Annotated in this window: 46 protein-coding genes and 1 pseudogene (1 of these 47 only partly in view); 15 read left to right on the forward strand and 32 right to left on the reverse strand. The window is 40.5% G+C overall.

All coding sequences use genetic code 11. The features are described from left to right. Positions 1-1126: hemoblobin-interacting domain-containing protein (locus ACFP56_RS08505; protein ID WP_379233336.1), on the forward strand; the 1126-nt coding region annotated here is incomplete at its 5' end. A gap of 160 nt (positions 1127-1286) precedes the next feature. Further along, positions 1287-1829 carry a TetR/AcrR family transcriptional regulator gene (locus ACFP56_RS08510; protein WP_379233338.1) on the forward strand — a complete coding sequence of 181 codons (543 nt, stop codon included), beginning with the start codon at positions 1287-1289 and terminating at the stop codon, positions 1827-1829. A 196-nt stretch (positions 1830-2025) separates the two neighbouring features. Here ACFP56_RS08510 and ACFP56_RS08515 read toward each other — a convergent pair whose 3' ends face one another. After that, on the reverse strand, positions 2026-6105 hold the full coding sequence (locus tag ACFP56_RS08515) for an S-layer homology domain-containing protein (RefSeq protein ID WP_379233340.1): 4080 nt from the start codon (positions 6103-6105) through the stop codon (positions 2026-2028). Between the two features lie 406 nt (positions 6106-6511). Further along, on the reverse strand, positions 6512-14113 hold the full coding sequence (locus tag ACFP56_RS08520) for an immunoglobulin-like domain-containing protein (RefSeq protein ID WP_379233342.1): 7602 nt from the start codon (positions 14111-14113) through the stop codon (positions 6512-6514). 347 nt (positions 14114-14460) lie between these two features. Here ACFP56_RS08520 and tlp point away from each other — a divergent pair, with 347 nt between their 5' ends. Beyond that, a complete protein-coding gene (tlp, locus tag ACFP56_RS08525) occupies positions 14461-14676 on the forward strand; it encodes a small acid-soluble spore protein Tlp (RefSeq protein ID WP_379233344.1) in 216 nt (71 codons plus the stop codon). 137 nt (positions 14677-14813) lie between these two features. On the opposite strand, the gene rarD is transcribed toward tlp, so the two are convergent. From rarD to ACFP56_RS08570, 9 genes are all read right to left on the reverse strand, one after another. Continuing rightward, on the reverse strand, positions 14814-15704 hold the full coding sequence (rarD, locus tag ACFP56_RS08530) for an EamA family transporter RarD (RefSeq protein WP_379233346.1): 891 nt from the start codon (positions 15702-15704) through the stop codon (positions 14814-14816). A gap of 280 nt (positions 15705-15984) precedes the next feature. Next, complete coding sequence (locus tag ACFP56_RS08535; RefSeq protein ID WP_379233349.1) at positions 15985-16788, reverse strand: sensor domain-containing protein; 804 nt, start codon at positions 16786-16788, stop codon at positions 15985-15987. Positions 16789-16985: 197 nt separating this feature from the next. Then, a complete protein-coding gene (locus ACFP56_RS08540) occupies positions 16986-19607 on the reverse strand; it encodes a tetratricopeptide repeat protein (RefSeq protein ID WP_379233351.1) in 2622 nt (873 codons plus the stop codon). A gap of 191 nt (positions 19608-19798) precedes the next feature. Further along, positions 19799-21511, reverse strand: coding sequence for a hypothetical protein (locus ACFP56_RS08545; protein ID WP_379233353.1), 1713 nt, complete (start codon positions 21509-21511; stop codon positions 19799-19801). Between the two features lie 80 nt (positions 21512-21591). Further along, positions 21592-22461 (reverse strand): carbohydrate ABC transporter permease, encoded by an 870-nt coding sequence (locus ACFP56_RS08550; protein ID WP_379233355.1) that lies wholly within the window; start codon positions 22459-22461, stop codon positions 21592-21594. Between the two features lie 12 nt (positions 22462-22473). After that, on the reverse strand, positions 22474-23403 hold the full coding sequence (locus tag ACFP56_RS08555) for an ABC transporter permease (protein WP_379233357.1): 930 nt from the start codon (positions 23401-23403) through the stop codon (positions 22474-22476). Between the two features lie 667 nt (positions 23404-24070). Continuing rightward, complete coding sequence (locus tag ACFP56_RS08560) at positions 24071-24865, reverse strand: AraC family transcriptional regulator (RefSeq protein WP_379234638.1); 795 nt, start codon at positions 24863-24865, stop codon at positions 24071-24073. Between the two features lie 236 nt (positions 24866-25101). Continuing rightward, a complete protein-coding gene (locus ACFP56_RS08565) occupies positions 25102-25629 on the reverse strand; it encodes a cupin domain-containing protein (protein ID WP_379233359.1) in 528 nt (175 codons plus the stop codon). 143 nt (positions 25630-25772) lie between these two features. Further along, positions 25773-26360 (reverse strand): Crp/Fnr family transcriptional regulator, encoded by a 588-nt coding sequence (locus tag ACFP56_RS08570; protein ID WP_379233361.1) that lies wholly within the window; start codon positions 26358-26360, stop codon positions 25773-25775. 314 nt (positions 26361-26674) lie between these two features. On the opposite strand from ACFP56_RS08570, the gene ACFP56_RS08575 reads away from it, so the two are divergent. Then, positions 26675-27637 carry an NAD(P)-dependent alcohol dehydrogenase gene (locus tag ACFP56_RS08575; protein ID WP_379233364.1) on the forward strand — a complete coding sequence of 321 codons (963 nt, stop codon included), beginning with the start codon at positions 26675-26677 and terminating at the stop codon, positions 27635-27637. 170 nt (positions 27638-27807) lie between these two features. Here ACFP56_RS08575 and ACFP56_RS08580 read toward each other — a convergent pair whose 3' ends face one another. After that, positions 27808-28161, reverse strand: coding sequence for a DUF4260 domain-containing protein (locus tag ACFP56_RS08580; RefSeq protein WP_379233366.1), 354 nt, complete (start codon positions 28159-28161; stop codon positions 27808-27810). Positions 28162-28472: 311 nt separating this feature from the next. Then, on the reverse strand, positions 28473-28865 hold the full coding sequence (locus tag ACFP56_RS08585; RefSeq protein WP_379233368.1) for a RidA family protein: 393 nt from the start codon (positions 28863-28865) through the stop codon (positions 28473-28475). 106 nt (positions 28866-28971) lie between these two features. On the opposite strand from ACFP56_RS08585, the gene ACFP56_RS08590 reads away from it, so the two are divergent. Next, positions 28972-29340, forward strand: coding sequence for a winged helix-turn-helix transcriptional regulator (locus ACFP56_RS08590; RefSeq protein ID WP_379233370.1), 369 nt, complete (start codon positions 28972-28974; stop codon positions 29338-29340). Between the two features lie 38 nt (positions 29341-29378). Here ACFP56_RS08590 and ACFP56_RS08595 read toward each other — a convergent pair whose 3' ends face one another. From ACFP56_RS08595 to ACFP56_RS08605, 3 genes are all read right to left on the reverse strand, one after another. Beyond that, a complete protein-coding gene (locus ACFP56_RS08595; RefSeq protein WP_379233372.1) occupies positions 29379-30161 on the reverse strand; it encodes a hypothetical protein in 783 nt (260 codons plus the stop codon). 262 nt (positions 30162-30423) lie between these two features. Then, the gene (locus ACFP56_RS08600) at positions 30424-31518 is read right to left on the reverse strand and encodes a serine hydrolase domain-containing protein (RefSeq protein WP_379233374.1); all 1095 of its coding nucleotides are present in this window, start codon (positions 31516-31518) and stop codon (positions 30424-30426) included. A gap of 475 nt (positions 31519-31993) precedes the next feature. Beyond that, complete coding sequence (locus ACFP56_RS08605; RefSeq protein WP_379233377.1) at positions 31994-33088, reverse strand: L-dopachrome tautomerase-related protein; 1095 nt, start codon at positions 33086-33088, stop codon at positions 31994-31996. A 209-nt stretch (positions 33089-33297) separates the two neighbouring features. Here ACFP56_RS08605 and ACFP56_RS08610 point away from each other — a divergent pair, with 209 nt between their 5' ends. From ACFP56_RS08610 to ACFP56_RS08630, 5 genes are read left to right on the forward strand one after another with little or no spacing between them, the layout of a single operon-like run. Then, on the forward strand, positions 33298-33540 hold the full coding sequence (locus ACFP56_RS08610; RefSeq protein WP_379233379.1) for a spore gernimation protein GerQ: 243 nt from the start codon (positions 33298-33300) through the stop codon (positions 33538-33540). Positions 33541-33552: 12 nt separating this feature from the next. Further along, the gene (locus ACFP56_RS08615) at positions 33553-33939 is read left to right on the forward strand and encodes a spore coat protein (protein WP_379233381.1); all 387 of its coding nucleotides are present in this window, start codon (positions 33553-33555) and stop codon (positions 33937-33939) included. Then, positions 33936-35072 (forward strand): zinc-dependent alcohol dehydrogenase, encoded by a 1137-nt coding sequence (locus tag ACFP56_RS08620; protein ID WP_379233383.1) that lies wholly within the window; start codon positions 33936-33938, stop codon positions 35070-35072. The genes ACFP56_RS08615 and ACFP56_RS08620 overlap by 4 nt, the downstream gene beginning before the upstream one ends. Positions 35073-35107: 35 nt before the next feature. After that, positions 35108-35305: a hypothetical protein gene (locus ACFP56_RS08625; protein ID WP_379233385.1), complete on the forward strand. Its 198-nt coding sequence runs from the start codon at positions 35108-35110 to the stop codon at positions 35303-35305. A gap of 13 nt (positions 35306-35318) precedes the next feature. Next, positions 35319-35615, forward strand: coding sequence for a spore coat protein (locus tag ACFP56_RS08630; RefSeq protein WP_379233387.1), 297 nt, complete (start codon positions 35319-35321; stop codon positions 35613-35615). Between the two features lie 509 nt (positions 35616-36124). On the opposite strand, the gene ACFP56_RS08635 is transcribed toward ACFP56_RS08630, so the two are convergent. From ACFP56_RS08635 to ACFP56_RS08645, 3 genes are read right to left on the reverse strand one after another with little or no spacing between them, the layout of a single operon-like run. Further along, positions 36125-37432, reverse strand: a complete 1308-nt coding sequence (locus ACFP56_RS08635) for a putative phage abortive infection protein (RefSeq protein WP_379233389.1) — start codon at positions 37430-37432, stop codon at positions 36125-36127. Positions 37433-37481: 49 nt separating this feature from the next. Further along, complete coding sequence (locus ACFP56_RS08640; protein WP_379233391.1) at positions 37482-37667, reverse strand: hypothetical protein; 186 nt, start codon at positions 37665-37667, stop codon at positions 37482-37484. An 18-nt stretch (positions 37668-37685) separates the two neighbouring features. Then, positions 37686-37850, reverse strand: coding sequence for a conserved phage C-terminal domain-containing protein (locus ACFP56_RS08645; RefSeq protein ID WP_379234640.1), 165 nt, complete (start codon positions 37848-37850; stop codon positions 37686-37688). A 294-nt stretch (positions 37851-38144) separates the two neighbouring features. Between ACFP56_RS08645 and ACFP56_RS08650 the strand changes: the two are divergent. Beyond that, positions 38145-38432 (forward strand): annotated as a pseudogene (locus tag ACFP56_RS08650) (transposase); the annotation flags it as partial. A 1492-nt stretch (positions 38433-39924) separates the two neighbouring features. Here ACFP56_RS08650 and ACFP56_RS08655 read toward each other — a convergent pair. The 10 genes from ACFP56_RS08655 to ACFP56_RS08700 all read right to left on the reverse strand — a co-directional run bounded on the left by ACFP56_RS08655 (position 39925) and on the right by ACFP56_RS08700 (position 50657). Beyond that, positions 39925-41784, reverse strand: coding sequence for a hypothetical protein (locus ACFP56_RS08655; RefSeq protein ID WP_379233393.1), 1860 nt, complete (start codon positions 41782-41784; stop codon positions 39925-39927). After that, entirely contained in the window at positions 41781-42113 is a 333-nt protein-coding gene (locus tag ACFP56_RS08660) for a hypothetical protein (RefSeq protein WP_379233395.1), read from the reverse strand. The genes ACFP56_RS08655 and ACFP56_RS08660 overlap by 4 nt, the downstream gene beginning before the upstream one ends. A 1-nt stretch (position 42114) precedes the next feature. Further along, positions 42115-42612, reverse strand: a complete 498-nt coding sequence (locus ACFP56_RS08665) for a hypothetical protein (RefSeq protein ID WP_379233397.1) — start codon at positions 42610-42612, stop codon at positions 42115-42117. After that, the gene (locus ACFP56_RS08670; RefSeq protein WP_379233399.1) at positions 42602-42778 is read right to left on the reverse strand and encodes a hypothetical protein; all 177 of its coding nucleotides are present in this window, start codon (positions 42776-42778) and stop codon (positions 42602-42604) included. Before ACFP56_RS08670 ends, ACFP56_RS08665 begins: the two co-directional genes overlap by 11 nt. A 598-nt stretch (positions 42779-43376) precedes the next feature. Continuing rightward, positions 43377-46136, reverse strand: a complete 2760-nt coding sequence (locus tag ACFP56_RS08675; protein ID WP_379233401.1) for an ATP-dependent DNA helicase — start codon at positions 46134-46136, stop codon at positions 43377-43379. 420 nt (positions 46137-46556) lie between these two features. Further along, positions 46557-46724: a hypothetical protein gene (locus ACFP56_RS08680; RefSeq protein ID WP_379233403.1), complete on the reverse strand. Its 168-nt coding sequence runs from the start codon at positions 46722-46724 to the stop codon at positions 46557-46559. Positions 46725-47026: 302 nt separating this feature from the next. Continuing rightward, the gene (gene rlmD / locus ACFP56_RS08685) at positions 47027-48592 is read right to left on the reverse strand and encodes a 23S rRNA (uracil(1939)-C(5))-methyltransferase RlmD (RefSeq protein ID WP_379233405.1); all 1566 of its coding nucleotides are present in this window, start codon (positions 48590-48592) and stop codon (positions 47027-47029) included. 46 nt (positions 48593-48638) lie between these two features. Continuing rightward, a complete protein-coding gene (locus ACFP56_RS08690) occupies positions 48639-49550 on the reverse strand; it encodes a diacylglycerol kinase (RefSeq protein ID WP_379233407.1) in 912 nt (303 codons plus the stop codon). Beyond that, positions 49550-50365, reverse strand: coding sequence for a sirohydrochlorin chelatase (locus ACFP56_RS08695; protein ID WP_379233409.1), 816 nt, complete (start codon positions 50363-50365; stop codon positions 49550-49552). The genes ACFP56_RS08690 and ACFP56_RS08695 overlap by 1 nt, the downstream gene beginning before the upstream one ends. A 1-nt stretch (position 50366) precedes the next feature. Beyond that, on the reverse strand, positions 50367-50657 hold the full coding sequence (locus tag ACFP56_RS08700) for a YerC/YecD family TrpR-related protein (RefSeq protein ID WP_379233411.1): 291 nt from the start codon (positions 50655-50657) through the stop codon (positions 50367-50369). Between the two features lie 211 nt (positions 50658-50868). On the opposite strand from ACFP56_RS08700, the gene ACFP56_RS08705 reads away from it, so the two are divergent. After that, on the forward strand, positions 50869-51492 hold the full coding sequence (locus ACFP56_RS08705) for a hypothetical protein (protein WP_379233413.1): 624 nt from the start codon (positions 50869-50871) through the stop codon (positions 51490-51492). Between the two features lie 183 nt (positions 51493-51675). Here the strand turns inward: ACFP56_RS08705 and ACFP56_RS08710 are convergent, their stop codons facing one another. The 3 genes from ACFP56_RS08710 to ACFP56_RS08720 form a co-directional block, all read right to left on the reverse strand. Further along, the gene (locus ACFP56_RS08710) at positions 51676-52671 is read right to left on the reverse strand and encodes an inorganic phosphate transporter (RefSeq protein WP_379233415.1); all 996 of its coding nucleotides are present in this window, start codon (positions 52669-52671) and stop codon (positions 51676-51678) included. A 24-nt stretch (positions 52672-52695) separates the two neighbouring features. Further along, positions 52696-53313 (reverse strand): DUF47 domain-containing protein, encoded by a 618-nt coding sequence (locus ACFP56_RS08715; protein ID WP_379233417.1) that lies wholly within the window; start codon positions 53311-53313, stop codon positions 52696-52698. Positions 53314-53511: 198 nt separating this feature from the next. Beyond that, entirely contained in the window at positions 53512-54567 is a 1056-nt protein-coding gene (locus ACFP56_RS08720; protein ID WP_379233419.1) for a DUF3048 domain-containing protein, read from the reverse strand. A gap of 161 nt (positions 54568-54728) precedes the next feature. On the opposite strand from ACFP56_RS08720, the gene ACFP56_RS08725 reads away from it, so the two are divergent. The 3 genes in view from ACFP56_RS08725 to ACFP56_RS08735 are tightly spaced (at most 2 nt apart) and all read left to right on the forward strand, a layout consistent with a single transcriptional unit that may run on beyond the window. Then, positions 54729-55829 (forward strand): endospore germination permease, encoded by a 1101-nt coding sequence (locus ACFP56_RS08725; RefSeq protein WP_379233421.1) that lies wholly within the window; start codon positions 54729-54731, stop codon positions 55827-55829. Next, positions 55819-57321: a spore germination protein gene (locus tag ACFP56_RS08730; RefSeq protein ID WP_379233424.1), complete on the forward strand. Its 1503-nt coding sequence runs from the start codon at positions 55819-55821 to the stop codon at positions 57319-57321. Before ACFP56_RS08725 ends, ACFP56_RS08730 begins: the two co-directional genes overlap by 11 nt. 2 nt (positions 57322-57323) lie before the next feature. Beyond that, on the forward strand, positions 57324-57671 hold the start of the coding sequence (locus ACFP56_RS08735) for a Ger(x)C family spore germination protein (RefSeq protein ID WP_379233426.1). The gene runs 804 nt beyond the window's last position; the window shows 348 of its 1152 coding nt (coding positions 1-348); the start codon lies at positions 57324-57326; its stop codon lies beyond the right edge, outside the window.

Below are 57671 nucleotides of genomic sequence, written 5' to 3' on the forward strand. Positions count from 1 at the left end.
TGCAGGGTATGCAGACGTTGTCGTCAAGATTGTGGTTGACCCACCGTTAGTTGCTCCGACTTTGACGGGAACAGCTCCCAATGTCGACACCGTGCGGATTACCTTTGACGATAATGCAGCGTGGAGAGACAAAATCACAGGGGTTTTTCTAAATGGCAACTCGGTTTCCATCCACAGCTCTAGGGTGAATAAATCTAACGCGGGTATCATTGAAATTAATTTTACTGACGCTTCTCTAATACCAGGAACGCATCAACTTTTAATTAAAGCTGCAGGGTATGCAGACGTTGTCGTCAAGATTGTGGTTGACCCACCGTTAGTTGCTCCGACTTTGACGGGAACAGCTCCGAATGTTGACACCGTACGGATTATATTTACCGAAGATGCTGCGTGGAGAGACAAAATTACCGGTATCTATCAAAATGGTAACTCCTCTCCCATTCACAGCTCTAGGGTGAACAGCACTTCCGCTGGAATCATTGAAATTAATCTTTCTGGCGCTTCTCTAAGACCAGGAATGCACCAATTTCTTATTAAAGCTAATGGATATGCGGATGCTGTCGTTACGATTGAGATAGACCCACCGTTAGCAGCTCCGACTTTATCAGGAACAGCTACGAATGTTGACACTGTACGGATTACATTTACCGATGATGCTGCGTGGAGAGGTAAAATCACAGGGGTTCATCTAAATGGTAACTCGGCTTCCATCCACATCTCTAGGATAAATAAATCTAATGCTGGTATCATCGAAATTAATCTTTCTGGCGCTTCTCTAAGACCAGGAATGCACCAATTTCTTATTAAAGCTAATGGATATGCGGATGCTGTCGTTACGATTGAGATAGACCCACCGTTAGCAGCTCCGACTTTAACGGGGACAGCGCCGAATGTTGACACTGTACGGATTACATTTGACGATGATGCTGCGTGGAGAGGTAAAATTACAGGGGTTTTTCTAAATGGCAATTCGTGGCCTGTTCACAGCTCAAGGGTTAATACAACTACCGAAGGAATCATAGAAATTGATTTTACAGAGGCTTCACTAAGTTCAGGAACGCATCAATTTCTTATTAAAGCTGAAGGGTATGAAGATACTACTGCTGTGATTATGATTGCACCTTGATTAAAATAAAGCATCATTGTTATGATAGAAATGTTTTTAATTCTTGTGTACATTCAAATTAACTTCTACAGATGAATACAAATAGAGTTTGGAGTTGTTCTAACTGAAAAAAAGAGGTCGAAAAATCGGAGCGGATGGAGAAAAAAGCAGAGAGTTGCTCTTGAAGATCGCAGCAAAGCAATTTGCTCTATATGGATTCCATGATACGAAAATCAGTATGATCGTTAAGGAAGCCAACGTGACACAGCCAACATTTTATCTATATTTCAAAAGCAAGGAAGCAATTTTTCAAGAATTGATTGATTTGTTTAAAGCTAAGCTGGACATGCGGGTTGAGCAAAGCAGACTCTCTTCTGGTATTGAGGCAGCAGGGCTACTGCAACGAATTTCAAATAATATTGCCTTGATTTTTCAGCTGTTTCAAGAAAATGAACAGATCGCCCGAATCGGTTTTTTTCTCTCAGAGGATGCTATTGAAATAAAAAAACAAATGGCCAAGCAAATTGAAGAAAACCTTACTGCGGAAGTAGAAGAGGGCTATTTCCATTCTAACGTTGATCTTAGCATTATTGCCTCAGCAATTGTCGGTGTCATTGAACACCTTACATTAACGAAGCTATGGGCAGGCTTAAAGACGCCAGAGGAGCTTTCTCAAGACATAACTAGACTCTTTTTGTATGGATTAATAAGAGAAGATAACTAAATGATTAGATGTAGAAGACGTAAAGGAAATACATTTCCTTGCGTCTCTTTTATTCTCACTTGCGCTCGCTAATTAACAACCAGCATTATAGGCTGGACCTTGTAAAATAAAAACACCCCAAAAGTTAGTTTTTGCTAACTTTTGGGGTGCAGCACCAATCTCAACAAAAAATTCAATTCACTTTAGAGTCTTATAATTAAATCAGATCGGATTTCTGAAGCAGACGCTGGATAACCGCGGAAGCTTCAGCTCTAGTAATGTAGGCTTTAGGCGCAAGCTTCGTAGCACTTCTTCCCATGATGATGCCTGCCTGTATGTTGTCTAAAATACTATTTTTTGCCCAATCAGACGACGCTGTTGCATCAACAAAGGGGCGAAGCAACGATTCATCATTTTGCGCTGCAAGCTTGGCGTTCAGGCCAGTAATCTTCATCGCCTTGGCAACGATAACCATTGCCTGCTCTCGCGTAATCTTATCGTTTGGACGGAATGTACCGTTACCAATTCCATCGATTAGTTGGTATTCAAATGCTGTACTAATCGCGCTATTATACCAATCTGTTCCGTTTACATCCGAGAAAGGAGCCTCCTCTTTGCTCGGCTTCAACCCCAGCCCACGAACGATAATCGCTACAAATTCAGCGCGAGTAATGTCTCGATTAGGACTGAATTTGCCATTGCCGGTACCTTCTATAACCATGCGAGATCCCATATCATTCGCTGAATCCTTCGACCAGTGGTTCTCAACATCACTGAATTCTAGCGGATGCCACACGACCGAGTACGTGCTGTTGGTTAAGCTGTTAATAACAGCGTAATACCTGCCATCAATGATCGATATCTTGGTAGGTACATGACGAGAAGTACCATCCGGATCAACGACGACGCCCGTTGTAATCCTGTTAGGATCGACACCGTCTGGAATTGCAATAGCACGTTCAACGTATACGCTGAAGGTTGGTATTTCTACTGACAAATTACCATAGGTCCACTTGACTATAAAATCCATGGCAGGCAATACTGGCGTAAAGCTTCTATTCGTTGCCGCTTGCTCGACGACCTTCACCATATCAGTCGGTGTTTCGCCAAACTGAAGCTCTACCTTAATATCCTGCAGCGAAACGTTTTGTCCGATTTGGCTCAATATCTCATTCGTGCTAATCTGCATTGAAGGTACAGTGTAGATTGCACGATCGGTTTTTACAACCAGAGTAGCTAGTTTATTTTCCATTTCTTGGACCAGCTGACCATTAAGCTGAGCTGCAACCACATCGGAAGCTGTATTAACAGGAACGGTTACCACCGCACCAATGCCTTCAATTGCAAGCTTGTCCTCGATTTTTTTCTGATCCACGATAATGATTGTCGCTGATTGACCATTAATTATAGTCTTTTTTGCTGTACCCGCAATTTCGACTTTCCCGTTAACCAAAACAATGACGCCAGTATCAGATTCGCTTGAATCTGTAGATTCTGAAGGTTGCTCAGTTGAAGGCAGTGGAGTCGGTTCTGATGTTCCTTTTCTAACGGTTACAACAATCGTCTTCGTATCCTTCGCTCCATTAACATCGATCCACGACGTACCGTTCCAACGTTGCTTTTGGAACGTTGTCGTTACGGTGTAGCTACCGACAGCAGAAGGCTTGTACACTGCTGTATAGTTACCATTATTGTCCTTGGCAAACTCTCCCGTTTTGCCGCTCTCTGTCGAACTCCAGCTTACTGGCACATAACGCTCGTTTCCGTCAAAGGCTCCGTCCTCTCCCTGTCGGTCCCCTTCAGCAGTCAACGTAACCGTTGAACCTGACGTCACGCTGCTTGGTTTTGCGCTGACCTTGTTGTTGTCTGCATCCGCTTCTGTCGGGCCAGTTGGATCTGTCGGATCTGTTGGGTCTGTTGGATCCGTCGGATCAGTCGGATCTGTTGGATTTGTCGGTCCAGTTGGATCCGTTGGATCAGTCGGATTCGTTGGATTCGTCGGATCGGTTGGGTTCGTTGGATCTGTCGGATTCGTTGGATTCGTTGGATCAGTTGGATCCGTCGGATCTGTCGGATCAGTCGGATCAGTCGGATCTGTTGGGTCCGTCGGTTCTGTTGGATTTGTCGGATCGGTTGGGTTCGTTGGATCTGTCGGATTCGATGTAGCTGTTACCGTCACCGTTGTCGTCTTCGTATCCTTCGCTCCATTAACATCGATCCACACCGTACCGTTCCAACGTTGCTTTTGGAACGTTGTCGTTACAGTGTAGCTACCGACAGCAGAAGGCTTGTACACTGCTGTATAGTTACCATTATTGTCCTTGGCAAACTCTCCCGTTTTGCCGCTCTCTGTCGAGCTCCAGCTTACTGGCACATAACGCTCGTCTCCGTCAAAGGCTCCGTCCTCTCCCTGTCGGTCCCCTTCAGCAGTCAACGTAACCGTTGAACCTGACGTCACGCTGCTTGGTTTTGCGCTGACCTTGTTGTTGTCTGCATCCGCTTCCGTCGGTCCAGTTGGATCGGTTGGATCGGTTGGTCCAGTCGGATCCGTTGGATTCGTCGGATCAGTCGGATCTGTTGGATTTGTCGGTCCAGTTGGATCCGTTGGATTCGTCGGATCTGTTGGATCCGTTGGATTCGTCGGATCCGTTGGATTCGTCGGATCAGTCGGATCAGTCGGATCAGTCGGATCAGTCGGATCTGTTGGATTTGTCGGTCCAGTCGGATCCGTTGGATCAGTCGGATTCGTTGGATCGGTTGGATCTGTAGGTCCAGTTGGATCCGTTGGATTTGTCGGTTCTGTTGGAGCCGTCACCGTCACCGTCGTCGTCTTCGTATCCTTTCCGTTATCGTACCATACGCCATCATAAAACATATGCTTTTGATAAGTTGCTGTTACAAGATAACTGTCTTCCGCTGAAGGCGTATAGATAGACGTGTAATTCCCGTTACTATCCTTAGTGAATGTTCCCGACTTCCCACTCTCAACAGATGTCCAGCTAATCGGTACATACCGTTCATCATTGTTGTTCCCGGTGGTTTCCTCCTGACGGTCGCCTTTTGCCGTGAGCGTCACTGAACCTCCTAGCGATATCTCGCTTGGACTGGCTGTCAAGCTGTTTTTGTCAGGATCTGCGATTTTTGGTGGAATTCTAGTTACTATCAAAGTTGGTAAAGGTAATGGCAAGGAAACCTCATATTGATCGCTCCAACTATCCCCATACCACATTTGCCGCATGAATTTAGCATTTATTTCATAGAATCCTAGATTTCCGGGAATATACTCTGCGGTATAACTGCCATCTGCCCCAAGTATGAAGGAACCAGTTTTACCGGCTTCAGTAGACGACCAAGTCGTTGGTATATAGCGTGTGTCCCCGTGATGGTACGTACCTCCCGGAGGACTGTCTCCTTCGGCTGTCAGAGTGAGCGTCTCACCTGTATAAATAGTTGTTGCGCTCAAAGTAAGCTTATTTTTTAACATATCGGCATCGTAAGATTGAACCGTCACACTCAGTGACTTGGATATATTACGATTCATCGAACCTGGCTGCCATTCTTTTGAATATCCATTGTACTCCAAATCCTTAAATATAACGGTAACAGTAAAAGTTCCGCTGCTTGCAGGTGTATATGTAGAAGTGTATTTGCCATCGCTATCTACAATGAAAGTACCCTCAGGATTACCATTTTCAGTCGATATCCATTTATCCGGAATAATCTTCTGATCAAGATGTGATATTCCTTCTGCGAATTGTCGCACTCCTTCAGCAACTAACGTGAAAGATGAGCCGCTGTTTATTGTAGATGAAGGCTCTACCGCAGCTGTAACTTCTGCAACAGGTGCTAAAGTCGGCCAGTCTGACACCAAAAATTGTGTTGATTTTATATCAACCTCGTCTGTATCTATCCAGTCGCTGCCGTTCCAGACCTGCTTTTTGAAGTAATAGTCTAATTTATACATTCCTAAGTCGGCACCTAATTGAAAAAAATCAATGTAAGCTTCGTTGGACATGCCGCCATTATTATCAGTCTCCCAATAATCAAAGACATATCGCTCATCCCCGATCACTTCTGGAGCAATATTTTCTCTATCCCCAACTACATCGTTTAATCGCATATTCCCATAAGGCGGATATGCTTGTACAGATAGGTCGTGATACTTATTGTTGCTGGTATCCGCCAAGGTAGGTGAAGCAGCCAGTGCCTTTTGTCCGCCAACAACAATTTGAGGTAAAAGCATGGTTAAAACGAGAAATCCTACAAAAAATCCTCTTAAGACTCTATTTCGAGTCATAGTTTAGTCTCCTTCTCGGCATATTTTGAACTCGAACTTTAAATTTAAACGAAACAAAATCTACTTTATGTATAGCATTACAAACACGAAACCTCAGGAAATTGATATAAAGAGATCTAGCATCTACTTCAATATTTATATGGCGTATAAATTAGCATGGACTCTACACATTATTTTTACTCCCTCCTAACTTCAATTCTACTAATATCAAGTAGTTTTTATTAATATCTATACAGTTTAGAAATCTACACTCAACAAATAATAAACAATTATAGATAATTAGCTTTTGTGTTGTTTATTCTAGAATATGTTCTAGATAAAAAATACCAAAATATGGATTAAGTCAAAAAAGAAGGTTTGCTATCAATCCATACGGACAGATAGAAAACCTTCTAGCAATTATCAATTAAATAAGTTCAAGCTCCTTTAATAGATTGTAGATTACTGAAGCTGCTTCCCCTCTCAATGTAGGATTTTGAGGAGCGAATTTGTTACCATTTCTACCGATCATCAGCTCTAACTTTCTCGCAGTATATACGTCTTCATAAGCCCATCGGCTAATACTTTCTGTATCTGCAAACTCAGAAATTTGCTTCAGATCTTCTTCAGTAAACGTTACGTCCTTGTACTTCTTAAGGGTTCTAACAATAATAGCTGCCATCTCTTGTCTAGAAACTACACGCTCAGGTTCAAAGCTTGTCTCACTTACCCCTTTTACAATACCTTGCTCTTGCGCAGTAGTAATATAAGACTCATACCATTTATCCGTTACATCTGTAAATTGACTTTGTGACTCATTCATTGGAAGATTAAGCATTCTTACGATTAATGTAGAAAACTCAGCTCTTGTAATACCAATGTTCGGATTAAAGTTTCCAGCGCTATCGCCTGTAATAATTTGTCTGGCTGCCAGGAATTCAACTATATCCTTAGCCCAATGTCCATCAAGATCTTTGAATCCTTTCTTGTTTTCCATTAGTGCAAGCGTTGCTGGTGAGTCCAAAGTGATTGTAACTGTATGATTCCGAGCATCAATAATGCCTCCAACCGCTACCCAACGTTTTTCAGCCTCATTGTACTTGTAGACAACAAGTTGATTAAGGTTAGTAACCTCATTCGGGTCATAGCTGAATTGTACTTCGATTTTTCCTGTAGTCTTATCTGAGACTGCTTCTACATTGTACACCTTGCCAACAAGATGCATTTGTGGTTCCTTTAAAGATACAATTGTGTTGTTTTTGTTTTCTTTAATAACATAACCCTTATTTTTATGATCGATGATAACAACTGGCAATGTTGGCTCTTGCTCTTGCTCGTGTTCTTGCTCTGGAGCTTCTATCACTTCGCCATTATAGCTAGCATTTTGTACAATTACTGTTCTGGTAATTTCAGACTGGTTGCCATTTAGATCCGTAATGATATAACGCAAAATGTAAGTTCCATTCTTTGTCGTATCTACTGAACCTATCATAATCACTCGTCCTGTAATATCACCATCTACATTATCAGTAGCCGTAACACCTTGCTCAACATACACTTTGCCAGTTTGCACATAGACAACACTAGGTCCGGTAAGCTGAATAACTGGCTTCTCAATATCCGTAATAATAGTCTCGTGCTTGCTGTTTACGCTGATTGTTACCTGATCGCGAAGTGAAGGATAGTCATAACCACCAGTTGGCTTTTTAGTTATAATATCTTGAGCTACAGCGTCCTTGTGAACATTCGTAAATTTGTCATATTGATTCATTGCCTCTTCATCAAAGTCCATATCTGGATCTTCTAGTATGCTGCGCGCTTCTTTGACGGTAATATTTTCTTTGTTCAAAATATTAGTCAACTCTGCCTGCTTTTGTGCCTTACTAGTTTCCATTATAGAATAGATGCTTAGATGATTCGTTAATAAGGTCATGTTGCCCGATTGTTTATCATAGCTGCTCCTAATATACTCCCACTCTTTTGTTGTTTCGTTGAAGTAGAATGTCATAAAGCGCAGCTGCTCATTAATGTTAGTGCCAACGAAAATATTCAATACGATATCTTCTGTCGTTTGGAAATTTTCAATATCCTTTGATAAGATCACATTGCCTTGAGCATCTTCTTCAATCACTCTCATCTTAAAGTCGAAAATCTTGTTATCATAAATCGCAAGATTATTTTGAATAGCAGTTACTAATGCTTGGTTTTCTGCTAGCTGCATATCGACCTGCTCAATCACTAATTCTAATCTAGAATTTCCAGTGAGTTCAGTTAGATCAAGTTCATGAATCGGTATAAGCATTGAAGCAGTGTCAGTATGAAGCTCAATTTTTGTATGCTGATCGTAAGCAGATTTCAACTGCTCTCTTCCAATGCTGACTTGAATTGGAGCACCGGAATCAGGATCTTTATTCACTACTAGTACGATCTTACCCGTTTTTTTCCGTTCTGCTTCTTTTAATGCATCTTTAATTTTTTGTTCAGTAGACTCTTGGTCCCCATCAACTTGAATAATGGTGCTAGCTGGTGTTGTCGCTTTGACTACCGTAACGGTACGTTCAACTTGTGCCATGTTACCTGCTTGATCTGTGACTGTGTAGACTAACGTATATACACCAATTGTTTGGGTATCGATAAAGCCACTCATTACAACTTTATCTGTAATATTACCATCGATGTTATCTGTCGCTTGAGCCCCTTGCTCTACATAGATTTGGCCTTGTTCCACAACTACATTGCTGCTGCCATTCAATACAATAACAGGCTTAACCGGATCTGCAATCACAATGACAGTGAATGTCTTCTCCAATGTATAGTCACCCTTAGTAATCGTTGCTGTTAACGTCACTTCAGTATCGACCGTAGGAGGTATTACTTTTCCATCTGCTGATAAAATATCTCCGTTACTGCTGCTCCACTTCACTTCACTTCCATAAAATCCTTCTTTAATAAGTGATATGTCACCCGATACCCATTCAGAATGATCGCCCGGAATATAGTTTGGATGTAATGCTGCAGTATCCTTGTCTACTGATTCCTTGTCATTATCTACTTTAAATCTAATAACTGTACTGTTACCCGCAGCATCAGTGACAATGAGAGTATATTCTCCGTTAGCCTCCACTTTAGTACCCGTTACAAATGGCTTACCGTTTAATGTCGCGTGTCCTTCTTCGAAGCTTATTGTCGGATATTCCTTATACGTCTTGCCGTCTTCAATTTCTGTTACTGTTGGAGGTACATTATCAACGACTACCGTCTGATCACTAGCCGATGACACATTTCCTGCCTTGTCTACAACATAGAATTTGTATTCTCCATCTAATTTAGGAGTAACAATCTTAGTTGCATCACCCGATGCCTTTGTCATCGTTTCACTCTCATTGAATGTCACCGTACCTTCAGGTGCCAACCAAATGGTATCCTCATAGTCATCTGAAGGCTGAATATCCAGTAATGTGTTCCCTTGTACAGTAACATCTTCTTCAAGAATTTGATTTTGATTGATAGGTGCTGTTTTATCAATACTTACTACTTTGGTGATCGTTACTTCGTTACTGGATCTATCGATGATCATAATATGAATCATCGTTTCTCCTTCTTCCTCAATGACAAATGGTCCTGTATATTCAACATATTCATGCATAGAAGGAAGCTTGTAGTATACAGTTGAATGTTCAGCTTCAACCTCGCCAGATTCGTCAAATGTTTTTGTGATCTTAACGGTGACATCCTCATTGCTAAATGCAACGTCTGGTGAAGTACTTACACTTGGAAATACTGCAATTTCTCGATTAATTGCAATGGTACGCGTAGTCGTGTCGCTAACATTTCCTACATAATCATACGTTCTTGTTTCAATCGTATAAATGCCATCTTCCGTAAATATAATTGGCTGCTCATATTGCGTCCAATCCTGCTCTACCGCTCCTGTCAAACGATATTCTGTATAATCTGCTCCTGATAATAAATCCTGACCAGGTGTAATCGTTACTGCATACTCATTATTATAGAAATCTCGTTCTGGTTGAACATTAATCGTTGGAGCAGATGGTTTTTCTGTATCAATATTAGTGATAGGAATGATCATAACTCGCTCGTTGCCTGCCATATCACGAACATAAACTGTATAAATGCCATTCAAACCAACTTCAAATACATAATCATTGGCTTGAATTCCATTAGCAATAAAGTAATTAGCAGTTTGCAGGCCATATGCATATTTCACTTCAGCAATTCCACTTCCGTTTTCGTCAGAAGCATGAATCGCAACGATAACTAAACCATTTACCCAATCTGTTGTATTAGGATCTAATGAAGCAATCGTTGGTGCAATATTATCGACAGTTATTGTAGCATTACTCGGCTCAGATACATTTCCCGCGTTATCAACGATATAGAGCTGGTAGATTCCATCAGCAGATGGTGCATTAATTTCAGAGTAAATTCCCCCAACACTCGTTACAGTTTCGCCATTTGCCTCCAAATCCTGTAGTGTAGCTCCAGGAGGTGCAATAAATACTCTGTAGCCAGCTTCTGCACTTGCATCGAGTAAAATGGTTATGCCGCCTTTGACATATCGATTATTGGCCAGCACATCATCCTGCATGATCGGAGAGATTGTATCTTTATGAATGGAATGCGTAGTTTCCAAGCTCTCATTGCCAGCGGCATCAATGACTTTCACGCTAACGGTTACAGTACCATCGGCTAGTGAAGTAATGTCAGCAGGATCAATACTCCAGTTTCCATGTTCATCAGCAAACGTTGATACAACGATCTCAACCAAATTTTGATCGATGAACGTTACCTCGACCTTTGCATTTGCTTCTGCTTTACCGGAGATAATTACATCCTCCGCCTCCTGCTTATTAATCGCATTGTCATTCGCGATAGGCAATGTAAGAATAGCGACAGCTGGAGGTGTATGATCTACAGTCACTGCATGCTCAGAAGCAGTTGATACATTTCCATTAGCATCGATAACATACAAGTAGTAGGTTCCTTCTGCTTGAGGTGCTTGAATAGTCTCTTTCGTTCCATCACCAACTAATTTGGTCGTAGTTGGGCCTTCCTCGAAGCTAGTCGTACCAATCGGCGCTAACCAAGCTGTTTCTTTTTCAGAAGGCGCACCAGAGGTAATTTCGATGCTGGTACCAGGCTTTACAGATTGCGCTTCAATGCTTGGTCTGTCTGGCGGTGTCGTATCTACAATTAGCGTGTCCCACACAAAATCCTCTGTCAGATTCAAATTCGCATTATTTTCATTGCCGTCCTGAATCGTTCCGCCAGCTAGCTGTAACGGCTGCTCAGCGGAAATACGAATTTCCTCTGTATCGTCACCCTCTTGAATTGTATATTCAAATATCAGTTCATTTGCAGTGTCGGCACCTGTATATTGTGCTTTACGAATTGGCTCAGTTCCAAAGTCTAGTGCTAGCTCAGGCAATCCATTAACCGTAACATCCTCGTCAAAGGTAACCTTTATGACGATCTTATCTCCTGCCTTATAACGTTCGTCTGGATTTACAACTTCAATATTTACGATAGTAGGAGGTGTCAAATCACTAACGGTAACGTTGAAGGTTATGACAGATTTTTTTCCACCTGGATCGGTTGCTGCTATTGTAATAACAGCAGTTCCTGAAGCTCCAGCAACAGGAGTAAAGCGAATGGTACGATCTTCATCGGTACCACCGAGTTCAATACTTGAATCAGCAATTAGCTCTTGATTAGAAGAGGTAGCCGTGACCGTTATTACATTCGCTGCAACAACTTCATCACGAATTGTAAAGCTGATTTCCTCTGAAGAATCGTCGATATCAATGCTCTGGTCTTCAATGTTGCTTATTTCAGGAGCATTTTTTTCTATAATCGTAACCTTAAAGGATTGTTCGACCGACCTATCGCCATCGGTAGCTGATAAGGTGATCGTTACTTCGCCCGCTTGTCCAAGAGCTGGCGTAATAGAGACAACTCTGTCCTTTCCACTACCTGTTACTACTATATGTTCATTAGGAAGAATGGTTTGATCTGAGGATGTGCCCGTTACCGTTACATGATAAGCACCTGTCTCTGCATCATCTACCTGAAAGCTAATCTCTTTCGTTGTTCCTTCAGTGATTGCTTGATCAGCGACACTAGTCATGGATGGTTCACTGTTAGGCATAATTTTCAAAAAGCGACTGAAGGTCTCTGACCAAGTACCATGCTCATTTCTCGTTCTAAGAGAAATCTTATACGTACCAACACCGTCGCTCGAAAAATCCAGCTTTGGTGTGCTGCCACTATAGATTTCGTTACTGCCTTTATATACTTTCCATTCATACTGGGTAAGTGAAGCACTACGAGGATCATAGCTTGTATCTTCAATCTCGATCGAGCTAGATGGCCATATGAGCTCATTCGTGCTTAACTCGAAATCAGAGATTGGTTTACCTGCTCCAGGCTGTGTCGATTGATAACGTGAACGAGCTGTACTCCATGTGCCTTGATCGTCCTTCACCATAAGCTGGATGATGTAATCCTGGTTAGGAACAAAGCTATCAGGCTGCCCACTTATCCATTGCTCATCAACCGTGTGCTTCCATTTCCATAAAACCTCTTCAATACCTTTGTCTGCTTTGGTTTGATTATCTAGGTCATACGATAAATTCGTTAATGCAACCTCGTTACTATTGTTCACCTCAACCTCAAAGCGACTAACTGGTTGTCTATGTACATATAGTGTCTTTACGAGTTCATCAGCATAGTAAATATCGTACTTTCCAACCTTATTGAAGGCAGGATTGAAATCGGATAAATACTGTCCGCTATATGGAGCAACTCCAGAGTTATTCTCATATATGCTAGGGTCGTGATCAATTCTCCATTTGCCGGTTGGCCAACTCTCGTCTTTGGTATTCGAAAGCTCTGATGCTGGAGAAACAATCAGATCATAATTTTGACCGAGCTGTAAATATTCATTATTGGCTTCACTTTGTGATTGACTAGCAATATAATCTGCCATGTCATTGACTTGTTGCTGATAAGTTGAACCTGTTCGATTAACAAAGGTGCCCAGACCATTATTTTTGCTAATAAAGGAATCTGCTTGATTTTGTGTTAGATCATTCGTTCCTTCATTATCAGTATCCTCACCCCAGCCAATGTAATGGATTTGGTCATTGTACATCCTTGTCATAATCTCGCCTAATTCAACAGAATCCTCAAAATCAGGCACAGTCTGATCATTCAAGTTAACTAGATACTTTCTTGCTGAAGGTCTCCAGTCTGGTTCACGAAGAACCTCCATAAAATCCTTAGAGATAACTTCTACCTCTTTACCTGCAAAAACGGATTCATCGTTAAAATGAAAATCCCAAGAATCTTGATTGCGCTTAAAGCTACCAAAATAAAATTTTGCATCTACAAAGCCAGTGTGACTAATAATTTCTTGTTCGACTCCATTTACGGTTTTATATAGATACATAGTAGTGTCAGCATGACCATTGTATGGATTAATGTATACTTTAAGCTCAATAATTTCCTCTGGAATTGTATTTAAGCTTAACGCAATGATTTCCCCAATACCGCCAACGGTGTCATCAAAGTCTAATGTGCTTCCGTATACTGAATCATTATCGTAATAAAGCTCATTTACATTTTCGTTCTCGTTCCAGAACTCAACATGCGAATCCATGTCTATACGTCCTGAAGCTGGCTTGTCCCATTTTAAGTTTAATTTAAATGTACCTTCTAATATATTTGTTTCATTTACTTGTACAGATTGAATGTTAAGATTACTAGCATTAACACCTCTGTTTTCTAGTGCCTGTTGCAGATCTTCCTTGAAGGTGTCTATATTTTGCGTTGAATTATCCACCGCTAAAACGACATCTACATCGTAGGCCTTCTGCACCTCAATTCCAATTTCTACTGCTTCGGTTTCCGCACTCACATTGATTGGCATTGCTACTGATACTAACGACACAATCATTGTAAAGCTAAGCATGGATGCTCCAAACTTTTTCAACCATCGTCTACTCATTAATGCTGTTCCCCCCTGATCTCGATTTTCCTACTGATACTAGTCATTTAGTTAGTAGTACTTGTTCAGTATAACTATCTGCTATCAACAAATAATAAACATTAATATGTAAAATAATGGTATACATTCAAAAAAGAAAGCTCTTTAATCACATTTTAATACTTGGATTTAAAAGCGATTTTTCAAATGACAATAACAACATTTGAACGTTGCTTTTATGTTCATGTACGTTGTTAATCTTCGCTCAATTTTCCGTCAAGGCTTCTTAAAGTAATCAATCTGAAGAATAACAACTGGTCTGATTGGTTATTTTAACAAGATACTATTGCATGGAAGGAGGGGTAACTGTGGCAAAGCCAGATAACCGCGCAGATAATGAAATTCATCTCCGTCAGAATATTGAAAACACGAAAGCTAATATGCAAGAGGCTGAACAGTATTTAAATGAGTTTGCAGATGAAATCTCCGCTTCTGAAAAGCATATGATCGAAGAAAAAAATGAACGCAGAAGACATAGCATCGAAGGCTTTAAAGAAGAATTAAAGGATGAGGCAGGACAATAGCTGATTCGTTTAATAAGGATATGACCTAGGGCCCGGCCCTCTCCTTTTTTTCACTAATTGCTGAAAAAATAGCAGCCCGAACCTTGTTCTTCAAGGTTTCGAGCTGCCATTTTCGTTTTTTATAATGAGTTCAATTGTTAAGCAGCCTCACCTAACTGGCTTGATGCTTTCGATTTCCTGAAAGATACGAATGTATAGATGATCAATGCAAACCAAATAAACGAGAAGCTAACCAGTTGCCCCTCTGTGAAGGCCTCGTCAAATACAAAAATAGCGAGCAACAGGCTTGTTGTTGGCGCAATATATTGAATGAATCCTACCATTGAAAGCGGCAGCCTTTCGGCTGCTCTTGCAAACCAAAATAAGGGAAGTGCGGTAAAAGCGCCGGATAGCAGCAATAGAACCATAGAGCCTCCAGATAAAGAAAAGACTGCCGCACTGCCATCCGCATGGATGAACGTTATATAGATCATTGCAATTGGAACGACGATCATCGTTTCCCAGGTCAGACCTAAGAGAACATCTAATTGGGCAACCTTTTTGGCTAAACCATATAATGCAAATGATACCGCAAGAACAATAGCAATCCAAGGCACATGACCATATTGAATTGCCATTAATAAGACACCAATTCCAGCGATAATAATGGCAGCCCATTGCCCCACTCGAAGCTTTTCCTTCAAGAACACAACAGCAAATACTACGCTTATTAACGGATTCATATAATAACCTAGGCTTGTCTCAATGACATTGCCACTATTTACTGCCCAAATAAATATTAGCCAATTGCAGCTAATAAAAATGGAGCATAGTAAAACGGCCAGTCTGTTTTTACGTTCTTTAACGACGCTTATGAGAGATTTCCAGCGCTTGGCCGCTGTAACAAGCACGGCAACGAAAACGAAAGACCACAAAATACGATGGGCTAATATTTCACCTGCTGGCATCGTATCAAACAATCGCCAGTATAGGGGCAGCAGTCCCCAGGATAAGTAAGCTAAAAAACCGTAAATAATACCCTTCTTCATAAAAAAACTCCTCTAGCTGATTCTCTTAAGACCATCAGAAGATTATATAACAGCATACATAGCATTGTAAAATGCAAAAAAAAGGCATGTCTAAGCTTTGTCATCTATGGACAATAATTGATACAGCTTTATTAAACTCTCCTACTTTGCAATTGGAGTTCATTATTGCGAAGGCTTTGGAGATATCGGTTGGAGAGTTGGCGAATCCCTTCTCCATGTCCTCTAATTGATACTCTTTTATTTATCTCTTTATCCTACTTAAAACAAAAAAAGAGAGCTTCTAAAGCTCTCCTCTATAGGTTGGCTGTATGAACTCTTGAGAGGGCTGTTCCACTGGCAGTTCATAATATTGCTGCTGAACCGAAGATTGAATTTGATCTTGGTACGGCACTGTCTGATGTGCAGATTGATAAGGTTCATCTACATACAGGATTCTGCGTTGAATTTGCATAAGCCCGTTCACTACGCGAAGCGCAATCCAGTAAAGCACAGCGCCCACTCCTACGTACAGCAGATATTGTTGATTATAGGTCCAATCGATATGAAAATAACTGAAAAAGCTATTTTCCAAAATATCAAGCTGTAATTCATTCATTAAAATAATGTGCACAGCAGGAAGTGCAATACATGCAAGCGCAAGAGAGAGCACAGTTACCGTAATGACAAAAAATACGATGCTGGTTACAAATCGCAGTAATACGAGTAGAAGATTTCGAATGAATAGCCCACCATCAAAGCCTCTCACCATTCGCATAAACCAGGTCTGTCCAGATTGAGACTGTTGATTTCCAGTATATGAAGCAGCAGGAGCAGCTGGTAAACCTAATATTTGTCGTATCATGCTTTGTTCGAAATTCACAATCCCATTTAATAGCTTAGCTACTCCAAAAAACAGAGGTATTCCGATAAATATCGGAGTTAAACCGATCGATAGAGTAAGTCCTGTTATCGCTACTGTAAAATAAATAATCCCTAGCGGTAAAGATAGAAGAAAATAGAGAATTGTTGCATAGGTTTTTGGATTAAACAGCACCCAATTCACTTTTCCTGTCGGTGTTTTGGCATTTGCTTCAGTTGCCATCATTGTTTAACACTTCCTTTGGATTCATAAGCTCACGCTCTACGTTATAAATCCATTATAACGGTATGATTTATTTGTCATAACCGTCTTAGGAACAGTCCGAACCCAGCCTTTAGCCTAGGATCAATCCGAAAAGTGGAAACGAAACGCTGTTAAAAAAGCACTTGCTCTATAATCAAATATGAGCAAGTGCCGCAAAACTATCTATATTTCACTTGTGATTTCTTGATTTTTATATCTCCGTTACAATATTGAATGTACGGAACAATCAGCTCAGGACATTTAAACTTGGGACCTAATATAATAGATGAATATTCAATTCCCTTATTGTTATCCAACTCTACATATAATTTCGGAGCCAACTCTACAGTCTCATCTAATTTTATCTTCTCAGAGGTTTGGGGTACATATACTAGTAATCTCGCTTCTTGCTCATGATCATAATCATTGGACTTGAACAGAAATCGAATCTGATCTAGGCACTCTATAATATACAATTTCATCTGCTCTCTTAAGTCGCTGTTATCATTTTGTGAAATTAGCTCATCTAACTCGGCAATAACAGATTGTATTTGATTCAGGTTTTCCTTTATCTTATCGTTTTCTTCATTTGGATTATTATCAAAATAATAAACTTTATAGGGGATATATCTGTATGAAGCTGGAAGGTCACGTTTTGCTTTATATAATTTATCTTTCCCATCAGGGATTTCAATATCATTCATAACGATGTTATGGTACAGTTCATTGTCAACGTAATCAAAGTTTTCCTTCTTTAATTCCAAACAACATCCTTGCCCATCGTCACCATATTGAGACCACATTGGTAGCTTGTCTATATAAGTTGTCATACTAAATAAATATACATTACTGCTCTTGTATTCAAACTCATTGGAACCTATTAAGCTATCACAGCATTCTTTTAATAGAGTGTTTCCTCCGAACGATTTGAAAAACTCCAACAGCTTCGTACCTTCAGAAGGATCATTCATATACGTTGCATTAGAAAGACGTATCTTTGGAGTTTTTTCCTTCTCAGTTGCATTCACAGCTTTATCTGGCTTGATCAAATGCCGAATTGTAGCAGCTTTAGTATAGTGCGCTAATGTTATATCATCATCTCTTTTAACGGATAATTCATTCATTATTTGAGCTGTTAAGTAATGTAAGTTAGCTATTTTAGGGTGGAAGTCAGGATATTTTTCAAATGATCGTAGTACTTTTTGAATCCTATAGTATATTGAATCAGTTGAAAGTTCCTTTAGACGGCTAAGCACATTCGCCAATGATTCAAATTTAACCTTTTTATAGAATATATTTAATATCCTAGATATTTCTTCAGAATTCCAATTATTTTTATTAATTCCTTCTACAATTATATCCACTGTTTCCTTATGTCTCTCCACATCTTCATAACGCCATTCTTTAAAATGAATAAACACTAGTGTTTCATACAAATCTGCTACTGATCTATCTAGTCTAATAGCATGATGCAAGGTTTCGATGGCTTTAGCAATGTCTTTTTTTCTATAATAGCTCACTCCTAATAAGTAATGATATTTTACTTTATTAGGGAATAGTTCAATTGCTTTTGTGGCAAAGTTAATGGCCTCTATATAGACACCTTTCTCATAGTAACTAACAGCAAGTGAATAAAGATACTTCGCACTCTTGGGAGATAACTGTACTGCTTGCTTTTTACTTTCTATTGCTTTGTCATATTCACCTTTCTCATGGTAACTTACACCAAGTGAATAGTGATACTCCGTATTCTTGGGCGACAACTCTACCGCTTGCTTTGCGAATTTTATCGCTTCATCATGTTCACCTTTCTCATGGTAACTACTACTTATTGAGTCATGATACTTTGCATTCTCGGGCGATAACGCTATCGCTTGCTTTTTACTTTCTATCGCGTTGTCATATTCACCTTTGTTATGATAACTTACACCCAGTGAATAGTGATACTTCGAATCCTTGGGAGATAACTCTATCGCTTGTTTTTTACTTTCTATCGCTTTGTCATATTCACCTTTCGCATGGTAACTTACACCCAGTGAATAATGATACTCCGCATCCTTGGGCGATAACTCTACTGCTTGCTTTGCAAATTTTATCGCTTCATCATATTCACCTTTCGCATGGTGACTATTACTTATTGATTCATGATACTTTGCATTCTCGGGCGACAACTCTACTGCTTGCTTTTTACTTTCTATTGCTTTGTCATAATCACCTTTATTATGATAACTTACACCCAGTGAATAGTGATACTTCGCATTCTCGGGTGACAACTCTACTGCTTGCTTTTTATTTTCTATTGCTTTGTCATATTCACCTTTTTCATGGTAACTTACACCAAGTGAATTGTGGTACTCCGCATTCTTGGGCGACAACTCTACTGCTTGCTTTGCGAATTTTATCGCTTCATCATATTCACCTTTCGCATGATAACTATTACTTATTGATTCATGATACTTTGCATTCTCGGGCGACAACTCTACTGCTTGCTTTGCGAATTTTATTGCTTCATCATATTCACCTTTCGCATGGTAACTATTACTTATTGAGTCATGATACTCTGCTTTTTCTGGCGATAACTCTATCGCTTGGTTCTTATTTTCTATCGCGTTGTCATATTCCCCTTTTGCATGGTAACTTACACCTAACGAATAATGATACTCTGCATTCTCGGGTGACAACTCTATCGCTTGCTCTTTACTTTCTATTGCGTTGTCATATTCACCTTTTGTATGGTAACTTACTCCCTCTAAGTAATGTTTTTCCGCTCTCTCGGACGACAATTCTATTTTTGTAGACATTTTTTCCTCCACTGGTTAGTTATGTAACTACTAATAGTTTACATATTTTATCATGAAAATCCAATGTTTATATAGTGGTGATTATTTTTTCAGACAGTTTCTCCTGCATACTAATTCTTTCCATTATAAAAGCCAAGAGGTTTGCGCATGCGCAAATCTCTTGGCTTTATCAATCTTTAACTCGAAGGATACTAATCCAGCATCGTTTTATCTCCGAATTGCGCTTCCCATTTCGCTTTACGCTCGTCGATAATTGCTTGACCGCCTGAGTTCAGGTAATCCTTCATGCCTGAATCAAAGACTTCGTCAAATTTGTCAACAGGTGCTACAACAGCTTTGTTCAAGATCGTATCACGTTTTTCTTTCAATGCTTGACCTTGACCATCTTCTGCCTTTATTTCACCCACATTGACGTTCTGACCGATACGTCCTTGATTCGTTGTAATCTTGTGTGCTACTTCAATCAATCTAGAGTCAACACCAGCATAACCGTTAGCAATTGATTTAACTGTCAATTCAGGATCGCCAAGGTCAAGACCATTACTTGTAATCGTGTAGTCAATGTTTGCTGGAGAGTTCATAATTTTTTCGCCAGTTGCTGCAATTGTCTTCAAGGAACCGTCCTCTAACTTCTCGTGAGTAACGCCTTCCTCTCCAAACTGCAGGAATACGCGATTTTCAAGCTTAGAAATCCAATTCACATAAAGTAGAGAAGCGATTGGTTCTTTGTTCGTTGCTGGGAAGAATATTTTACGGTCAACAGGACCTGATAAGAATTTCTTATAAACACCCGCATCGTTCGGGAATGATTCAATCGCAATGTAAGCTGCATCTGGGCCAACAAGTCGCTGAAGGCTCGCATGAATGCTGTCGTCACCGTTTCGGTATGGATAATCCCAGTTGTGCATAAACGCTCCCACATAACCCATTTTCATAAGATTATCCTCTGTTGTATCTCCAGCAGGATAAAGTGAGAAATCCTTCCAAATAAGACCTTCGTTATACCATTTGTTCAATACTCTAATACCTTCTTTGTAATTAGGGAAGAGGAAACGACGATCATCAAAGCCATTAATGAAGACATCTTTATCTGTTATATCATCAGGCACGAATGATCCAGTCAAATGATCTGCACGCCAGCCCACATCAAAGCTTGTTGAAAATGGAATCATTTTATCAGCATCTGCACCTAGTAGTGTAGAAGCGTTGTCTTTAAATGCTACTAGCATATCCTCAAATTCTTGCAGAGTTGTTGGTGCTGGGATATTAAGTTGCTTTAACCAATCCTCGCGCACAAACGTATTAATACGGTTCAGTATATTTAGCTTAGCTTCCAACGCCCACAAGGTTCCCGTGTTAGGATCTTGGTCCCAATAGATGTTGGTATCCGTTAAATATTCCCACATGTCTGGAAATAGGTCTTTGCTATCTTCTAGATAAGGAGCTAAGTCAAGAACACCGCCCATATTCGCATATGTTTGGATTGTTGGATAAGAGTAAGTGATACTGACATCAGGTGCTTGATTCGCTGCTAGAAGGTTGTTAATGACTTCACCCTCTGTCCAACGTGGTACAGGAACAAAAGTAACTTCTACGTTATGATCACGAAGCATTCCGTCTTTAATATATTGTGTATAGAAGTTATCCTCTGGAGGCGTTCCCCCGTCATTACCACGGTCATAAATCTCTACTGTGATCTTACGAGTTTCCTTGAATCTCAAATTAGAATCTAGACCTAGTGCTTCTAATTTAGCATCGCCGCTTCCTTCAGAGTTGTTAGATACAGCAGGTGTTGTACTATCTGTTGGAGCAGGTGAAGCTGGTTTGTCGTTGGTACATCCTGAAATTACTAGTGCGAACGCAATAATAATCGCCAGAATGGACATCGATTTACGAAATCCCATGTTTGTTCCCCCTCTTTTTCATTTACTATCTTTGAAATAATTTATAAAAATTGACGCAGTCAATTTCTATCACGTAAAAACTAACCTTTAACCGCTCCGATGGTAACACCTGAGATAAAGTATCTCTGTAGCCACGGATATACGAGCAAAATCGGTACAGTGGCAAACATAACTGTCGCGGATTTAATCGTTTCAGACAAGCCCGGACTTGAAAAGCCTTCCTGTGTAGCCACCTCAACACTGGTGATGCTATTAAGTATGTTGTAAAGCAGCAATTGTATAGGAAAGTAGGTTCTATCGTTCATAAACATCAATGCATCAAAGTATCCGTTCCATCGACCTACCGCATAGAAAAGAGCCAGCGTTGCAAGCACAGGAGTAGAAAGTGGTAGATAGATGCTAACAAGTACTCTAAGCGGTCCTGCTCCATCGAGTTCAGCGGATTCTTTTAGACTCTCAGGAATCCCGAAGAAGAAGCTGCGCATGATGATGACATAAAATACACTAATTGAGCCTGGCAGAATCAGTACCAACGGATTATTGAGCAAGTGCAGCTCTTTCAAAAGTAAATAGCTCGGGATTATACCTGCACTAAAATACATCGTAAAGATGATGACTGCCATGATAAGCTTTTTCCCTTTTAGGTTGTCATATACAAGAGGGTAGGCACACATAACCGTCATAAACATCGACCAAATTGTGACGATCAAAGTTAGTATAGCAGTCCATAACAACGACCATGTGTATTTGGAATCTCCTAGAACAGTCATGTAAGCATCGAAATTCAGTCCTTTAGGCAGAAGTAAAACTTCACCTCTAACCAAAGCATCCGCTGAGCTTAAAGACCGTGCCAATATATTCAGTACCGGCAGAAGACAGACTAAAACACACAATACACAAATAAAAGCGATAATCCAGTCTCCGATTCTAGTACCTTTTGATTTAATCATGTTAACAGCCTCCTACCAAATGCCGCGTTCGCCAGATTTTTTTGCCAGAGCATTTGCCGTAAACAAAAAGATGACACCTACGACGGATTGAAATAAACCGACGGCAGTGGTGAGAGAAAATTGCAATCCACGAATACCGTTATTGTATACGAATATGGAAATAACGTCAGAAACTTCTGTGACAAGCGTATTTCTGAGCGCGTAAGGTCTCTCAAAATCACTACCTAAAATGTGACCTAGGCTTAAAATCAGTAAAACAATAATCGTAGGACGAATTCCCGGCAGCGTAATATGCCAAATTTTCCGTAAACGACTCGCTCCATCCACCGCTGAAGCCTCATACAGTTCTGGGTTGATTCCCGCGATGGCTGCTAGATAGATGATGGTATTCCAACCACAGCTTTGCCATATGCCCAGTAAAACATAGGTGACAACCCAATACGCAGGTTCATTCAGAAAAGGAATGGATGCAAAGCCCATCTTGTTTAGCATGATGTTGATAAGCCCATTAGTCGGTGCAAAAAGCTGAAGTGCCATACCAGCAATGATAACCCATGATAAAAAGTGTGGCATGTACACAACGGTTTGGGTGAACTTCTTAAAACGTTTGAAAGCAAGTTCATTTAAAAGAATGGCCAAAATAACAGGTGCAGGAAAGCCAATCAGTAAGTCTAGAAAATTAAGAAGAAGGGTGTTTCTAAGTGCATAAAGAAAGTCACGATTAGAAAATGCCTTAATAAAATATTCGAATCCATGATTGGCTGCCCATTCCATCTGCCAAGGGCTTTGTACAATACTATAGTTTTTGAATGCAATTTGAATGTAGCCCATCGGTATATAACGGAATATAATAAAGAATGCCATCGGCAGAAGCAGCATTGCATACAGGATCCAGTAACGTTTCAGATAGACTAGCGATTTACTCATATTTGTAGTTCCCATACATGTACCGCCTTACATATAAATTTTCTTCTCTTATCATCGTCAATTCCCAATTTTCGATAGAAGAAAGAATTCACTTGATTTCGCCTAAAAACAATTCCATATCTCGTAATTTCCTGTTGATTCAAGCAGCACCTCCATCATAGATTGGCGTCCATGTTCATCTGTTTCACACGTGATCCAACATTACTTACGGATCAGCTCTTTAGTAGTGAGCTCCGGATTTCACGCCATTCTCTCAAAGGCATACAGCTTGCACTGTACAAGGGTGTTGCCTGCCAAAATCAATCACGTTATCACCCGTTCTTGTAAACGCTGTCATAACGTTGATTTCTTGACTAGCCAAACCTTCAACTGATTCACTTTATCAACTTCAGCTGTCAAACTTTTACACGTAACAGTTAGGTCGAACTAGTTGATTTCTGGCTCGCGTGACCCGTGAAGTAGCTTTACCAATAAATTAAAGCGCTTTCATAAGCTACAAACTAAAGAGGGTAATTTAATATTTTTTTCACATTGCTTTTATCGTGCCGGACCTTATAAAGGGGGCAAAACACTTGCTTTCTGTAATATAAATTTAGCATTGAACATACCTTTCGACAATAGACTGAATATAGTTAACGAGGGCTAATTAAAGATTATTTTTTTCTTAAAAGGTCCTTTCATACTACTCTGGTTGAATTCTAAGACATTGTGATGGCGAGTATCCTTTAATCATTTTAAATTGCTTTCGAAAGTGTGACAGATCTCTGTACCCGCAGCGCTCAGCAGCCTCACTTACGTTGCATTCGCCGTTTTGCAGCATGTCCTGTGCATGGTTAATTCTCGTTTGCGCCAAGTATTGATTGACCAGCATTCCCGTCTCACTTTTAAATAATGCCCCAAAGTATACGGTATTGAGCCCTACCAGATTGGCAATCTCTTTAACAGACACATTGCTCGCGTAGTTTTCAGAGATATAGCTGATGGCCTTTTTCACCCGATAGTCAATGCTTGTAGGGTCTTTTTTTAAGAGAATCAGCTCAAATAATCTGTGAATAATGACAAGCAGCAGACCTCTAGTTTTTATGAGATACCCGGTTTCCTTACGTCCCCAGGCATTGGATAGTTCACGAAAGAGCCCGACGAGGTCGCTTTTAATCCCAATGTGCGTCAGCAAAGGAAGAGGAAGGTCGGCTGCAATTTGTCCGTTCATTTCATAGAGTTTGAAGTTAGCAGAGTACAAGTTCATAAGGTCATCGACGATGCAGTGGGCCTTACGAATACTTCCAGATGGTATGCACAGAAGATCACCGCGCTTTACCTCGTATTGTACGCCATTAATGATATAGATTCCCCTCCCTTCTGTAATATAAGTAATGTCATAAAATGAGATTTCAGTTTCAGCAATTTCCCATGTTGGTGTGCATTTTCGATAGATTAAGTAGCCGATATCAGGAACTAGAAAATCGTTAATTTCCACTGACAAATTGATCTCCCCCCTATTATCACCTGTAATTTACACCCTACTACTATAATTAATCCTTATTGTTGTTAATGTCAACATATTGGATAAAATGGGGAAATTTTAAATATATGAGGGATATGAACTAGGATTCAATCGTTCACATCTGTACTTGTCAGACGGAAAATAACCGCCCTAACGGGCGGTTAGATAAGGGAATGTTCCTGTTATACATCTATAAACTCCAAGTATACTTACGACGTTTCTTGAGCGATCGCTTTCGTTTCTTGAACGGTGCCAAATGGATGATGAGGCGGCGCGTAGATCACATAAACTTTAAGAGGGCGATTACCTGTATTGATTATATTGTGCCACTTGCCTGCAGGTACCATAATCGCATAGTCCTCGTATGCCATCACTTGAAAATCTAAGTTGTCTCTACGATCACCCATTTGCACAAGTCCCTCACCTTCTTCAATCCGTATGAATTGGTCAGTTGTCGGATGAACCTCCAAGCCTATGTCATCACCAACATTAATACTCATTAACGTTACTTGAAAATACTTACCTGTCCATAAAGCAGTACGGTAATTGTTGTTTTGCTTGGATGCCTGGGCTATATTCACAACAAATGGTCTTGTTCCATAATCCTGTAATGTAATGTTTCCATATTGATTATAGTTGCGATTGTCCCAGTTGAAACAGTGGGAATTCCAATCGTTATACCAATAGCATTGCATGGGATTTTGCCAATGATTCATATAAGTTGAATTTGGATACATACACATGCTCCTCTTAGCGATTTTTTATTGACCATTTATCCTATGCAGCTGCCTAGTTACAGGTAAGTAAAATGGGTGAAAGCCCAGTAGTTTACAAAAGGAATGTACTTCATAACTATCGTGTTACCTTTATAAAAGTTTAACTAATCTTTATTTTCTTGCTGAACTCTTTTCTTAATTCTACTTAGTGATTCCGCAGTCATCCCGAGATAACTAGCCAATTGATGCTGAGGTACCCGATTAATTAGAGTAGGACGTTTTATTAATAATGCCTTAAAGCGTTCTTCAGGCGGTGAAGCGATAAAAGCAGCATACTCCTCTTTTAAGTAGTTAAAATTCTCCTCAATCATCATGCGAGTCATTAATTCCAGTTGAGGGTATTTGTTATACATGTCTTTTTCCGTATTAAGTTCTCCAACAACCATAACTGAATCTTCAGTGCATGTGTAGGTGTATGGTGAAGACTTATCTTGTTTGTAATGATTGAATAAAGCAATAGCTTGCTCTTCAGTATAGAAATTTGATGTAACCTCTTTACCTTCCTCATTAATCGAGTACTGCCTTACACACCCCTTCAGAATGAAAAAGCACTTTGTAGGGACATCTCCTTGTTCAAAGAGTGACGTCCCTTTTTTAAACTCACCTATGTGAATTTCATTAATGATAGCTTGTTGTTCTTCTTCGTTAAGACTAGTTAAACTTGACATATACTTATATAAAATATCTTTCATTAGTGCTATTCACCTTCTTATTAATTTTCTTATCCTCACATTTTACGATTAAGTAACTTGTACGTGTACTGCTCTTCATTTCGTATAATAGCAAATTCCAAGCTCACAAAGTACTCTAGTGAATTTTTTATTTATATTTAGCCAAGTTATTGACTTAAGTCAATGCATGGGTACAAATCCTCTCGTTATACTGTAAGCATGGTTCTTAGTAACTTAGTTTTTATGTCGTAAAATTCTTTTTCCTAACCACTTCCCACTGTCTCAAAACTATGTTGTAAATGTCTATTTTAATAAATTTATTAGGAGGAAAACCCATGAGATCCATGGTTCAACTCTCGTATGGTCCACCAGAAGTGATTATTCTTCAAGACATTGTAAAACCATCCCCCGGCAGTAAAGATATTCTCATACGCATTCATGCTTCTACAGTGGGGCCGTCTGATTGCGCATTTCGCAAGGGTGATCCATTTATGATAAAACTGATATACGGGCTGTTCAGACCGAAATTTGCAATAGGAGGAACTGAATTAGCTGGAGTTATCGAATCGGTTGGCGAAGAAATTCAACATTTAAAGCCAGGTGACCGTGTATTGGGAATGAGCGTCAAGAACTTTGGGGCTTATGCCGAGTATAAATGCCTTCCTGAAGAGAGCCCTCTTGCTCTTATTCCAGAAGATTTATCCTTTGAGGAAGCTGTAGGTGTCTGTGACGGTGGAGCCACAGCGCTGACGTTTTTAAGAGATAAAGCAAATTTGCGGAAAGGACAAAAAGTGCTAATTAATGGTGCCTCGGGCGCTGTCGGTATCTACGCTGTACAATTAGCCAAGTACTATGGCGCTGAAGTAACCGGCGTTTGCTCAGGCAGTAACGAAAGTTTAGTAAAAAAAGCAGGAGCAGACTTCGTTGTCGATTATAACCGGGAAGACTTTACAAAGACAAATAAAGCCTATGATGTTGTTTTTGATGCTGTAGGAAAAAGCTCCTTCTCGGCATGCAAGCGTGTTCTTACATCCAAGGGAGTCTATCTGACTACTGCGGTCAAATTCTCTGTGCTGTTGCAGATGATATGGACATCTTCGCTAAAGGGAAAGCGAGTTGTTTTTGCAACAGCTGGACTTCTGCAGAATAGTGCTAATTTATCATTTCTCATGGAACTCGCTAAAAATAGGGCATTGAACGCCGTAATCGATCGTAGATATCCTTTAGAACAATTACCGGTTGCCCAAAAATATGTTGAGACCGAGCGTAAAAAAGGAAACGTTATTATTACATTCTAAAATAGCCGCTATATTCATAGGCGATGCTTTTATACGATTCTGCTAATAAAAGGGAGATAGTTCCCACACTTTTGTTATCCATAGCTTACCCTCCTTATGAATGAGTTCTGCAATTCTGGTAGCGTTGTTCGAAGAGCCTTATCTTATGAGCCTTGCAAATTTTGTACACTTTAAAGTCTTTGGATATGTGTATTAGTAAATGAAGAATTTTGATATTTCAAACCAGCACCTATTGCTCTATCCATACAAATATGAGCTATCCAGATGATCGATACTAAAAGTAGATGACTGTTCAAAAAATATAAGTACCCTAATGCTAAAAGAAGAGGAAAAATAAATGTGTGTCCGAGATTATAAACAATCGCACCTATTTTCTTACTCATCACGTAACCAAGCATTGTGAGATCAGGAACGAACAAAAGAACAAAAAACAACCAAATCGGAAAATTGAGCTTCATGTATACAAAAATTAAAAATGCAAAGGCAATGGCATATTCAACATGAACCATTTTTTTTATCGTCATTATGATTCTCTCCTTGTTTAGGTTTATCTCAAAGTATAAATAATTGTTGAGTTTCCTTTATCGATTTAGATCTATTATTTGTTTGAAAATTCATATAGTCCCCTTTTCAGTGAAATTATATCATTGGAGTAAAGTCCAGAGTCAATTGCTTTATTTCAATGATTTTTTAGAACAAATTACCATTTTCTGCGAACACATTACGTCGACCGCACTCCTATATTCCACTGGGTTGCGGTCGACGAGTTTCTCTTATGATTCCATGCCTTAAGTGGCTGCCAGCCTGGGAGCCACTCAAGGCATGGCTGCATTCATTATGCTGTATGAGCAACTGCGCTTATTTCAACTAGCTGCTCAGGAAACGCCAGCGCTGATACGCCAATGAGACTGCCTGCAGGACGGTGCTCTCCCATATATTCTCTAAACAACCGGATGCAAGGCTCGAAATGCTCCTTCACATCTGTAAGGTAAATCTCAACATAAGCGAGGTTTGACTTCGTGACGCCGAACCCCGCAAGTACGCGATCTAGATTTTCAAGCGTCTGCCTGGTCTGAGCCTCGATGTCTCCCGCGCCCACGAAATTGCTCTGCATATCGTGAGAAAATTGACCCGAGACATAAATTGTTCCGTTAATCGAATACCCTTGGGATATACCGCTCCCATCCTCCCATGCAACACCGTGGTCAAATGTTTTTACTATACTCATTTTTGTTCTCCTTTCGTTCATAGTATGGTTAGTATAAAATGGTAGCAAACAAAATAGTAGTACGCACTTTAATGAAAGGTACTACCAGAAAGGATAGTGACAACATATGGGTATGGCTGAATACAGGGGTAAAGTGAAGCGGCTTCAAGACACTCCCTTCGGTTATACACTGTCCGTCATTGGCGGCAAGTGGAAAATGGTTATTATTTACCTTCTGGCTGAGAACGAGCCAGTTAGATTTAACGATCTGAAGAGACAAGTCGGAGCGATTACGTATAAAATGCTGAGTTCACAGCTTAAGGAACTGGAACGGGATGGGATGGTCGAACGGAAAGAATATCCTCAAATCCCCCCAAAAGTTGAGTACCGACTTACAGATAAAGCGAAAACTCTGCTCCCCATTCTTGAAGGGTTATGTGAATGGGGAGCACGTCACCAGTCTCCCGCTTCTGGTGTTATAAAAGAAGACGTATGACACAGGCTATCAATTCCATATCAATCCGGTCATTTTTATTATTTGAGATATGGTGCTATATTAGCCAATCGCCGTATTTCATCACTTAACCTTCGATTGACCGGATACACTTCTTCTATGAAATCTAAAATGCGAAGCGCTGACTCGGGAACACGATCGTATCCCTGTATCATCTCTCCTATGATTTCCGCAAAACGAGGGTATCTCTTCTCTACCCGCCTCTCATTACCGAACGGGTCGGGAAAATAATCCACTTCTTGTTCCAGCAGATGGAGCACGGATAGAATTCTATCCACCGCGTACCCTTGAACAAACCTAGTCGCGGATAGGCGCTCTCCCCGTGCATAGCGGCCGAGCCCCACGTATAGATTGGTCAAGGCTTCGTTCAAAGAAAAGTCCAAGGAATCCTTTTTTAGGCTGGGGATCGGGTTGGACGGTTTGGCGATTCCCGTATTACCATACATCGGGTCCTTCCATATGACCCGGCTTTCCGTATAGGAGGCGTTCTCTAGCTCCCATTCCTCGAATACAGCATACTCACAGAAAATACCGTCCTCAAACAGCACTTTGTACCCCGCATCCGAATTTTTAAACGAGTAGGCAAGTGGATGTATGTCTGTGAGCCAATCCAATCGGTCGATATATCTGTTCTTCTCTCCCGGTTTCACAATGACAAAGAAATCCAAATCCGAATATTCATCCAGCCGTTCGATCTCGACCCCCACGGAACCAACCCCTAATAGCAAAAGAGCACCACCCTTGTGTTCGAGTGACTTGCCTATCTCGCCTAGCCGCTGTAATAGCAATTCAGTCTTCAACAATTCTTGAAACCTCCCCTGGTTTTGAAATGAAAAAAGGGTCCAACCCACACTTCTCAGCGAGGTTGAACCCAAAGGTTACATTTCCTTTATTATCCTATCTTGAAATTATCACCTAATCTTGTTGCTGTCAATCGTAAGAACTTGCCCTATTTGTGATACGGTTCACCTTAGTGAATGTACGGGAGATTTTCATACTATCTTGTATGAACTTAATAAATACCTCTAACCAATTTTCTAAAAAATCTAATGATTTGCCCAAGCACTACTTAGCAAGCAAGGCTCGAAGTATACCGTAACAAATGTGCTTTGCAGGCGTCCTATCATGATTAGATAAAACGATGACACCAAGTTTTTCAGAGGGGACCATACACAGGTATGCATTGACGCCTTGAGAGCTACCACCGTGCTCAATAACGTTATATCCCATTTCTATACTCGTTCCCCATCCTAGTGCGTATCCCTCGTAAGGATCAAACTCCCATACAGGTTCGAACATCTTCTCTATCAATACGGATGATAGAAACGGATGATCACTCATATAGTGATTAAGATATTTACCTAGATCTTTTGCTGTCGAATAGAGAAATCCCATTGGTGCTGCTATACGATTAACAGGGAAAGGTGATAGCAAAATGGCGTTTTCCTCAGTCATAGAACTATAGTATTTGGCGTGATTCTCGTCTTTCTGAACATCCTCTGCATTTATAGTCGTGCGGTTCAGATTTAGTCTGTTAAACATCTTTATCATATAGTCGTCCCACGATTGTCCACTGACCTTCTCAAAAAGATCTGCCGCCACAATAAATAGATCTGTGCAATAATTCCAGCTATGTCCTGGACTATCAGCTAATGCTATCTCCCGTATTAGCCTGGTAATGTCTTCACGGCTTCGAACCTTGCTAATTAACGACTCTGGCATGCCAGCCATCTGGATCCACTGATCGTAAAATGCAAAATCAGCAGCATTCGGTGCGACAAGATCACCGATTCCTAAATCACCACCGAATCCAGCTGTGTGCGATAAAAGCTGCTTTACAGTAATCAAGTCACTTTCTCTTCGATCTGTGGTCTGAAAATAAGGAAGATAGTTGACAAGTGGAACGTTCAAATCGAGAAGTCCTTCCTCCACTAACGTTAGCAAAGACGCAGCCGTAAAGCTTTTTGCAATACTCATCACGCATACCATGGTATCTGGTGTAAATGCCTTTTTTGTCGAGCCCAGCTCTGCGTTCCCAAATCCTCTTTCATAAATGAGTTGACCGTCCTTGACGACAACGACAGCTCCCCCCACCAAAAATTCCTGAGGATTCAAATGCTCTTCAATTACTTTTACTATATTTACGAGTGATGAAAACATATGTAACAAGCTCCTCCTTTAATATTAGTACGATGTTTCCTGAAAGCAACACGAACAACAGCGGAGAGGTACATCGGTGAGCCATTTATAATCAATAACGCCAATACCGTGTTGTATGAATATTAAATTTTATATCAAAGTAATCATATCACAATAAATGTATAATAGCCCAATTATTGAGTTGGTACTATAACATAGATAGAATGACTGAATTAAAGTATTAATAATGCTTTTCTTCTGTTTAACATCTTAATTTCTACGCACTGTATCACTCAAATCTTTAGATAGAGATAGCTTATAGGGACTTTTTGCTCTTCCTTGGAATCTATGACTTAAGCAAGCTAATGTATATAGAGATTCTACATAGACAAAGCGCTTATTATTGGTTGAAAGTACCAATAATAAGCGCTTTAGCTGAAAGTTTATTCTAATAGTTAGAAAAGGGATTTTTGAGTGTGTAAAGTGAATTATTTATTTAAAAGGTAGGAGCAGGTGTTTCGTCTATTTTCATACGGAGTAAACTGTAAGGCTTCTGCCGCAGGTCATTTCCATAATGAAATCTTGCCTGCCGATGTAATTGATTCACGATGAAATATAAGTATTGATCTGGACCAATAGATAAAGTATCTGGCCATAAAATTCTCGGATCATGAGCGATGGTTTCCATGATTCCATTCGGCAATATCTTTCGGATACTATTGTTTTCATAGTCTCCAGCGTAAACGTTTCCTTTTGAACCGGTGATCATTCCGTCTGAAGCACCTTTTTCTCCCCAATACTTCACATGATACTGTAAATTCATATCCGGTATCGTTCGGTCTCTTAGGATTTCCGTTGAAATCGAGTACAGCTGTCGACTGGAGAGAGGGCAGTAATACAGCGTCTTGCCGTCCGGGGAAATCGCTATACCGTCAGAGGCCAATCTAAAGGGTGAAGTAGATCCATCTCTATTTCGATTCATCAGGATTTCACCTTCAACCTTTGGTAAAAAATTGGGATCGGGTGATGTTGAATTCGCCCCATTTAAACGTCTCCAGGCATTACCCGTTTCTAAATCAACGACAATAATAGCACCCGGTCCTCGAGAAGACGAATCCGTAATATAAGCATAACCTGCTTTACCAACACGAAAATCAAATCGAACATCATTCAGATAAGTCGTTGGCAGTACAACATCTTCTGTAAATGTCAATACGCTTCTTATGGTATTTGTATTTAAATCTACAGCGACTAACTTCGCCCCACCTCTGATCGGTTCTGAAAAATTAGGAGCTCCTGTATCCAGTACCCAAAGCGTTCCTCTTCCATCCGCAACGACACTTTGGACACTAATGAAGGACGTCGTGATGCTCGATTGGCTTACCAAATTAGCCTTTAAACTGGGATAAGGCTGTAATGTATCACGAACGATTTCAGCCACCGTAAATTTAACGTCATCTCCCCATTTTGGAAAGCAAATGAAAATACGCCCGGTTTCAGAAACAGTAACACCTGTAGGCATGGCCCCGTAAAATAAAAAAACCGCTTCAAGCTTACCGAAATATTGTTCACTCGGCAGTATTACTTCCATGATATCCTCCTCAATATGTTCGAACTGCTATCGCCTATATATATGACTGAAGGTGTTTCAAATGCCTGGATCATCAAATATTTTTAAAGGAACCTCGAAACGACCGCATGGAATATCCGGAACCCACATTTACGGCAATCATTTTTAGTATAAGATCCAATGAAGCCGGAGAATCTAACGTTGATGAAGAAAGGAGGGAATAATTGCTTATGAATCCAGCAACACTAGCACCTCATGAATCGATGGAACTGCATGAGGCGTTAAACTTTAAAACGCTCTGCCTCGCTAAGTCAAAACTTATGCAAGGCTTGGTCTTTGACCAAGAGTTAAAAGCCTTAATGCAGAAAGACGTAATTCAATCCACACAACAGATCGCCGAGCTGCAAGCTGTCTACGCAAGAGCTCCTTTCCAAGCACCTGTTCCAGATAGCCCGACACCTATAACACATTAAAGGGGAACGCAAATGAATACCGATTATTTAGACCCGATTAATTCATTAAATATGCCGGAAATGGCAGATATGACTTTTGCAATGGACTTCCTCATTCGTGCCAAGGAGGGTGTGCGAAATTTGTCCATTGCCCTGACAGAAACGGCTTCTCCGGATGTAAGATCGCTTTTGCGCAATCATCTTAAACAAGGGATTGAAATGCACCAAGAAATCACGGAGCTCATGATTCGCAAAAAATGGTTTCATCCTTACGAGCTGAACGAACAATACCAACTCGACCAGCTTTCTGCGAAAAATACGGTGATGATCGGGCAGATGAATTTGTTTCCGGATGATACGTCGCGTAAAGGGATGTTTGATCGAACCCCAGATGAACATATTGGAGGACATAATGCATGAAGGCCGTAACGTATCAAGGGATTAAAAATGTCATGGTCAAAGAAGTACCAGATCCGAAAATTGAGAAACCGGATGATATGATCGTAAAGATTACCAGTACCGCCATTTGCGGTTCTGACCTTCACCTTATTCACGGAATGATCCCTAACCTTCAGGAGAATTATGTCATCGGGCATGAACCGATGGGGATCGTAGAAGAAGTAGGCCCCGGCGTGACAAAGGTTAAGAAAGGCGACCGTGTGATCATCCCGTTCAACATCTCATGCGGAGAATGCTTTTTTTGCAAAAATCAGCTTGAAAGCCAATGTGACAACTCCAACGAAAACGGAGATATGGGGGCATTTTTCGGCTACTCCGGAACGACCGGCGGATACCCTGGCGGGCAAGCCGAGTACTTACGAGTTCCGTTTGCAAATTTTACCCACTTCAAGATTCCCGAAAACTGCGAACAACCGGACGAGAAGCTAAGCTTAATCGCCGATGCAATGACGACGGCATTCTGGAGCGTAGATAACGCCGGCGTAAAGAATGGAGATACGGTCATCGTGCTCGGATGCGGTCCGGTCGGCCTTCTCGCCCAAAAGTTCTGCTGGCTAAAAGGAGCAAAGCGAGTCATCGCCGTTGACTATGTCGATTACCGCTTACAGCATGCAAAGCGAACGAACAATGTAGAAATCGTTAACTTCGAACAGGATAAGAATATTGGCAACACTCTCAAGGAAATGACCAAAGGCGGCGCCGATGTCGTCATTGATGCGGTAGGAATGGACGGCAAGATGAGCGATCTCGAATTTCTAGCTAGCGGTTTGAAACTGCAAGGCGGCACCATGAGCGCATTTATCATTGCATCTCAGGCTGTCCGCAAAGGCGGGACCATCCAAGTCACTGGGGTATACGGCGGACGCTATAACGGATTCCCGCTCGGCGACATTATGCAGCGCAACGTGAATATCCGTTCCGGACAAGCTCCGGTTATTCATTATATGCCGTATATGTACGAGTTGGTTACGTCGGGAAAAGTGGACCCTGGAGACATTATTACACACGTCATTCCACTCAGCGAGGCCAAGCGCGGCTATGAAGTGTTCGATACGAAAACGGACAATTGCATCAAAGTCATCTTAAAGCCTTGAACATAGATGAATAAATAAATGGGAGGAACATCCAAATGAATTCCAATTACGCCTTGCATGAAATGCTAGAGGTTCATGAAATGGCTGCGTTCAAGACCGTTTGCATGACCAAATCCAAAACCATGCAAGCACTGGTAACCGACCCGCAGCTCTTACAAATTTTACAGCAAGATGTGCAATTAGCACAGCAGCAGCTTCTGGAGCTCGGTGGAGTGCTGTCTAAAGTAACCTAATAGGAGATAAAACATGAATACAATATTAGAACACATGATGGGACTTAATACGCTGACCGACGACGTGATCGCAATGGATTTTTTGATGAACGCCAAGAGCGGAGTCAGAAACTGCGCAATGGCCGTAACCGAATGTGTCACTCCAGAAATCAAGCAAATTTTGATGAAGCAGCTCGACGAGGCTATAGACACCCATGAAGTGATAACAAACTACATGATGCAGCGGGGCCTATACCATCCCTACCACACTCCAGAGCAAATTCAACTCGATCTAAACAATATTCAGACCGCCTTGAACATTTCGCCCTGACACCGTATTCAGCTCAACAAAACGCGCAAACCACCATGGTTCAGGCGCGTTTTTTGATTTTAGCTACAATAAGGGCAGACACGCTCCGCACTTATATTGGTTTCGTCACAAACACACTTGGATCAGTGTTTTCTGTAGATTTATTGAGCTTGCTTAAGGTCCCTTGCTGATATTACCGCTTATGAACTACGGGGTTCGAGACTGGAGAGGTTAATTCAATTCCTTTTCTTTTCTATTTCACAGTATCTCTGATTTCACTTTCCTAATCACTAAAACAAAATCATCCCAACACAAAAAAACCCTTGCTACGCAAGGGCTCCTAGTCACACTCTATATTCTCTCCATCCACGCCAAGCCCTTCACATGCCCCGTATGCGGGATAAACCCCCGTTAATTTCTAATCTGTATATTGTCAAGAACGCTTGTACATCAAGGATTATTGTCAATTGATTACTTTTAATTTTTGTAAATCGATGTGAATTAACATCGATTTTCACATCAATTTCACATCAATTTAATTTCTTAATCTCAAAAAGATCATTTTTCCATATGCGTTCTGCATTGTCCAAATGATCATCAAAAAAATTCGTACTCGAAATTAATTCCTTGAATTTCTCTCCCTTTGATGAATAATTAATGTTATAAAAAATAAATAATAGTTCTACTGAAGAAAATTGTGCTCTTAATAGAGACCTATATTTTCTTTTATCCTCCTCCTTTTTAGTAGCATTTGAATTTTCTATTAACTTAAAAATATGGTATATATTTCTTAAATAATGACCTATATAGGGTTCTTTGGGGACATAAATTGCCTCAAATGCATCTTTTTTTAATATATATTTAGGTTCTGAATATGTATCCATTAAAAATTTCTTTATAAAAACATTGTCCGGTAGATTATCAACTAAACTTTTCCAAATATGTTTCAAATTCAACACTTGATATTTCTTTACTTTTTCGTCTAATAATTTATCTTTTAATTTACCCTTCTCTGCATTTTCAATTACACTCATTTCATCATATAAACTATTTATTTTAGTCTCGAATTCCTGGTCAGTTAGTTTTTCTAACTCATATTCATTTCGAATTCGAGTAATTTCATTTTTCACCATACTTATTTTATTGTTATTTCCACGATGATTAAACCAAATTAATTCTAAAATATCTTCTAAGTTGTCTGAACTAATCATTTCTTGAATGATTTCATTTTTGTATTTTTCTACAGTTGTCTCGTCATAATGCGAACGAATTTTTTCTAAATAAATTTTAATAGCTTTTCTTCCTCGTTCACCATTTTCTTCGATATCATTTAATATTTTGTGATGTATGTCAATAAGATTGAAAAAAGTTGTTTCAAATTGTTGTTTTATCATAGTATCATTAGTAATCTCGTATTCCTTTCTAGTATCTTTGAGCTCTTTTCGTTGTAGTTCTAATTCTTCTTTCTGCATAAAAATAGCTGCTGTTACAAAAATAATGCTTGCAAGTGAAAGTAACCCTACTGTAGTTCCACCTAAAAAGTCTCCCGTAGAGGCTAGTATTGATAAATAATCTACACTCTTTCCTTGCTCATCACTACTTTGTTTTAATATTTCTGCAATATTAGTATCAATTGCGTACATTAAAACAAAAGGAATGCTCACCGCGCCGACAGCTATTACAAAGCCAGCTATTATCCACCAATTTTCTTTTCTTTGATACCAATATTGCTTATCAGTAGAAGAGTTAAACCATTTAAATGGCAGCGCAAGTAGCACACTTGCTAAAAAAGTAACAAGTATGACATTAACAATAGTCCTTGTATCAAATATATTCACAACATACATTCTCCTTTGTAAGTATCATGAAGTCATTATAATGGATTAACTAAGATTCGCAAACCCGCCATACTTCTTGTCCTTCATCCTTACATTGAATACACTCAAAAGATTCCTGCTCGTTCGATTTCTTCTTCTGTAACCGGCTTGATTCTGCTGTTACTGTTGAGATATGAATATTCGCCCTCTTCTTGATCTCTTCCAGAACGCTGTTGAAGTCCTTCGTCAGCTTCAAGATTTCTCCCTCCTTGATTTAAATAACCTTAAACTTACTTTGACTAAATAACGTTATAGGACGTAAATAATCTTTCATCCTCGGATCGTGCAGCCAATCCCTAACCTTGTTATCAATGACCGCTGGATAGGTTACACTAAGTTGGACAAAAATTATGTGGGCAAGTAGACTAAGATTAACAATTTAAAGGAGCGTGTAACTATGGCTCGTCAACGTCGAACGTTTACCACAGAATTTAAGCTTCAAATGGTGCAACTTGCTACAAGCGGAAAGCCTTATTGTTAGAGAGTATGATCTAACAGCTTCTGCGTTAGATACTTGGATTAAAAAATATCATCAAACGGGTTCATTTAAAGCAAAAGATAATCGGAGTGAAGAAGAAAATGAACTCCTGCCTCTAAGACTACTAATGGAGAATGACATTTTAAAGCAAGCAGCGCTGATCATGGGACGAAAAACCTTCATGACATTGAAATCTTTCATACGGATCGAGGCAAAGAATTTGATAATGGCTTAATTGAAGAGGCTTTGTCTGCCTTTGGCATCCAAAGATCAATCAGCAAGAAAGGCTGTCCTTACGACAATGCTGTTGCTGAAGCCACTTTTAAACTCTTCAAAACAGAGTTTTCTAACCACAAGTATTTTACTTCACTAGAACAACTGAACATGGAGTTGCAAGATTACGTTCACTGGTATAACCATATTCGCATCCATGGCACGCTAGGCTATTTAACGCCTATTCAGTTCAAGAAGATTCCCTCATAAAAATTGTCCAGTTTGGTGTTGACAGTCCATTATGTCATTCAAACCATATAAGAAAAGACCATCCTTTATTCAATTAAAGCCCAAACCAGCGCATATTTTTCTTCCGCATAACTAGTCCATAATCCTTACTTAATAACAAGACTTTTCAACCAAAATTTACTCATACAGCAATGTCTTATAATACCTTTCCAAATTGAAGCTAATTTTCATCCTACTTCACAAAACTTACCTAATTGAAATTGAGGTACTAAAACGTATTCCAGCTTAAATCCGTACAGTCTAATATTAAACGATACATATTCAATACGCCCACAGAAGAATGAATTAGCTATAGCGATACATGTCCTTTAGTTATTTGAATGTCATCGTTACTTCTTAATGACTTAAAATATATGCTTAACTGTTCCACTGCTTGCAACCCCGAATTTAGAACATGTTCTGGACTATTTCAAAATTATTAGTGTTAATGTATGCGACTGAGATCGGCTGTTCGCTAGGAAAATACATATCTCCTCACACAATAATAATATTGTTCTAATTAATTGTAATTATTTTACTTTTTTGACTGTTTTATCTGTCGTATGTAATTATAAGCGCGATGATTCTTTCCTTTGGAACATAATGAGTAAACTATTAAACAAATCATTGGTAAAACCATAAAAACTCTCCGCATTAAGCAAGAATTAAGTCAAGAAGATTAAGCAGGACATTGTGATGTTGACCGCTCTTATATCTCGATGATCGAAGTCGGGCGTAACGAGCCATCTGGTCAGCAAGATATTTGAATTATGTGATGGACTAAAAATCAAACCATCTTCATTCTTCCATCTAGCCTAAATTAAATATGATAGACTGAAATCCTAAAGAGCGGAGAATAAGCGCAATAACTTAATTCTTCCGCTCTTTTTCTTAAATCTGATACAAAGGCATCAAGGCCTTTAAGGCACATCATCCGTCTTTTCCCCCACCTAAATACATTCACTCTTTTTCAAGAGCATTCGATGATTCAATGACTCCTCCCATTCAAGTAGAAGCTGATACATTCTTGGAGCTAGTTCATGCTTTAACTAATCCTCTAGATCACCTTGCTTTAGAGGCAATGATGCAATCTCGAATAACTTACTCTCTAATCTTGCTAACTCATTAAAGCGTTCATCATACGATGGCTTAGCCTAGTTGACCCAAAAAAAATTCCTCCTAAGGTAAAAGTTCGTTCATCCTACCGTAGAAGGGAAGTTTATTCAATAGCTGTTTAAGTCCAATTAAAGTCTCATCATATATGATCAAAATTTTGCGATTGTTTCAATTGCTAGATAAGAATATGCCTTTCTACTCCTAAACTCTCAAGTATCTTTACCATGCTTGAGAGCAAGCTACTTTCGAGCGGTGAAAAAGAGCATCTACGTCTTGGTTTTTCAAACAGATCCCATATAATTTCTACAGGAGTTAATATAAGATTTCCTCAATGTCTTAGAGTGTACAGAATTACAAACTATTGCAGCAATTTGCGATCAGGGAAAAGTGTCATTATAATATGATCTTTATTATATAAATCCATTTCAAGAATACTTCCTGTTAATATCACTTGCCCAGTATCTACCCTTTCAAGATTCTTAAGAAACCGACCATATTTATCTACATCCAAATCTTTATCTTTCGGTGAATCAAGTAATATAAAACCAAGATGATTAATATTAGCTTTTTCTTGCAGATGGAATAAAGATGTTATATAAGATAATCTTGTAGCAACTTTCGAACTAGCAGATGAAATATTTCTTATATTTACTTCATCAATTATTGGAGTGTACTCAGAATCCAAAGTAACATCCATTTCAGTTCCAAATACATAGTTCAGTTCTTCACTAAATATTTTCTTCCATAAATCTAATTTATCCACATCAGAATAGTAAATGTTTTTCTCCAGTTGTTCTAATTCATCCTTGTGTGTATTTATTTCAAATTCCAACCTACTTTTTTCAAGTTTCAGTTCATCTACTGCAGTTAAATAACCTAAATGAACCTCTAACATATGTTCATCTTTAGTAAGCCTTTCCACACGTTGCTTTATTGAGATAATTAAGTTTTCGATAGGATTGTTCTTCTTTTTTTGCTCATTTATAAACTTTTCCTTTATTTTCTCCATCCTATTTTCCATAGATTTTCTGTTTTTTTCTTCTTCTTTAATTTGATTCAAAAGTTCTGTCCTAACTTTATTGGCTTCATACAACGACTCTTCTAACATTCTCTTATATTGTGATATTCTTTCCAGGTCATTATTATTCATTTCATTTTTACAATAATTGCAGTGCTCATCAGATGATTGAAGTACATTTATTTTTTGTAGGCAAACTGGACACACTTCAACCGGAATAAGTGTAATTACTTGTCGAGCAACAATCATTTTTTTTAATTTCTCTATTTCTGAACTAATTGTCTGACTAACACTTGTTATGTCATCTCTTTGCAATATAAGTTCATTAATACTTTGACGAATCTTTGCAATCTTTCTAGCCAACTCAAGATTCACTTTATCATCAAACTTAGAATTAGACGTTTCAAGCTTGGAAATATATTTGGACTGTTCTACTGATAGTCTATTTTTTTCATTTTTTATTTCCTCGATTTTCTCAACAATTTTACTCTTGTTTCTCAATTTTAGTATTTCGGAGAACTCTTCTTTGCTTAATATATTTGACGAGCTTACTTCCCCCATAATTTGAATTTTTGATAATAAGGAGCTCCGCTCTTTAAACAACTTTTGCAATTTCAATCTTGCTTTCTGAACTTCAGTGTTTTCTTTACCTAACAACGCCTCAATAATCGCTTTTTTAATCAGTGTTTGATTATTTATGTAATTTCTAATCGAACCACCAAGATCAGCCAAGATTTTGTAAGCTGGAGTATCTTGATCAGCCGTTACTGCTCTTAGCATAAAATAATATCTCATATTAGCCTTATGATTGTTACCATAAGGTATTTCTTCCGTACCGTAGCCTTCCTCAATTAATAGCATATCTGAGAATTCTTCAAGGTTCATTATTTGTACATTTTCTTCAATCATTTCATTTAATTCATTTAGCGGTACAACCAAGATAGTTTCCGAGCGAGGTAGTTTCCTAATAAACCTATAAACACTACCACTTTTTAATTCGACATCAAGTTCTACATGCTCAGTCATATTTTCTTTATCTATTTCGTCGATAAAGGAGTCAATATTTGTACCTAAAGAATAAAGAATCAGTTTTATAAACGTAGTCTTACCTGTAGCATTTTCACCAAGAATGTAATTTATCTTTCCAAAATTAACAGAAAGACTTTTTTTCCCTTTAACAACTATTTTCTTTAAAATCATGTCGTTTTCTCCATAAATTGTTGCAAGGTTTCTAGTCCTTTGTCAGTTATATGAATTACTGAATCCAAACTATTCCCCTCACTCTCAGTTATTTTCAATAAATTTCTACTAACCAAAATCACGATAGCATTATCAAGAGTAACTATAGCTTCGTGGGATCTCCTCTTTAATACATTATGAACCATTTGCACTCTATTATATTTAATTCCAACTACTGGTCTTTTTGAAACAGCTTTTAATATTTGCATTGAACAAAGATAGGGGTCTAAATCGATATCTTCATCAAAAAACCAATCGGATGTACGGTCAACTAACATATATGTACTCATTTCATTCCACCTTCCATCTTATTGCACAGTTTGAAGTAGCAATATATAGAAGTCCTTCTAGAAATGCTTCATCAATTTCTATTATATCTTCATATCTTGAAACTAAGGCGGGGAAGTGAGAAAATATGTCGTCACTTTTATGTTTTAATAATTCCCCGTCCTCCATTGGCATTGTAACTCTAGAAACACAGGTCAAAAGATTTTCATATATGTCTGCTAATATTCGCTTCCCTTCTTCTGACTTGTTTAGTTGAAAAATAATTTTCATGGCGCTTAGCTTTGAGGTAATAGCTCTTGTTCTTGTCATGCCATTGGTTTTTCCATCTTTAAGCTTTCTTAGTAAAGTACTATTATCGTCATCAGAGTTTATGAAAAAATCCTCTTCTAGTCTAATAGCACTCCTAGCCTTAGATGTCATGACAGTCTGAATTACATACTTGTCCCTTCCAACCAGATCACCTGAGACATTATTATGAGTTTGCTCTACACTATTTTCCAACAGTCTTATCCCTTCCAACTAAATCACCAAGTACAGTGTTATTATTCTGATTTACCTTATAATTTTTCTTGTTACTTATTCTGATTTTATTTAATACCATAGTTATGGTAGCTCCCCCGAAAAATGCAAGAACATGTGTCAATAGTTCTCGAAGCCAGGTCTCCATGAAACTTCCCCCTCTTATTTAACATATCATCTAAATTCTACCACAACCTTCTAGCCACGAATAGTAGCAAGTACATTTTTATACTACTTTTGAACCATATGCATTAGAAGTTCAGAAATAGTGAAAGTCTTGTAAATAGCAACCGTTAAAAAGAGACAATATTTTGAGACGACCTACCACATCTCATCTATTCATTTCGAACTATCAGTAATAGGATCTAAACATAAGAGTGGTACAAAGATGTCTCTCCAACAAAAAGCTTACATGGTCCTCATATATCTATAAACACGAATAAAAGCCCAAACCATGTAAGGTCGGGCTTCAACTTGCAGGTAAATGTTGCTTTGATATGCTATTTCCTAGTGAGCGACACACACACTCAACATGTGTTGTCTTCCTGTCCTTCTACTTCCTTAAGCCAATCTGTCACTTCTCTCTCTGACCATCAATATTACCACTTCCACATGTGTCGATTGCCTGCTGCTGTTATTGCCTCACAGAGACAGAAGTGTTCCTGCTGTTGCGCTGATGAGCACTGTAGCCCACGTGGTCTCCAAGAGAGACGCTATCAGAAGCCTGAGATTCATCAGCCTCCCATTTATGTGGTTGAGTATTCAGTTAATGCATTTCTAAGAAATGAAATGTCTCGACCAACATCTCGTGGCTTAATCGCGCCGAGAACTCTGTGTCCTACCTCAGGTGTCCAATACACTTTCAGCTTTTCTCGAGTACGGGTAATTGCTGTATAAAAAATGCTATGAGTTATGTGGTCTTCGACTTCATCAGTGATAACGACTTTTACTGAATTGAATTCCAATCCCTGTGCTTTATGAATTGATACCGCATAAGAAACTTGGAACGGTACGATAGCTGTTACTGGCACTTCTAGGTTCTCATCAATATTGGTGTGATCGTCGACTGTAAAGCGAATCACCGAACGTCCCGGTGCTGCACTTTCCAGCAACTCAAAGTCACAATACCGAGCCTCCAGCCCATTAATCGACTTATCCACTTCGATGTCAAACTGGATTTTGTCTTTAACAAATTTGATATCCACAATCCAGCCCTTTATATTGTTGTAAATCACAGGCATGAAACGATCAGATTCATTAAACAAGATCGGATCACCGATCTTGTACAGTTGGAGTCCCCAAGGTACCGCTGGATTAGGATTTGCTTGTTGAAGGAAACGATTAATGTTATTAATCCCATACAGACCGTCATAGTTTAGGCATAAAATAATCTCATCTGATTCAGCAGCAGTAAATATAGAATCATCAAGCGTGACCGAATACTGGTTTCTAGCTATTGTTTCAACTATTCTGTCATCCATGCTACGAACTCTATCCCACAACGTTTGCAACTCAGCATTGTCCCGACTTCTGTAAGGTTGTAAAAGTTCATTAATTGAGGATTTTGGTAAAAATCCTTTTGCAACGCTAAACCAGTTACCAAACTGGATAGCTTCAATTTGGTAAATATCTCCCACCAAAATAAGCAATTCGAACTCTGCTTTTATTAAGATTTCTTTCATATCGCTATTGTTGATAGTGCTACATTCGTCGATGATTACTATATCATATTCAGTGCGTATACTATGTTTCTTTATAAACTTTGTAACAGTCATGAAATCTGCATTGTCAGTTGGGACAGAAACTTTGCGCTTCATGTTGTCAACTGCAGGATTTGTATGTGCCAAGTAGAGCTTACTCTGATTTTTAAATAGATTTGAAACATGATTGATAAGGGTGGATTTCCCTGTACCAGCTGAACCGTATATTAGCGCAACAGATGATTGAGTGAACATTTGTCGTAATGAGGCTTTTTTCTCTTCACAGTCCACTTGATATGCCCCAGAAGCAAGCCAAGCATCTACCGAGTTAACATAGTTTTGAACGCCGTTAGATGACAGTTCAATCAGCTTTCGAATGATTTGAACCGTGTCATTTTCATAGCCAACTATGTAAAAATGACCATTTCGTTCTTTTATGCGGCGAGCTTGTTGTCGAGGACTACGGTGTAACTTCATATTAAAGGTATTTACAAGACTGTCGACATCTCCGAAACGTTCAAGTTCCTTTCTTGGGGTATAAAGCTGCCCGTTTATCCCTGTATTTATGAGTATAAGGCGAGCAAGCATCTCGTGCTCCCTATTTGATGCGTCAAGACAATCAAACAAATCACCGAGTCGTGGGTTGTGACTTAAAGGCGAAGTACAGAATGGCATCTTATCAAAGGGAATACAGCCCCACTGCAACCGGAGATTTGATAGATGTTCATTTGAATCACCAAGTTGGTCAGTTAGTACCTTGTTATTCAAATGGTAAAGTAAATACCGTAAAATAGTGCATCCGGGACGATTACTTCCGATAATTTCGCGGCAACGATCAAACAAGTCAAAAAGATTACTAACCTTGGCATTAAACATCGCAAGAATATCGGAACGAACCTTACGATAATGTGTTTCTTCAAAACAAAGCAGTTCTACAAGGTTAAACCCGGTCTGCGTTAAGAAGCGCATCAATCCTCGACCCTCAGCTGAGCTTGCATGATTTTGCAAAGTTATTCCGAAAATCCTAGAAAACTTCTCTATTTCAATCGGTCGAATTGCTACTTCCCAATCTACAATGATGAGAATGGGCATAGTCTTACCAAGGAGACTGATGTTTTCCTCGACCGTCCAAAGTTTTACAGCATAATATTTTGAGATATCCAACTTAGTGAAAGCGATTATACGGTCAAATTTGTTGGTCTTTCCAGTCGCGGGGAAAAAGGTGACTTCGTAGTAAATATGTTGATTTACAAAGAACGGCTTAACCTTGTGGATATAGTACCGCACATTAACGGATGAAGACCTATCCGCATTATGATTTCTACTACTCAGCCTCACGGCTATTTTCTCGTAATACTCCTGAAGGTTTCTATCAGTGTTTAGAGGAAATTTATCAAGATTTGCAAGTACTTCAAGCCCATGTTCGGTTTTCAGCAAGGCTTTGATTTTCAGCATAAACTCATAGTATTTCAACATCACGCGTTCTGAATCTTCGGGTTCAAGTGTATAGTGCGATGCAACAATTTGTAAATAAGCGTGAAATCTCCATAAGAACTTTAGATTCCCCTTAGTCTTCACGAAGCTGATAGCTTTCCCTATTTGTTGATAGTCATACGTAGTATCATTGGCATGGGCGTAGATTTTAAACATCGTATGCTCAACAAACGTCCGCAAATTGGACAGAATATCCTGCGAAACCGCCCCTCTCCCCATGACGTCAAGTTGCTCAATATGACGGCAAATAGCAGCATCACTTCTGAAAATTTGTTCGTCAATTCTACGAATTGTTTCGGGTCTGGTAGTCATTTGCTTGCCCCATTTCCTAGGCTTCGCTCGTCGTCACCGGAGACTTGTTCGACCATCAAGGGCGGAAGTAAGAACTCGCTGAGTGCGACAAATTCTTGTTCCAGTACTCGATATTCCCATCACTCGGTAAAGAACGCGAATCTTTATTGAAAAATCCTTGATTTGATTACATATTTATCAGTTTTTGCGATGTACAGATTCTAATCACTTACCGTTCCAAAGTGAATTGCAATCCTCTCACCTACGCATGTTGACGAACCCTATAATGTATTCCCATTCCATTCCTATTCGTTAGGCAAATGTACATGGATTAATCATAGCCTATTTCTAATACAATATCCAGAAAATATTCCCATTTTCGACAATAGAAAAGATCTCCTGCAAGCAGCAGGAATCTCAACTTTATTAGCCATATAGACCTTATTCAATTACCTTATCAGCATCCAACTGATTTTCAATCTCTACGCCCATCGTCCCGATGAACTGGCTGATCTTCAACTTGAAATGAACCTTGATCTCGTCCCGACAAACATAGACCCTGCCGATGATTATGTCGAGCAATATATTCGATTTCAGCAAGCGACACATAAACAACCTTCTTGAGCAGTACTGTCACATCTCATTTCGTATCATCAATATTAGGCACTCCACGTGTGTGGAGCATTTACGCTCCTATTCGCAGATCGAGCATCCCCGCTTCCACCTTCAACTCGACCCTCTGCTTTACCACTGCCGATGATACGGTTCACCCCGATTAATCTTCACCCACAAAAAAAATTCGCACCAGTTTCACACCAACGTCTATTTCCCTTCATATAAGTTACCCTGACCAAATATCCTGACAACAAAAAACCCTTGCTACGCAAGGGCTCCCAGTTACATTCTCTGTACTACTCCCTAACCAACCACGCAACCGACTCAACATGCCCCGTATGCGGGAACATGTCCACTGGCGTTACCTCCACCGTGCGATACCCGCCACCCTCCAGCACGCGAAGATCGCGTGCGAGCGTCGACGGATTACAGCTCACATAGACGACGCGCTCTGGTCTGATCGCGAGGATCGTTTCCAGCAGCGCTTGATCGCAGCCCTTGCGCGGCGGATCGACGACGATCACATCCGCGTTCATGCCCTCCTGCTTCCACCGCGGAATGACAACCTCTGCTGGACCCGCTTCAAACGTCGTATTGTCTAGGCCGTTCAGCTTGGCATTGCGCTTCGCGTCCTCGATCGCCTCAGGTACGATCTCGACTCCATACACATGACCCGCCTGTCTCGCTAAAAACAGCGAGATCGAGCCGATTCCACAGTAGGCGTCAATGACCTGCTCCGTACCTGTCAGCGCTGCATACTCCACCGCCTTGCGGTACAGCGTCACGGTCTGCTCAGGATTCACCTGATAGAATGAGCGTGCCGAGATGGCAAAGCGAAGTCCATCCAGTTCATCGTAGATGACCTCACTGCCCCACAGCACCTCAGTGCGATCGCCAAATATTGCATTAGTCACTCTAGGGTTTATATTGTGCACAATGCTTTTCACATTCGGCACGCGCTTGCGAAGCTGCTCAATCCATTCTGCTTGGCGCGGCAGCTTCTCCGTATTCGTAATGAGTACGATCATGATCTCGCCTGTTACGACGCCAATTCGCGTCATCACATGGCGTAGCACACCACTAGCAGACTCCTCATCATAAGGCTGAATACGCAGCTCCTTGGCGATCTGCTTCACAATCGCGATAACCTCATCGTTCAAGTCCTTCTGGATCATGCAATTGTCCATATCAATGATGCGATGGCTTCCCTTTGCATAGAAACCGCCAACCAACTCACCATCATCAGCTGCTAGTCCAATGGGTACAGCTGCTTTATTCCGATAACGCCACGGATCGTTCATGCCAATCGTTGGATGCACGATGACATCATGCTGAACACCAGCATTCGTGCTCTCCATGTCTTCGCCTGACATGTCACTTAGCTCATTTTTGTCTGTGCCTGTCATACTATTCTCCCTAGGTACACTTGCCGCACCAGTTTCTCCCGCCACCTTCAGCTTGCCGATGCGCGTCAAGCTGTCGATCACATGCTGCCGCTTCCACTTCAGCTGTGCCTCGTAATCGAAATGCTGCAGCTGACAGCCGCCGCATTGCGCATAGATCGGGCAGGCAGGCTCGATGCGCTGCTCGCTCGTCGAATGATGCGACAGCAGCTTTCCGTAGCCGTACTGCTTCTTGCTCTTAAGCACCTTCGCCTGAACACGCTCGCCCGGCAAGGCATGCGGAATAAACAGGGTGAAGCCCTGCTCCGTACGTCCAACTCCATCACCATCATGCGTCAAACCGATCATATCGACGGTAACAATCTCATTTTTAGCATGCAAGCCTTCAGACGCTCCTGAAGGCTTGTTGCTGTTTCTTTTTCGATGCTGCTCTGTTTGTTTTCCTTGCTTTCGCTTCATGCTTATTCTCCGCTCTACGCTCTATATACTCGAGCCCAACTACTCGTTAGCTGTAGGTCGACTCGCCCGTTTCATCCTTGTAAATATCAATATGCTGCGGCAAATTTTCAAATACCGCCGGCAGCGTTCCACCATACTCGCCATCTAGGTTCAGCTGAACCATATTCGGTGATGAGACGGTTAATCGATTAGTCCGAAAATGAACGACATGCTTTTCACCTAAATGCTCCCCGCGCAGTGCCAGCGTGACAAGACGAATAAACTCCGCCAAATTACACTTGCGTACGAGCAGCACATCGAACAATCCATCATTCAGCTTCGAATCTGGAGCCAAACGCTCAAATCCTCCAACTGAATTACTATTGCAGATTAGAAACATCATAAACTCGCCAACAAATTCGCCTACGCCTTCCGCGTGAAAGGTAAGCTCGGTTGGACGCAGATGTACCATCTTCTCCATCCCTTTTAAATAGTAGGCCAGCTGTCCAATCATCGTTTTCAGCTTAATCGGTACATCGTAGGTGAGCTCCGTCAAGAAGCCTCCCCCTGCAATGTTGAGAAAGAACCTTTCGTTAGCACGACCGACGTCAATCGGTTCCTTGTATTGGTTAATAATCAACTCGCAGGCATATTCCCAATGCTTCGGAATCCCCATCGCACGCGCAAAATCATTTGTAGTTCCAACAGGTATAATGCCAAGCGGCAATCGATTCGGCTTATTGGCAAGTCCGTTAATAACCTCATACAGCGTACCATCTCCGCCTGCTGCAATAATCATATCATAGCCGCCGCGTGCGAGTGTTCGCTCAACCTCAGCCGTACCATCTCCTTCGCCAGTCGTAGCATGACAGGTTACTTCGATCCCGCCTTCGTCCAGCTTCTGCAAAATATCTGGTAGTCTACGGCGCATTTCTTCTCTGCCAGAAGTAGGATTATAGATTAATCTTGCTCTCTTCATCAAGCATTCTCCTTATCCCGGGCATAGCTTTCAAATCTTCGACAAAGCAGCTTGGACATCCATTCATCAGGAAGTAAGGTTGTACCCGAATACGTATAGTGTAGCCCATCCAACCGAGTTGGAATCACATGACGCGTAAAATATCCCGGGCTAATAAATAGTGGGAGCACAACGACCTGCGGAACTCTCTCCTGCAGCGCGATGAGTGCATCCCTGGAACCTTCAGGGAGCAATGGCGCATAGGTGACTTCCTTGAATGGCAGCTCCTCTGCTAATTGATCTGCGATCCCTTTCATACCCGCTTCCCATTTCTCATAGAAATACGCCATACTGCTGCCATGACCGAGCAGCAATACAGCCTCGTTCTCAGGTTCACGTGATAGCTGTTTTAGCTGCTTCTGCAATATATGAATAATTTCCGGTTCAGCACCAATCGGTTCATCAAAATCAATATGCGCATTGAAGGCAAAGGTCCCCAGATCCCCAATAAAATCTGACACGGGCTCAAATCGAAAAGCCTGCTTGATCTCTTCCACATGCGAGCTTCCGCCAGAAACAAATAAAGGCATCACATGAATGTGTGTAACACCCTTTTCTTCCAATGCATTTATTCCATCCTGAATCAATCTGCCATCGACCAATTCCAAATAAGCAGCATATACTGGGATATCTCTTCTGTTCACACGCGATGCTTCGTCACTTGCCTGCGCGATCCAAAGCTGTCTGGCAGCTTCTACAGCTTCATCTACGGCCTGCACCCAGGATTGCTCTCTTGAGCCATGACTAATAACTAATATGCCTTTTTTACTTGTCATCTTATTTTCCTATGCGATCCAAGGCAAGCTTATACCCGTCAGTGCCATAATTCAAGCAGCGTTTTACGCGAGAAATCGTAGCTGTGCTAGCTCCTGTCTCCGACTCGATCTGGTTATAGGTGCTGCCATTACCCAGCATGCGTGCTACCTCTAGTCGCTGAGACATCGACTGAATTTCATTTACCGTACATAGATCCTCAAAAAATATGTAGCATTCCTCTACATTTTTTAACGTTAATATCGCTTCAAAGAGCTGGTCAATCGATTTATCATTCAACTTTTTTAATTGCAAAGGAATCTCTCCTTACAGTCTATTTCTATTATTGTAGCGTGATTTGGGGAATAGTTCAAACATTACCGTATTCACGCTTTAAAGATATACAGAACCTGACAAAATAGCCGATTGTCTAATTTTTTATCCGAATATAGGCGAATATCCAATCCATGCATATGCCTATGTCATATGCTATCGTAACGAAACTAAAAAAGGGTTGTGATTGAAGATGAGTTCCTCTCCACATAATCAAGCCTATGCTTATCGGAGAAATCCGTCACAGAGCATTCACCCTTCAACCTTTCATCCTCAACAAGCCGGACATGGACATGGGGGCACAGTCATTCCAGCACGCCCTCCTCAAGCACATTACACAACTAGCGCAAGTATATCTCCTTTTCAACCGGCGCAAAGTACAACTAGTACGGCTGTAGCTGTCGTGGAAAAGGACAAAGAAAAAGATAAAAAGTCCAGTTCAGGCGGCTTTAATCTTGCCAGCTTAACCAAATATGCAAATGTTGATGAACTGAAAGGCCTCGTGGATCGCTTTGGCGGTTTAGAAGGCATATTAAGTACCGTGACTACTGTGCAAAAGGTTGTCAGTACAGTAGGTCAGATTGCTCCAATGGTTAAAGTAGTAACGGGCGTTTTAGGCAAAAAAAACAATAACCCGGCTGCGGAAGCACCCGTTCCAGCAAGACGACGTGTGCGTTCGACAAGACCACGTCCAACCAGAACGAATCGTTCCGTTCCTGTACGGCGCAATGTTCCAGGGCCAGGTCGCCAAGGCCAAGGGCGTGCTCATTCACCACGCCGCTCCACACCTTTAACAAGACGCCAAGGCATCAGATGATATGAAATGAGAATAGGACCAACTAATCTCATCCTTATTGGAGCCGCACAATAAGCTGTACGTGCAAATCACGCATAAAGAAACCCGAACGATAACGAAATTGCCAAGGGACTAACCCCAAAAGCCGTTTCGTATAGTTCGGGTTTATTTGTTAGCTGAGTTGTTCCAGCCTGCCTCATCATGCTATAGGAATAAGGTTTTGTACAACCAGAAGCTGCCCATTGCGATCCCGGCTGAAATCGGAATCGTAATAAACCATGCAATGACGATGCGTCCTGCAACTCCCCACTTCACAGCAGCAAAGCGCTTCGCGCTGCCTACCCCAAGTATAGAGGACGTAATGACATGCGTCGTACTTACAGGCAAGTGCAGGAAGGTCGCAGTAATAATAACAAGTGCAGAACCCATATCGGCAGCAAAGCCGTTGATCGGTTCAATTTTAAATATTTTCGTGCCCATCGTTTTAATAATTTTCCAACCGCCAACTGCAGTACCGAGCGCCATCGCTAGCGCAGCTGAAAATTTAACCCATAACGGTACATCCATTGTTGTTTGTACTTCAGCAGCAACGAGGGCGAATACGATAATACCCATTGCTTTTTGCGCATCGTTCGTACCATGCGAGAAGGACTGGAACAGCGCTGTCACAACCTGCCCAGAGCGGAAGCCCTTATTAACCGCATGGGGACTTCTTTTGGCGAAGATGATCTTGAATATCGACATGATAATAAAACCTGCTACAAATGCAATAAGTGGCGAAATAAGCAGTGCTTTTAGTATATCTAAAAATCCTGAAGCATTGATTTTATCAAAGCCCTCTGCTGCAATAACGGAACCAGCCAGCGCACCAATAAGCGCATGAGAAGAGGAAGACGGAATACCGAACCACCAAGTGATCAGGTTCCATGCAATCGCCCCGATCAACGCACAGATGACGACCTCAACTCCGTGCTGGAGATCAGCGGGATTCGCAACCCCGCTCCCGATTGTTTTCGCTACTCCTGTAAATGTAATAGCGCCAAGAAAGTTCATTACAGCAGCAAGCATAATAGCTACTCGCGGCTTTAACGCTCGAGTCGATACGGACGTAGCAATCGCATTAGCCGTATCATGAAACCCATTTATAAAATCAAATGCTAACGCAAGAAAGACAACAGCGACAAGTACATATATCTCCATTTGCTCTGACCTCTACTCTCCCGCTTAGCTGTTACGCATAACGATGCTTTCAAGTGTATTGGCTACGTCCTCACAGCAGTCTGTCGTTTGCTCAAGACGCTCGTAGATTTCCTTGCGCTTAATAAGCTCAATTGGATCTGTTACCTCGGCAAACAGCTTCGTAATAGAGGATATAAGTAAATCATCGCCTTCATTTTCAAGACCATGAATCGCTATATTATGTTCACGAATCGGCAAAAGCTTCTTCTGAGTAAGTAGTTGAATCGCGCTTTTGATTTGATGAGCTGAACGAACAAGAATATCTGCAAAGCCCGTAATATGCTCGTCCTTTTCTTTTACGCCATACATTAAGAAACGCATGCTTGTTGCTTCAAGACCATCCATCACATCATCCAAAGAAGTCGTTAACGCCATAATATCGTCACGTTCAATAGGTGTAATGAACACCTTATTCAGCTCACTCAATATCGTATGCGTGTTCGCGTCACAGCTGCTTTCATACTCCTTCATCTTTTTAACAAACGATTCAATATCGGAGAGATCCGTTACACCTTTGGCGAAGTATTCCGCTGCTTCTACAATGGTATCTGCCATCTCTTCAAAGGTACTGAAGAAAATATCTTTTTTGTTCTTGTTAAACATGTCAAATGTCAATCCCCTTATCCTACAGAATGGTAGCTCACAACCTCAGATGCTTGTTCGCCATGAAATAGTGTAACCTTCATTTGTTAACGGAATGTAAAATTTAATGAAACATTAATAATTTTTTTCACAAATATGAAAAAATTCGACCATCTTCGCAAAACGAACGGCGAATCAGGTCGATTAATATCATTTCAATTATTCCCATACTGCATGCTCGGTAATAGCCTTTCCCTCTGGTAGTATATGGATAATACTTTTCCCTGGCAGCAGCTTGATCTCTGTTCCATCCTTCATAAAGCGAATCATCCCGTCCTGGGCAAGTATCCATGATCCTTCAACAGCAAGACCATTTTGGATTACGAGGGCGTCCCCACCTGATTCCAGATTCACACTTAACCTGCCTTCGCTATCAAGCACCTGATGAGCGGTCTGCATAAAAATAAGATTAGACGCAAACAGCTGCTTCTCGTTGTTTTTATCAATATGAGGCTCATCATTAATACTGCGAAGATAGACACGCTCACTCTCATCAAATTGATAGCCTACACGATAGTTTTTAAGCTGAAACTGTACTTCCAGCTGCTTAATGGAGCCTACTGGAATCTCTTCAGCTTCCATCTCGCTCATAAAACGATAGCCTTGAATCGCTGCTTCCTCCGCATATCCCTTTTTACTTGCTCCTTCACGAAGCTTGCCTAAGTTCGTATATAAATTATGTGGTGCTTTACGCTCTGAGCTTCGCCAGTAATAAGCGCCAGCATTTTTTATTTCATCTAAATACGGCTTGTTTTGCCGCTGCAGAATCGCGTACGCATCATTGCTCGCTCCTGCATGTGCAATAATCGCTCCATAGGTGTCCGCTAATCTAATAAAATAAGGACGGTTGCTGCGAACCGGACCAATATCAAAATCAGCCTCGCTTGCACTTTGGAAAATTGCTACAAGCCTTGTAATCCCACCCTCCGCAAGCACTTCCCAGATGACATCAGCCTCTGTTAATCCGCTTTGCGGTCGTGCAGGTGCCAAATTATTAATCAAAACCGCGACTGGACGGGCTTGATTAGGCTCCAACATCCCGTGCCCAGACAATAATGCATAATGCTCATATAAAGCAGGTGTTGGCTCTGGAGTTGATTCCACTACCACTGGCGGTGATTCAACCGGTGGCGTATTTTTGTTATTGTCTTGCCCACAGGCACTTATCACCAACAATGCAATCCATAATGTAATGAGTCCAAATTTTCGCTTCATTTTAGTTGTTATACCTCCTCAATTAGATGCCTTCGACTTTAATCACTCTTTTATTTAATCATAGATTGAAAAGCATGTCTTGATTTTTTCTCCAATTAACGACTAAAAATCCAATTGCTATCACATCCTAATGGTAACAATTAGTGAGGGAATGAAGCGATATGGATTTTCAACGTGGGAATATAAGCTTATGGCTTGCCATTTCTACGATCATCTTAAGTACGGGACTGGTTTCCCACGTCATGGCACTTCCTGTAATTTTGAACGTTGCTGGACGGGATTCATGGGTATCTGTACTGATTGCAGCTCCATTCTTTATTTTTTGGATTTACATCTATTTCCGAGTGATTCATAAGCTAGATGGCCGCTCATTTATCGATTTTCTTGACCAGCACTGGGGTAAAATCGCAACATGGTGCATGAAAATCGTATTTGCGTGCATCTTGTTTTTCAATGCACTCTATACTGTCATCGATACGATGATGTGGACTAACTCCACTTATCTGCAACAAACACCTATTGCAGCGATTTCCTTAGTTATGCTGCTGCTTTGTTTCGGCATGGCAATCTCTGGACTGCAATCCATCGCGGTTGTCTCGTCCATCCTATTGCCGCTTGTGACGTTTCTTGGCTATTTCGTATCGTTCTCCAACACAAAATACAAGGACATGTCATTGCTGTTTCCTATATTCGATCATGGCTATACCCCTGCTATTCATGGGAGCTTCTATGTGCTTTCTTCCTTAATGGATATATGGATCATGATTCTGTTCGCGCACCATATCAAAAAGAAGTTCACCAAGATACAGCTGTTGCTTCTGGCTCTCTTTTTCCTTATGATCGTGATTGGTCCGATTACCGGTGGCATTACAGAATTTGGTCCAACCGAAGCTATCAAGCAGCGTCATACGACCTTCGATCAATGGAAAATATTAAGTCTTGGCGAGCTGATGCAGCATGTCGATTTTTTATCTATCTATCAATGGCTTTCGGGTTCAATTATAAGAACTGCCATATCACTGTATTTAATGATTGAAGTATTTCAATTCAAGAAAAACAAACAACGGACCATATTGCTTTCCATTCTAAGCGTTATTCTATTCGGTCTGCTGTTTCTGAGATGGAGAGAAGATCTAATGCTCCATATGCTGCAAAATATTTATTTTCCACTGCTTGCATCCTTTGTTCTTGTATTAACGTTTGCAATTATTTTTACACAATGGATTGTGCAAAGAAAGGAGCTTGGACAACATGGATCGTGACAGCCAAATTGATATGAATGAACTAACCAGTGAACAATTTCAGTCTATCTATTCAGAATCAGCCGACATACTCATTTTCAAAAAATATTACAGCACAAGCTCCCCTACCAGTCGCTTTTATTCGAATAAACCAGTTGAAATGATACTGATTATGTCAGAGGTTTTGATTCAAAAAGAGGAGTTGAAAGAAACGATCCTGCCTATGCTTTCCCGGGCATTTGAACAAACCGGTTTCGCTTCTGTTCGACATCTTGAACAATCTCCCGTTATTAACTGGATTGCAGTCTCAACACTGGAGGAGCCTATAACCATTCGCAAAATGTCAAACCTGCTTTTTGAAGGTAACCTGTTATGCGTAATCCCCTCCATTCAGGTCATCATGGCAATTAACTCTGCACAAGTCCCCGTTCGTACGCCAGAGGAATCTTCCTCTGAGCTGTCTATACGGGGCCCAAAAGATGGTCTTGTTGAGGATTTAAGCACCAATATAGCACTTATTCGCAAGCGAATTCGTAACGAGCAGCTTGTAGTCGAAACCTTTATGATAGGTACGCTCACAGATACAAAGCTTGCACTCATCTATATGAAAAACATTGCGAATTCCAAACTGATTGATACGATTAAAGGACGTATTGCCAATATAAACACAGAGCAGGTCATTTCGGTAGGTCAATTAGAAGAATTGATAGGCGATCAGACTTACTGGTTCCCTACGGTCGATTACACATCACGACCTGATTTTGTTTCCAATAATCTTTTGAATGGGCGATTTGTGCTTATTTTGGATAACAATCCGCAAGCCATTATTGCGCCGGGCAACTTTTTTTCACTGTTAAGATCACCGGAGGATGTTTACTTTCCACTTTTTGCCTCCAACGTAGGACATTTATTTCGGTTAACGGCGCTGCTAATCTCAATCTTCATCCCTGCATTTTATATTGCGATTACAACCTTTCATCCAGATCAGCTGCCATTTACGATGCTGGCTACGATATCAATATCTCGTACAGGCATACCGATGGAAGCCTCGATCGAGATGTTTTTAATCATGACCTTTATGGAGCTGTTCCGCGAAGCTAGTGTTCGTATGCCTAGCAACATGGCACAAACGATCACAGTCGTAGGCGGTCTTATTATGGGGGAAGCGGCCATTCGAGCAGGGCTGGTTTCTCCAATTATTGTCGTTGTAGCTGCAATCTCGATTATTAGTGGCGCTACACTCGTCAATCAATCGCTGACAAGCAGCGTAGTCTTCTTGCGCTTATTAGCCTTTTTACTTGGTGCAATACTTGGCATTTACGGTGTCATCATTGCCTACGCGCTATTGCTGCTGTTTCTGTCGCGCCTTCACTCATTCGGCGTTCCATATCTTACGCCTTTATCGCCCTTTAGCCTGAAAAACCTGTTAATCTCCTTGTTCCAGGTTCCACTTGGCTATCGAGAAATTCGCCCTAGCTACCTGCATACGAAGAAAACAAAAAAGGATGAATAATGATGCGCCTGTTCACAATGATTAGAATTATAAGCATCTTCCTGTTTCTTCTGCTCCTAAGCGGCTGCTGGAGTTCAACAAACCTCGCAAATCAGCATTATGTAACGACACTAGGTCTTGATTATGATGGTGAAACCTACTATATCTATGCTCAAATCATTCGTTTCGAGAATGTTGCAAGGCTAGAGGGACAAGGCAGTAGCTCCAAGGAGAATACGTATGTCGGCAAAGGCTCAGGACCTTCAGTTAATATGGCAGCTGCTGACCTTTACTCCTCGGCACAGGTTAGAATTGATTGGGGACAAACTCGTGCAATTATCGTATCGCATCGAGCATTGCAAACACTCGAT

This window comes from Paenibacillus septentrionalis (genome assembly GCF_042659865.1).
GTDB classification, from domain to species: domain Bacteria; phylum Bacillota; class Bacilli; order Paenibacillales; family Paenibacillaceae; genus Pristimantibacillus; species Pristimantibacillus septentrionalis.

Excerpts from the sequence above, each read along its gene's own strand:
- ACFP56_RS08605 (WP_379233377.1), bottom strand. The coding sequence starts at position 33,088 with ATGGAAGTAATACTGCCGAGTGAACAATATTTCGGTAAGCTTGAAGCG.
- ACFP56_RS08730 (WP_379233424.1), top strand. The coding sequence starts at position 55,819 with ATGGATCGTGACAGCCAAATTGATATGAATGAACTAACCAGTGAACAA.
- ACFP56_RS08725 (WP_379233421.1), top strand. The coding sequence starts at position 54,729 with ATGGATTTTCAACGTGGGAATATAAGCTTATGGCTTGCCATTTCTACG.
- ACFP56_RS08615 (WP_379233381.1), top strand. The coding sequence starts at position 33,553 with ATGAATACCGATTATTTAGACCCGATTAATTCATTAAATATGCCGGAA.
- ACFP56_RS08570 (WP_379233361.1), bottom strand. The coding sequence starts at position 26,360 with ATGAAAGATATTTTATATAAGTATATGTCAAGTTTAACTAGTCTTAAC.
- ACFP56_RS08680 (WP_379233403.1), bottom strand. The coding sequence starts at position 46,724 with ATGTGTCGCTTGCTGAAATCGAATATATTGCTCGACATAATCATCGGC.
- ACFP56_RS08710 (WP_379233415.1), bottom strand. The coding sequence starts at position 52,671 with ATGGAGATATATGTACTTGTCGCTGTTGTCTTTCTTGCGTTAGCATTT.
- ACFP56_RS08660 (WP_379233395.1), bottom strand. The coding sequence starts at position 42,113 with ATGAGTACATATATGTTAGTTGACCGTACATCCGATTGGTTTTTTGAT.
- ACFP56_RS08590 (WP_379233370.1), top strand. The coding sequence starts at position 28,972 with ATGGGTATGGCTGAATACAGGGGTAAAGTGAAGCGGCTTCAAGACACT.
- ACFP56_RS08555 (WP_379233357.1), bottom strand. The coding sequence starts at position 23,403 with ATGGGAACTACAAATATGAGTAAATCGCTAGTCTATCTGAAACGTTAC.
- ACFP56_RS08705 (WP_379233413.1), top strand. The coding sequence starts at position 50,869 with ATGAGTTCCTCTCCACATAATCAAGCCTATGCTTATCGGAGAAATCCG.
- ACFP56_RS08520 (WP_379233342.1), bottom strand. The coding sequence starts at position 14,113 with ATGAGTAGACGATGGTTGAAAAAGTTTGGAGCATCCATGCTTAGCTTT.
- ACFP56_RS08620 (WP_379233383.1), top strand. The coding sequence starts at position 33,936 with ATGAAGGCCGTAACGTATCAAGGGATTAAAAATGTCATGGTCAAAGAA.
- ACFP56_RS08670 (WP_379233399.1), bottom strand. The coding sequence starts at position 42,778 with ATGGAGACCTGGCTTCGAGAACTATTGACACATGTTCTTGCATTTTTC.
- ACFP56_RS08550 (WP_379233355.1), bottom strand. The coding sequence starts at position 22,461 with ATGATTAAATCAAAAGGTACTAGAATCGGAGACTGGATTATCGCTTTT.
- ACFP56_RS08610 (WP_379233379.1), top strand. The coding sequence starts at position 33,298 with ATGAATCCAGCAACACTAGCACCTCATGAATCGATGGAACTGCATGAG.
- ACFP56_RS08720 (WP_379233419.1), bottom strand. The coding sequence starts at position 54,567 with ATGAAGCGAAAATTTGGACTCATTACATTATGGATTGCATTGTTGGTG.
- rarD (WP_379233346.1), bottom strand. The coding sequence starts at position 15,704 with ATGAAGAAGGGTATTATTTACGGTTTTTTAGCTTACTTATCCTGGGGA.
- ACFP56_RS08575 (WP_379233364.1), top strand. The coding sequence starts at position 26,675 with ATGAGATCCATGGTTCAACTCTCGTATGGTCCACCAGAAGTGATTATT.
- ACFP56_RS08690 (WP_379233407.1), bottom strand. The coding sequence starts at position 49,550 with ATGAAGAGAGCAAGATTAATCTATAATCCTACTTCTGGCAGAGAAGAA.
- ACFP56_RS08630 (WP_379233387.1), top strand. The coding sequence starts at position 35,319 with ATGAATACAATATTAGAACACATGATGGGACTTAATACGCTGACCGAC.
- ACFP56_RS08675 (WP_379233401.1), bottom strand. The coding sequence starts at position 46,136 with ATGACTACCAGACCCGAAACAATTCGTAGAATTGACGAACAAATTTTC.
- ACFP56_RS08540 (WP_379233351.1), bottom strand. The coding sequence starts at position 19,607 with ATGTCTACAAAAATAGAATTGTCGTCCGAGAGAGCGGAAAAACATTAC.
- ACFP56_RS08565 (WP_379233359.1), bottom strand. The coding sequence starts at position 25,629 with ATGTATCCAAATTCAACTTATATGAATCATTGGCAAAATCCCATGCAA.
- rlmD (WP_379233405.1), bottom strand. The coding sequence starts at position 48,592 with ATGAAGCGAAAGCAAGGAAAACAAACAGAGCAGCATCGAAAAAGAAAC.
- ACFP56_RS08515 (WP_379233340.1), bottom strand. The coding sequence starts at position 6,105 with ATGACTCGAAATAGAGTCTTAAGAGGATTTTTTGTAGGATTTCTCGTT.
- ACFP56_RS08545 (WP_379233353.1), bottom strand. The coding sequence starts at position 21,511 with ATGGGATTTCGTAAATCGATGTCCATTCTGGCGATTATTATTGCGTTC.
- ACFP56_RS08580 (WP_379233366.1), bottom strand. The coding sequence starts at position 28,161 with ATGACGATAAAAAAAATGGTTCATGTTGAATATGCCATTGCCTTTGCA.
- ACFP56_RS08535 (WP_379233349.1), bottom strand. The coding sequence starts at position 16,788 with ATGATGGCAACTGAAGCAAATGCCAAAACACCGACAGGAAAAGTGAAT.
- ACFP56_RS08715 (WP_379233417.1), bottom strand. The coding sequence starts at position 53,313 with ATGTTTAACAAGAACAAAAAAGATATTTTCTTCAGTACCTTTGAAGAG.
- ACFP56_RS08625 (WP_379233385.1), top strand. The coding sequence starts at position 35,108 with ATGAATTCCAATTACGCCTTGCATGAAATGCTAGAGGTTCATGAAATG.
- ACFP56_RS08695 (WP_379233409.1), bottom strand. The coding sequence starts at position 50,365 with ATGACAAGTAAAAAAGGCATATTAGTTATTAGTCATGGCTCAAGAGAG.
- ACFP56_RS08655 (WP_379233393.1), bottom strand. The coding sequence starts at position 41,784 with ATGATTTTAAAGAAAATAGTTGTTAAAGGGAAAAAAAGTCTTTCTGTT.
- ACFP56_RS08600 (WP_379233374.1), bottom strand. The coding sequence starts at position 31,518 with ATGTTTTCATCACTCGTAAATATAGTAAAAGTAATTGAAGAGCATTTG.
- ACFP56_RS08585 (WP_379233368.1), bottom strand. The coding sequence starts at position 28,865 with ATGAGTATAGTAAAAACATTTGACCACGGTGTTGCATGGGAGGATGGG.